This window comes from Streptomyces griseiscabiei (genome assembly GCF_020010925.1).
GTDB lineage: Bacteria > Actinomycetota > Actinomycetes > Streptomycetales > Streptomycetaceae > Streptomyces > Streptomyces griseiscabiei.
In genome coordinates, this window is the sequence record NZ_JAGJBZ010000002.1 from 2,872,357 (window position 1) to 2,930,027 (window position 57,671).

At 72.1% G+C, this 57,671-nt stretch carries 45 protein-coding genes and 1 pseudogene (2 of these 46 only partly in view); 23 read left to right on the top strand and 23 right to left on the bottom strand.

Going from position 1 to position 57,671, the window contains the following annotated elements; translation table 11 throughout:
* The 3 genes from J8M51_RS29780 to J8M51_RS29790 all read left to right on the top strand — a co-directional run.
* A protein-coding gene (locus tag J8M51_RS29780; RefSeq protein ID WP_256966082.1) for a response regulator crosses the window boundary here: on the top strand, positions 1-632 show its 3' portion. The gene continues 112 nt to the left of window position 1, outside the view; the window shows 632 of its 744 coding nt (coding positions 113-744); the start codon falls outside the window, past its left edge; the stop codon is at positions 630-632.
* 157 nt (positions 633-789) lie between these two features.
* Positions 790-1,752, top strand: coding sequence for a hypothetical protein (locus tag J8M51_RS29785; protein WP_256966084.1), 963 nt, complete (start codon positions 790-792; stop codon positions 1,750-1,752).
* A gap of 206 nt (positions 1,753-1,958) precedes the next feature.
* A complete protein-coding gene (locus J8M51_RS29790; protein WP_179203390.1) occupies positions 1,959-3,539 on the top strand; it encodes a hypothetical protein in 1,581 nt (526 codons plus the stop codon).
* A 33-nt stretch (positions 3,540-3,572) separates the two neighbouring features.
* Here the strand turns inward: J8M51_RS29790 and J8M51_RS29795 are convergent, their stop codons facing one another.
* Positions 3,573-4,037, bottom strand: coding sequence for an SRPBCC family protein (locus tag J8M51_RS29795; RefSeq protein ID WP_086761512.1), 465 nt, complete (start codon positions 4,035-4,037; stop codon positions 3,573-3,575).
* 222 nt (positions 4,038-4,259) lie between these two features.
* On the opposite strand from J8M51_RS29795, the gene J8M51_RS29800 reads away from it, so the two are divergent.
* Positions 4,260-5,225 carry a hypothetical protein gene (locus tag J8M51_RS29800; protein ID WP_267299586.1) on the top strand — a complete coding sequence of 322 codons (966 nt, stop codon included), beginning with the start codon at positions 4,260-4,262 and terminating at the stop codon, positions 5,223-5,225.
* Positions 5,226-5,333: 108 nt separating this feature from the next.
* Here J8M51_RS29800 and J8M51_RS29805 read toward each other — a convergent pair whose 3' ends face one another.
* Complete coding sequence (locus J8M51_RS29805) at positions 5,334-5,708, bottom strand: cupin domain-containing protein (RefSeq protein ID WP_086754024.1); 375 nt, start codon at positions 5,706-5,708, stop codon at positions 5,334-5,336.
* Between the two features lie 155 nt (positions 5,709-5,863).
* On the opposite strand from J8M51_RS29805, the gene J8M51_RS29810 reads away from it, so the two are divergent.
* Entirely contained in the window at positions 5,864-8,167 is a 2,304-nt protein-coding gene (locus J8M51_RS29810; protein WP_086754022.1) for an MMPL family transporter, read from the top strand.
* A 42-nt stretch (positions 8,168-8,209) separates the two neighbouring features.
* On the opposite strand, the gene J8M51_RS29815 is transcribed toward J8M51_RS29810, so the two are convergent.
* The 3 genes from J8M51_RS29815 to J8M51_RS29825 all read right to left on the bottom strand — a co-directional run bounded on the left by J8M51_RS29815 (position 8,210) and on the right by J8M51_RS29825 (position 12,840).
* Positions 8,210-10,489, bottom strand: coding sequence for a M4 family metallopeptidase (locus tag J8M51_RS29815; protein WP_086754020.1), 2,280 nt, complete (start codon positions 10,487-10,489; stop codon positions 8,210-8,212).
* Between the two features lie 212 nt (positions 10,490-10,701).
* On the bottom strand, positions 10,702-11,943 hold the full coding sequence (locus J8M51_RS29820; RefSeq protein ID WP_086754018.1) for a hypothetical protein: 1,242 nt from the start codon (positions 11,941-11,943) through the stop codon (positions 10,702-10,704).
* A gap of 81 nt (positions 11,944-12,024) precedes the next feature.
* Positions 12,025-12,840 (bottom strand): SAM-dependent methyltransferase, encoded by an 816-nt coding sequence (locus tag J8M51_RS29825; RefSeq protein WP_086754016.1) that lies wholly within the window; start codon positions 12,838-12,840, stop codon positions 12,025-12,027.
* Between the two features lie 199 nt (positions 12,841-13,039).
* Here J8M51_RS29825 and J8M51_RS29830 point away from each other — a divergent pair, with 199 nt between their 5' ends.
* Positions 13,040-13,258: a hypothetical protein gene (locus tag J8M51_RS29830; protein WP_086754014.1), complete on the top strand. Its 219-nt coding sequence runs from the start codon at positions 13,040-13,042 to the stop codon at positions 13,256-13,258.
* A 114-nt stretch (positions 13,259-13,372) separates the two neighbouring features.
* Here J8M51_RS29830 and nac read toward each other — a convergent pair whose 3' ends face one another.
* On the bottom strand, positions 13,373-14,323 hold the full coding sequence (gene nac / locus J8M51_RS29835) for a nitrogen assimilation transcriptional regulator NAC (RefSeq protein WP_086754012.1): 951 nt from the start codon (positions 14,321-14,323) through the stop codon (positions 13,373-13,375).
* A 326-nt stretch (positions 14,324-14,649) separates the two neighbouring features.
* Between nac and J8M51_RS29840 the strand changes: the two genes are divergently transcribed.
* The 7 genes from J8M51_RS29840 (at position 14,650) to J8M51_RS29870 (ending at position 21,326) form a co-directional block, all read left to right on the top strand.
* Complete coding sequence (locus J8M51_RS29840) at positions 14,650-15,432, top strand: LamB/YcsF family protein (protein WP_086754010.1); 783 nt, start codon at positions 14,650-14,652, stop codon at positions 15,430-15,432.
* Position 15,433: 1 nt separating this feature from the next.
* Positions 15,434-16,285, top strand: coding sequence for a 5-oxoprolinase subunit B family protein (locus tag J8M51_RS29845; RefSeq protein ID WP_086754008.1), 852 nt, complete (start codon positions 15,434-15,436; stop codon positions 16,283-16,285).
* Entirely contained in the window at positions 16,278-17,255 is a 978-nt protein-coding gene (locus J8M51_RS29850; protein WP_086754006.1) for a 5-oxoprolinase subunit C family protein, read from the top strand. Before J8M51_RS29845 ends, J8M51_RS29850 begins: the two co-directional genes overlap by 8 nt.
* A 63-nt stretch (positions 17,256-17,318) precedes the next feature.
* The gene (locus J8M51_RS29855; protein WP_267299587.1) at positions 17,319-18,629 is read left to right on the top strand and encodes an MFS transporter; all 1,311 of its coding nucleotides are present in this window, start codon (positions 17,319-17,321) and stop codon (positions 18,627-18,629) included.
* Between the two features lie 63 nt (positions 18,630-18,692).
* Entirely contained in the window at positions 18,693-19,436 is a 744-nt protein-coding gene (locus J8M51_RS29860; RefSeq protein ID WP_216587449.1) for an SDR family oxidoreductase, read from the top strand.
* A 3-nt stretch (positions 19,437-19,439) separates the two neighbouring features.
* On the top strand, positions 19,440-20,639 hold the full coding sequence (locus J8M51_RS29865; RefSeq protein ID WP_086755636.1) for an aspartate transaminase: 1,200 nt from the start codon (positions 19,440-19,442) through the stop codon (positions 20,637-20,639).
* Positions 20,640-20,648: 9 nt separating this feature from the next.
* Entirely contained in the window at positions 20,649-21,326 is a 678-nt protein-coding gene (locus J8M51_RS29870; RefSeq protein WP_086755635.1) for a 4-carboxy-4-hydroxy-2-oxoadipate aldolase/oxaloacetate decarboxylase, read from the top strand.
* Positions 21,327-21,553: 227 nt separating this feature from the next.
* On the opposite strand, the gene J8M51_RS29875 is transcribed toward J8M51_RS29870, so the two are convergent.
* From J8M51_RS29875 to J8M51_RS29910, 8 genes are all read right to left on the bottom strand, one after another.
* Positions 21,554-23,878: a discoidin domain-containing protein gene (locus tag J8M51_RS29875; RefSeq protein ID WP_086755634.1), complete on the bottom strand. Its 2,325-nt coding sequence runs from the start codon at positions 23,876-23,878 to the stop codon at positions 21,554-21,556.
* Complete coding sequence (locus J8M51_RS29880) at positions 23,875-24,966, bottom strand: hypothetical protein (RefSeq protein ID WP_267299588.1); 1,092 nt, start codon at positions 24,964-24,966, stop codon at positions 23,875-23,877. The genes J8M51_RS29875 and J8M51_RS29880 overlap by 4 nt, the downstream gene beginning before the upstream one ends.
* Complete coding sequence (locus J8M51_RS29885) at positions 24,963-26,339, bottom strand: alpha-L-fucosidase (RefSeq protein WP_086763250.1); 1,377 nt, start codon at positions 26,337-26,339, stop codon at positions 24,963-24,965. Before J8M51_RS29885 ends, J8M51_RS29880 begins: the two co-directional genes overlap by 4 nt.
* Positions 26,336-26,515, bottom strand: a complete 180-nt coding sequence (locus J8M51_RS29890; protein ID WP_086763252.1) for a DUF6903 family protein — start codon at positions 26,513-26,515, stop codon at positions 26,336-26,338. Before J8M51_RS29890 ends, J8M51_RS29885 begins: the two co-directional genes overlap by 4 nt.
* Before the next feature lie 41 nt (positions 26,516-26,556).
* Positions 26,557-27,456, bottom strand: coding sequence for a carbohydrate ABC transporter permease (locus J8M51_RS29895; RefSeq protein WP_086763254.1), 900 nt, complete (start codon positions 27,454-27,456; stop codon positions 26,557-26,559).
* 17 nt (positions 27,457-27,473) lie between these two features.
* Positions 27,474-28,466: a carbohydrate ABC transporter permease gene (locus J8M51_RS29900; protein WP_256966279.1), complete on the bottom strand. Its 993-nt coding sequence runs from the start codon at positions 28,464-28,466 to the stop codon at positions 27,474-27,476.
* Between the two features lie 16 nt (positions 28,467-28,482).
* Positions 28,483-29,805: a carbohydrate ABC transporter substrate-binding protein gene (locus tag J8M51_RS29905; RefSeq protein WP_267299589.1), complete on the bottom strand. Its 1,323-nt coding sequence runs from the start codon at positions 29,803-29,805 to the stop codon at positions 28,483-28,485.
* A gap of 175 nt (positions 29,806-29,980) precedes the next feature.
* Positions 29,981-31,000 (bottom strand): LacI family DNA-binding transcriptional regulator, encoded by a 1,020-nt coding sequence (locus tag J8M51_RS29910; protein WP_086763607.1) that lies wholly within the window; start codon positions 30,998-31,000, stop codon positions 29,981-29,983.
* A 97-nt stretch (positions 31,001-31,097) separates the two neighbouring features.
* On the opposite strand from J8M51_RS29910, the gene J8M51_RS29915 reads away from it, so the two are divergent.
* The 6 genes from J8M51_RS29915 to J8M51_RS29940 all read left to right on the top strand — a co-directional run bounded on the left by J8M51_RS29915 (position 31,098) and on the right by J8M51_RS29940 (position 37,836).
* Positions 31,098-33,035 (top strand): glycoside hydrolase family 35 protein, encoded by a 1,938-nt coding sequence (locus J8M51_RS29915; RefSeq protein WP_267299590.1) that lies wholly within the window; start codon positions 31,098-31,100, stop codon positions 33,033-33,035.
* 19 nt (positions 33,036-33,054) lie between these two features.
* Complete coding sequence (locus tag J8M51_RS29920; protein WP_086763106.1) at positions 33,055-33,903, top strand: class I SAM-dependent methyltransferase; 849 nt, start codon at positions 33,055-33,057, stop codon at positions 33,901-33,903.
* 169 nt (positions 33,904-34,072) lie between these two features.
* Positions 34,073-34,534 (top strand): GNAT family N-acetyltransferase, encoded by a 462-nt coding sequence (locus J8M51_RS29925; protein WP_086763104.1) that lies wholly within the window; start codon positions 34,073-34,075, stop codon positions 34,532-34,534.
* Between the two features lie 240 nt (positions 34,535-34,774).
* The gene (locus J8M51_RS29930) at positions 34,775-35,953 is read left to right on the top strand and encodes a restriction endonuclease (RefSeq protein WP_086763102.1); all 1,179 of its coding nucleotides are present in this window, start codon (positions 34,775-34,777) and stop codon (positions 35,951-35,953) included.
* A 245-nt stretch (positions 35,954-36,198) separates the two neighbouring features.
* Positions 36,199-37,296, top strand: a complete 1,098-nt coding sequence (locus J8M51_RS29935; protein ID WP_267299591.1) for an enoyl-CoA hydratase/isomerase family protein — start codon at positions 36,199-36,201, stop codon at positions 37,294-37,296.
* A 9-nt stretch (positions 37,297-37,305) separates the two neighbouring features.
* On the top strand, positions 37,306-37,836 hold the full coding sequence (locus J8M51_RS29940) for a GNAT family N-acetyltransferase (RefSeq protein ID WP_086763739.1): 531 nt from the start codon (positions 37,306-37,308) through the stop codon (positions 37,834-37,836).
* Positions 37,837-37,879: 43 nt separating this feature from the next.
* Here J8M51_RS29940 and hemC read toward each other — a convergent pair whose 3' ends face one another.
* The 9 genes and pseudogenes from hemC to J8M51_RS29985 form a co-directional block, all read right to left on the bottom strand.
* Complete coding sequence (gene hemC, locus J8M51_RS29945) at positions 37,880-38,812, bottom strand: hydroxymethylbilane synthase (protein ID WP_216587460.1); 933 nt, start codon at positions 38,810-38,812, stop codon at positions 37,880-37,882.
* Between the two features lie 49 nt (positions 38,813-38,861).
* On the bottom strand, positions 38,862-41,138 hold the full coding sequence (locus J8M51_RS29950) for a bifunctional serine/threonine-protein kinase/ABC transporter substrate-binding protein (RefSeq protein ID WP_267299592.1): 2,277 nt from the start codon (positions 41,136-41,138) through the stop codon (positions 38,862-38,864).
* Positions 41,138-43,213 carry an ABC transporter substrate-binding protein gene (locus J8M51_RS29955; protein ID WP_267299712.1) on the bottom strand — a complete coding sequence of 692 codons (2,076 nt, stop codon included), beginning with the start codon at positions 43,211-43,213 and terminating at the stop codon, positions 41,138-41,140. The genes J8M51_RS29950 and J8M51_RS29955 overlap by 1 nt, the downstream gene beginning before the upstream one ends.
* Before the next feature lie 2 nt (positions 43,214-43,215).
* Positions 43,216-43,987 (bottom strand): annotated as a pseudogene (locus J8M51_RS29960) (serine/threonine-protein kinase); the annotation flags it as partial.
* The gene (locus J8M51_RS29965) at positions 43,987-44,670 is read right to left on the bottom strand and encodes a hypothetical protein (protein ID WP_267299593.1); all 684 of its coding nucleotides are present in this window, start codon (positions 44,668-44,670) and stop codon (positions 43,987-43,989) included. The gene J8M51_RS29965 and the pseudogene J8M51_RS29960, both read right to left, overlap by 1 nt.
* A 483-nt stretch (positions 44,671-45,153) precedes the next feature.
* Positions 45,154-46,503 (bottom strand): MFS transporter, encoded by a 1,350-nt coding sequence (locus J8M51_RS29970; protein WP_236067383.1) that lies wholly within the window; start codon positions 46,501-46,503, stop codon positions 45,154-45,156.
* 153 nt (positions 46,504-46,656) lie between these two features.
* The gene (locus J8M51_RS29975; RefSeq protein ID WP_086757919.1) at positions 46,657-47,100 is read right to left on the bottom strand and encodes a hypothetical protein; all 444 of its coding nucleotides are present in this window, start codon (positions 47,098-47,100) and stop codon (positions 46,657-46,659) included.
* 133 nt (positions 47,101-47,233) lie between these two features.
* A complete protein-coding gene (locus J8M51_RS29980) occupies positions 47,234-49,396 on the bottom strand; it encodes a SpoIIE family protein phosphatase (protein WP_398857115.1) in 2,163 nt (720 codons plus the stop codon).
* A 382-nt stretch (positions 49,397-49,778) separates the two neighbouring features.
* Positions 49,779-50,978, bottom strand: coding sequence for a PucR family transcriptional regulator (locus J8M51_RS29985; RefSeq protein WP_398857428.1), 1,200 nt, complete (start codon positions 50,976-50,978; stop codon positions 49,779-49,781).
* 149 nt (positions 50,979-51,127) lie between these two features.
* Here J8M51_RS29985 and J8M51_RS29990 point away from each other — a divergent pair, with 149 nt between their 5' ends.
* The 4 genes from J8M51_RS29990 to J8M51_RS30005 form a co-directional block, all read left to right on the top strand.
* A complete protein-coding gene (locus J8M51_RS29990; RefSeq protein ID WP_086754966.1) occupies positions 51,128-52,627 on the top strand; it encodes a long-chain-fatty-acid--CoA ligase in 1,500 nt (499 codons plus the stop codon).
* A gap of 112 nt (positions 52,628-52,739) precedes the next feature.
* Positions 52,740-53,633 carry a hypothetical protein gene (locus J8M51_RS29995; RefSeq protein WP_086754956.1) on the top strand — a complete coding sequence of 298 codons (894 nt, stop codon included), beginning with the start codon at positions 52,740-52,742 and terminating at the stop codon, positions 53,631-53,633.
* Positions 53,630-55,876, top strand: coding sequence for a bifunctional serine/threonine-protein kinase/ABC transporter substrate-binding protein (locus J8M51_RS30000; protein WP_086754955.1), 2,247 nt, complete (start codon positions 53,630-53,632; stop codon positions 55,874-55,876). The genes J8M51_RS29995 and J8M51_RS30000 overlap by 4 nt, the downstream gene beginning before the upstream one ends.
* A 219-nt stretch (positions 55,877-56,095) precedes the next feature.
* Positions 56,096-57,671, top strand: partial view of a bifunctional serine/threonine-protein kinase/ABC transporter substrate-binding protein gene (locus tag J8M51_RS30005; RefSeq protein WP_267299594.1) — the 5' portion only. It continues 545 nt past the right edge of the window; only the first 1,576 of its 2,121 coding nucleotides appear in the window; it begins with the start codon at positions 56,096-56,098; the stop codon falls past the right edge of the window.

Here is a 57,671-nt window from a genome sequence, read left to right on the forward strand (position 1 = left end):
GCACCGCCCCGGACCTGGTGGTCGTCGGGGAGGCCGCCGACGGGGTGCGGGCCGTGGAACTGTGCCACGCGCTGACCCCGGACGTCGTGCTGATGGACGTACGGATGCCGGGCGTCGACGGCATCGAGGCCACCGCCCGGATCGTCGCGGCGGGCCTGGCCGCGCGTGTCCTCGTCCTGACGACGTTCCCCGACGACGCCTACGTATGGCGGGCGTTGCGGGCCGGAGCCAGTGGCTTCCTGCTCAAGCGCGCCGCCCCCGAGCGGCTCATCGACGCGGTACGGACGGTGGCCGCCGGGGACACCCTGCTGGACCCCTCGGTCACCCGCGCCCTCGTCGAGCGCTTCGTCCTCGACGGCCGCACGGGCCGCACCGATCCGGACGCCGCAGACCGCGCCCGGCTGCGCGGGCTCACCGCCCGTGAGGCGCAGGTGCTGCGGCTGATCGCCGAGGGGCTGTCCAACGCGGAGCTCGCCGGCCTGCTCGGTATCGCCGAGTCCACCGCCAAGACGCACGTCAAGCGCATCCTGCACAAGATCGACGCCCGCGACCGGGCCCAGGCCGTGGTCCTGGCGTACCGCTCCGGGCTGATGGAGCGCCGGGACGACCGCCCGGCACCCGGCTTCGGCTGACCACCCGGACGCGGACCGCGACCGGTCCGCCCGTATCCCGACCGCGACCGGTCCGCCCGTACCCCCACAGGGGTACGTTCCCGCACCCCCGCAGGGGGACGCCCGGCCTCCTCCGCCGCCCTACGGTCGAGCCAGTCGGCGGGAGGGGAAGCAGGAGATGAGCGCGCTCGGTTTCGGGGCCGTGCTGGTGTCGGACGTCTGGCGTGCCGTACGTCCCAAGGGCCGCTTCCAGCGGCTGCTGTGGTGGTGCGGGACCGCGCTGGTGGTCTCCGGTGCGGTGCACGCACTGGTCGCGGTGATCGACCAGGAGCCCTGGTGGGGACCGGTGTCCTGGCGCAAGCCGGTGGCGTTCGGAGTGTCTTTCGGGCTGCTGGTGTGGTCCGTGGTCTGGATCGTGAAGCAGATGCCCGCACGCTGGTGGGTACGGGTCCCGGCGGGCCTGATCGTCGCCGTCTCCCTCTTCGAGGTCGGACTCATCAGCGCCCAGCGCTGGCGGGGCGTCGCCTCCCACTTCAACCAGGCGACCGACACCGACTCCGCGATCTGGTCCGTGATCGGAACCCTGATCCTGCCGCTGATCCTCGGCCTGGTCTGGCTGTTCGTCGCCGCGCTGATCCGGTTCGACGGCAGCGCGGCCGCCCGGATCGCCACGCTCGCCGGTCTGGCGGCCGTCCTGGTGGCCGGCTACATCGGCATGGACATGGCCGCCATCGGGGAGGCCGCCTTCGACGACACCGGACGCGTGCCGGACGAGGTGCTGTTCGGAGCGGCGGGCAGCGCCAAACTCGCCCACGCCGCCGGACTGCACGGCATCCAGTTCCTCGCCGTGCTCGCGATCCTGTCCGACGCGGGCCGGCTCCCGCGCCGTCGCGCGGGCGCGTTGCTGGCGCTCGCCTCCCTCGGCTACGCCGCCGCCTTCGGCGCGATCACCGCGACCGCCTACGCCGGCCGCGCCCCGTACGACGGGACCGCCCCCTGGTCGGTCGTGCTCGCGGCCGGTGTCCTCGGCGCGGGTGCGGTGGCGGTCGTCGTCCTGGCCCAGGCGTCCCCCGCCCGCCGCACCCCGGCTCCCGGACCACCGGCGGGGAAAACCCCGCTCGCCGAGCGAACCGGACGGTGACTCCCGTGCGTCAACCAGCCATGGACCGTGTACCTTTCACGGTCCGACGGTGGCTCGACCGATGCCTTCGCGCCATCTCTCGGGCGGTGATCACAAAAGGAAATCGATCTCCGTCCGCGCCCGATAATCACCTGTCGTGGCATCGAGTTTCGGCCGTACACTGACAATTCGTAAGCATGCGGGTGGAGTTGACGGGGGGATCCGAGATGTCCGGGGATCAGTACGGGATAAGAGACCAGGACGGCTGGAGCCACAGCTACGTCGTGCCTCCGATGCCGCCGGGCCCGCCGCCCGGTCCCGCCGACGGCTGGCGGGCGCTCGGGGTGGGCCTGCTGAACCTCAGCGGTCTCGGCCTCGGCTACGCCCTGATGCGCCGCCCGCTCCTCACCCTGCTGTGCTGGGCCGCCACCGGCCTCCTCCTCTTCACGGTGCTGCCGGCCGACCCCGACGGTGTCTCCGGCGCCACCCTCACCGTCTATGGCCTGTTCCTCCTCCTCGCCGCCGCGCACGGCGCCTTCCTGGGCCTGCGGCACCGCCTGGCGTGGCCCGCGAAGTCCCCGCTCGCCATCGCGCTCGGCGTCCTCCTCCTCGGCGTACCGGTCGCGGGCGGTCTGCTGTACGAGACGGCGCGCAAGGAGGCCGTCGAGGAGATGCTCCTGGACCGGCTGGACAAGGCCGACGACCTGGTGAAGCAGGCCTCCGGCGAGTCGTTCTCCACCACCCAGTCCGAGTACCGCAGGGCCCTGACCGCCTACGACGACCTCAGCACCGACCACCCCGACTCCCGGGCGGCCGAGCGGGTCCCGGCCCGGCTCAAGACCTTCTACACGACGGTCGGCGCCCCGTTCGAGGAGCAGAAGTACTGCGACGCGGTCGCGCCCCTCGAATATCTGCGCACGGTCCCGCAGACGGTGGGCAAGCAGGACCTCGGCTCGCTGGCCGGCTGGCCCGACGACCGGCTCGCCACCTCGCTGTACGAGTGCGCCTCCGAGAGCCTGGCGGGCAACACCGCCGGCTGGCAGGACCAGTTCAGCGATCTGCTCACCACGTTCCCGGACTCGGACCAGGCGGCGAAGGTCGAACCCGACGTCAAGGCGGCCGTCGACAGGGCTGTCAAGGCCGTGGGCGGCGACGACCCGTGCACCGCCGTGGACCAGCTGGAGACGCTCGGCTCCCAGGTCAAGGCGCTGCCCGGGGACAAGGCAGGGGTGGCCGACGCCCTCGCCGCCGACGCGGGGAAGGCCGAGAAGTCCGCCTCCGCGGGCGTCTACACCTGCGGCGTGGACCAGTACAACGACGGTGACTTCGCCGAGGCGGTGACCTCGATGAACGACTTCGTCGACGCCAACAAGAAGCACAAGAACGCCCCGCGCGCGAAGAAGATAGCGATCGCCGCCGAGATCGCGCAGGAGGTTCCGGCGGCCGGCAAGAAGCTGCCCACCACCCGCTCCGGCGGCAGCATCTCCGTCACGGTCAAGAACGACAGCCCCGACGAGATCCAGGTCATGTACACCGGCCCGGTGACCGGCACCTTCACCCTGAAGGGCTGTGGCAGCTGCACCAGCTACGACTGGAGCAGCACGCTGAACCCGAGCTTCAAGCCGTGCAACGGCAACGACAACTACCCGCAGCGCACGATCAGTCTGCCGGTCGGCACCACGTACTTCCTGCACAAGCCGAAGGGCGGCAGCACGTCGAGCGCCGCCTCCGACACGGCCAAGCTGGAGTCGGGCTACATCTACACGGAGTGCGCCTATGTGACCTCGGGCCTCGGCGTGAACTCCTGACGCACACCCCGGCGCGGTGGCCGCGGGGGCGGCTCAGCCCCTGCGGCCCTCCACCCAGCCGGCGATGTCGTCGAGGTCCTTCGCGACGGCCTTGCGTACGGCACGGGCGCCGATGGGCCCCATGAGCCGGGCGAGGACTCCCGCGACGGCACCGGTCGACTCCGCCGAGAACGTCATCAGGATCGTCGTCGACTCCGGTCCGTCGGCCCGCAGCACCCACTGGGACACATAGCGGGAGCCGTGCGACTCGGCCTCCACCACATAGCGCTCGGGGGGTTCGCTGACGGTCACCCACATCTCCTCAGTGGCGTCCTTGCCGAACATCCGACGGGTCTCCCGCCACCGGGTGCCCACTCCGAAGCCCCCTTCCGTGAGGACCTCGACCTTGGTGACACCGCTCAGCATCCGGTCCATGCCGCCGAGGTCCGTCAGGACTTCCCACACCCGTCCCTGAGACGCGGCGACCCGCCGCTCGACTACCACACCTCTGCTGGTCATGACTCCCATCAAAGCACCGGGCACCGACACCCGCCCCAGGACGGCCGCCGCCCCGGCCACCGCTTCGGCCGGGGCCCCTGGGGCCGCATGGAAGGGATCGGGCCGCGGGTATTTCTCCTCTACGCGTTCGCACACCACGTCAGGCCGCTCCGTCCGGCGGCCCCGCGAGGCGGTTGCGTCACCGCCGTCGCACCCCGTCCACCACCATCCGAGGAGAACCCGATGACCGAACGCCCCGAGGGTGCGCCGGCGCAACCGCCACAGCCGCAGGACCAGCCCTCCGCGTCCCCGGCCTGGCCGCCACCGGCCCAGCCCCAGACGCCCACCCCGACCCAGACGCCCACCCCGACCCAGGCGGACATACCGGCGCCAGCGGGCATACCGGCCCCGGCGCCGACCGCCTACCCCTACCCCAACCCGCAGTCGCCACCGGCCGGCTATGGCCCCGCGGTCGCCCCGGTCCCGGCCCAGGCGCCTGCGTACGGTCAGCCGGCGGGCGGCTTTCCGCCGGGCGGGTACCCGCCGTACGGGGCCCCGCCCGCGACCGGTGCGGGGGGCCGCGCCGTGCTGTGGGTGCTGCTGGGCGCGGTGGTGGCCTCCGCGGCCTGGGCCGGCGGTGTCCTGCTGCTGGGCAAGGACGACGGCGAGGCGGATCTGCGCGGCTACACGGCCAAGTCCAATCTGTGCCCCTCGGTGGACTACTCGTCGTTCAAGAACGAGTACCCGGAGGAGGACACCGCCCCGGTGAACAACTCCCTGGAGCACGAGGCCCTCGACCAGGGCTACTGCAGCATCTCCCTCAAGGAGTCCTCGACCTCCTCCCTCTCCGACGCGTACTTCTCGGTCCAGATGGACCTCCACAAGAAGACGGACCCCGGCCCCGAGTTCACCGCCCTGTGGTCCGAGTACGACCAGCGGTACGACGACTACGAGGTGGACAAGGTCGACGGCTTCGGCGACGAGGCGTATCTCGTCACCGAGGACACCACGTCCGGCGACGACAACAGCGGCAGCCGGTCGGCCACCCTCGCCGTGCGCGACGGCTGGATGACGTACGAGATGCGGTGGAGCGCCTACGGCTCGACCTACGACGACGTGAGCATGCCCGAGGTCGACGATGTCGTGGAGTGGTTGAAGACCGACACCAACGCGACGCTCGACAACCTGCGGGAGTCCAACGGGATCTAGACCCTCGGGCCCGGGGACGGGGTCGTCCGGCACACGGACGGAGGCGGGGCGCGTGTGCGCCGCCGCCTCCGGCCCCTCTCGCACCCGGATCGGGTCAGTCGGTTCGGGTCAGCCGGGTCGGTCGCCCTCGGCCTTGGCGTAGTCCGTCGCCATCTGCCCGGCGAAGTCGTACAGCAGGACCTGTTCGTCGCCGACCACCCACGCGTCGTGCCCCGGCGGGCACACGAAGGCGTCGCCCGGTCCGACCTCGCCCTCACCACCGTCGTCCATACGGATGTGCATACGCCCCTGGACCACATAGCCGTTGTGGTGGACCTGGCAGCTCTCCGTGCCCGCGATGGGGGCGACGGACTCCGACCAGCGCCAGCCCGGTTCGAACGTGGCCACGGCGAAGTCGAGCCCGGTGAGGTGAACGGCTTCGAGGTGACCCCGTGGGAAATCGCGCCGTTCGTCCGGCTTCTCGACCGTCTTGATCTCCAGCATGGCGGCTCCTTCCGTTCCGTCCCACCTCCCCATCGTCCGCCTGTCAAGCCGGGGCCGCCAACCGGGGGACCCGCTTCCTCCGGACGTGCCGGGCCGCCGGGAGCGTCGTGTAATGGGGTCCGGGAGATCGCTTCCGTGCTTCCGTGGGAGAGACGATGCGCTCAGGTCGTACCGGTGGGAAGGGCGGGGGAAAGGCCGAGGCGGGGCGGCTGCGAAGGCTCGGCGAGTGGTGCGCCCGGCACTTCGTGATCGTGATCGTCGCCTGGCTGCTCGCCCTCGCGGGCCTCCAGGTGCTGAACCACGCCTACGGCGGCGACTACTCGGACGACTTCGACCTTCCCGGCGTGCAGTCCACGGAAGGCCTGGACGTCCTCAAGGCGCACGACCCGGCGGCCGGCGGCTACAGCAGCCAGATCGTCGTGTACGACAAGGACAAGGCGCTCACCTCGCTCGGCTCCCAGATGTCCGACACGGTCTCCAGCCTGGAGAAACTGCCGCATGTGCTGTCGGCGCAGAATCCGCTGTCCACATCCTCCGGCCAGTCGTCCCAGTCGTCCCAGTCGTCGGGTCAGTCGCAGCAGCCGAACGTCGGTCCGCTGTCCACCGACCAGAAGACGGCGTACATCACCGTCCGCTTCGACGTCCAGCCCTCCACCCTCGGCGACGGCTACCTCCACGGCGTGGACGACTCCGTGCAGCCGCTGCGGTCGGCGGGCGCCGAGGTCGAGTACGGCGGACCGCTCGGCGAACTGGCCCGTCCCGCGCCCGACGACCGGGTGAGCGAACTCATCGGGTTCGCGGTGGCCATCGTCGTGCTGCTGGTCGGCTTCGGCAGCATCGTCGCGGCCGGACTGCCCCTGGTGACCGCGCTGCTGAGCGTGGTCGGGGGCCTGGCCTGTCTCGGGCTGCTGGCCTCGGCGTTCGTCTTCGCCACCGTCTCCCCGACCCTGGCCACGATGATCGGTATCGGCGTCGGTATCGACTACGCCCTGTTCCTGACCACCCGCCACCGGCAGAACCTCATGGACGGCGACGACCCGGTACGCGCGGCCGGCCGTGCCGCCTCGACCAGCGGCCACGCCGTCCTGGTCTCCGGCTGCACGGTGATCGTGGCCCTCGCCGGGCTGTACGCGTCCGGGGTGAGCTTCATCGGCAAGCTCGGCCTCGCAGCCGCCGTGACCGTGGTCTCCGCGATCATCGGCGCCCTCACCCTGGTCCCGGCCCTGCTCGGCCTCATCGGCGGACGCATCGACCGCTACCACGTGCGCAAGCCCGTCGCCGAGACCGGCGCCGACACGGGGGAGGAGATCACCGGCACCTGGCACCGCTACGCCCAGCGCGTCGAGCACCACCCGTGGCGGTTCCTGTCGGCCGGTGTCCTGACCGTCGCGATCCTCGCGATCCCCACCTTCTCCATGCAGCTCGGCCATATCGGCGACGGCGCCGACCCCACCTCGTTCACCGACCGCCGTGCCTACGACCTGATGACCGACGCCTTCGGCCCGGGCTCCAACGGCCCGCTCACGATCGTCATCGACCAGACCTCGGTGCCGTCCTCGGACCGGCAGAGCCTGCAGAGCACCGCGCAGAAGAACCTCGACGCGGTCGAGGGGGCGTACGCGGTCACTCCGCTGACCCCCACCCAGGACGGGGACGTCCTGGTCGGCACGGTCTACTCCAAGGAGTCCCCGCAGAACGCCGACACCACCGACCTGACGAACCGCCTCGTCGACGACACCCTCCCCGCCTCGGTCTCCGGTACCGAGGCGAAGGGCTATGTCACCGGGACCACGGCCTCCCAGGTCGACTTCCGCGACATCGTGGCGAGCCGGCTGCCGATCATCATTGCCGTGGTCGTCGGCCTCGCCTTCCTGATCATCCTCGCCGTCTTCCGCGGTCTGCTGGTCGCGGTGAAGGCGGCGGTCCTCAACGTGCTGTCCATCGCCGCCTCGTACGGCGTGGTCGTCGCCGTCTTCCAGTGGGGCTGGGGCGGGCCCTCCCTGGGTGTCCACGGCAAGGTGCCCATCGAGAGCTACGTCCCGATGATGATGTTCGCCATCATCTTCGGCCTCAGCATGGACTACGAGATCTTCCTGCTCTCCCGTGTCCACGAGGTGTGGACACGGACCGGCGACGCCCGTGCCTCCGTGGCGCACGCACTGGAGATCACGGCCCGGGTCATCACCTGCGCCGCCCTGATCATGGTCAGTGTCTTCGCCGCGTTCATCGTCAGCGACAACATCGTGGTGAAGATGCTGGGCCTCGGCCTCGCCGTCAGCGTCCTCATCGACGCGACGGTCGTACGCCTGCTCATGGTCCCCGCCGTGATGACCCTGCTGGGCCGTCACGCGTGGTGGACCCCGCACTGGCTGGACCGGATCATGCCGCACATCGACGCGGAGGGGGACACGGCCAAGCGGCCGGTCCCACAGGGGCGGGACCGGCCGCTCGACGGCTGACTCACTTCATTCGCACGGCACTTGACAGGCCTTGACGGTCCGTCAGAACGTCAGCTTCCAGCTGTTGACGTAACCGGTGTCGAGGCTGGCCACGTCCTGGACCCGCAGCTTCCAGGTGCCCGCGGCGGTCTCGGAGGAGGCGTCCACCGTGTAGGTCTCGATCACGTTGTCGGCCGAGTCGGACCCCGCGGAGTTCTTCAGCCGGTACGCCGTGCCGTCCGGGGCCACCAGGTCGACGACCAGGTCACCGCGCCAGGTGTGGACGATGTTCACGTCCACGGAGAGCGCGCTGGAGGCCGCTCCGGCCCGGTTGACGTTGATCGGGGACTCGACGGTGCCGTTGTCGGGGATCTGGTAGTCGCCGGTGTTCTCGAACACCGACTGGTTCCCCTCCTCGTCCACCCGCCAGGCGAAGCTCGCCGTCCCGGTCTCGCCGGTCGCGTCCGTCACGGTGACCGTCGGCGTCGAGTTCCCGGCCGTGGTCGGGGTGCCCGAGATCCGGCCGGTGGCGGCGTCGATGGACAGCCCGTCCGGCAGGCCGGTGGCCGCGTACGACAGGGCGCCGGCGTTGGTCGAGGACGCCTGGACGTCCAGGGTGACGGCCTGTCCGATCAGGGAGTACTGGGCGGCCGGCGGGACGACCGTGACACCGTCGAGGATCCGGGCGCCGACGTTGATCCCGGCCCAGGCGTTGGCGGTGTTGTTGTAGGTCACCGAGCCGAGCCCGTACAGGTCGGCGGCGGCCTGCAGGGTGGCGGCGCGGGCGCCCGCGTAGTTGGTGCTGGATGTCATGTACGTGGTGAGCGCCCGGAACCAGATCTTCTCGGCCGCGTCCCGGCCGATCGGTGTCACCGGCAGCCCGTCGAAGGTCGGCGAGTCGTAGGAGACGCCGTTGACGACCTTCGCGCCGCTGCCCTCGGAGGCCAGGTAGTACCAGTGATTGGCCGGGCCCGAGGAGTAGTGGACGTCGATGTTGCCGAGCGTGGACGACCAGTAGTCGCGCGAGGAACCGTCCTTGCTGGGCTTGTCCATGTAACGCAGCGGCGTGCCGTCGCCGTTGATGTTGATCTTCTCGCCGACGAGGTAGTCACCGACGTCGCCCGCGTTGCCCGCGGCGAACTCCACGGCCGCGGCGAAGATGTCGGAGGTCGCCTCGTTCAGGCCGCCCGACTCACCGCTGTAGGTGAGGTTGGCGGTGACCGAGGTCAGACCGTGGGTCATCTCGTGCGCGGCCACGTCGATCGAGGTCAGCGGGTTGGCGTTGCCCGAGCCGTCGCCGTACGTCATGCAGAAGCAGGAGTCCTGCCAGAACGCGTTGACGTAGTTGTTGCCGTAGTGGACCCGGCTGTACGGCGCCACGCCGTCGTTGCGCAGGCCGTTGCGCCCGTGCACGTTCTTGTAGTAGTCCCAGGTCAGCGCCGCGCCGTAGTGCGCGTCGGCACCGGCGGTCTCCAGGTTGGCGGTGGTCCCGTCGCCCCAGATGTCGTCGCTCCCGCTGAACAGCGTGCCCGTCCCGGACGAGCCGCGGTTCAGGTTGTACGTACGGTGGTTGCCCCGGTCCGCGTCGGTCAGCGTGTACGACGAGCCCGACTGGCTGGTGCCGAGGGTGACCGTGCCGCTGTAGCGGGTGTTGCCCGTGCCGGTGTGCACGGCCTCGTACTCGAAGAGCTTCTTCCCGGTCTGCGCGTCGGTGATGACATGCAGCTCGCTCGGGGTGTCGTCGTGCTGGAAGCCGCTGACGACGGTCTCGTAGGCGAGGACCGGTGTGCCCTTCGCGGCCCAGACGACCTTGCGGACGCTGTCCGGAGCGGTCTTGGTGGACCCCTCCTCCTTGGCCGCCGCGAGCGCCTGCTTCTCGGCCGTGGCCTTGGAGACCTCGGGGCTGAGGTCCGACACCTTCAGCGTGGGCTTGTAGGCGCGGGTGACGCTCTCGACGGCGCCGGACTTGGCGGCGTGCACGACGAGGTCGCCACCGAGCACGGGCAGGCCCGCGTAGGTGCGCTCGTAGCGGGTGTGCACGGTGCCGTCGGCGTCCTTGACGACGTCACGGACCCGCAACTCCTCCTGGCTGCCCAGGTCGAGGCGGTCCGCGGTCCTGTCGGTGGCCTTCTCGGCCGACCGTATGAGGGTCTCGCGCTGGGTGGGCGAGAGCTTCGCGGGCAGGGCGCCGCGGTCGGGCTTCGCGGACACGGGACGGGCGGTGCCTTCGCCGCCGTCACCGCGTGCGATCGCGGGTGCGCCCGGGACGGCCACGGCGAGCATGGCCGCCGCGACGACGAGGGCGGCCGTGGCCGAGGTACGTCTGTGGGGGGTGGATCTCACGCGAACTCCTTTGCTGCGGCCGACGTTGGACGAACGGCCGTACGAAGGACCCGGTGCACGGGTCGAGGCACCGGGTGGGGCAGGGAGTGCTGCGATGCGGGTGCGCGTGCGCCGTCGTGAGACGGAGTGCGCACAGAGTGACAGACGTGAGCTGACTATGTCAGGGGCACAACAACTCTTTGGCCGGAAAATGTTCGATCACCGACCACCGCTCACCGGCCATCGGTGACCAGACGCTCACCTGCGGCGGCCCGGACCTCGGCCCCCTCCATCGGATCGTCCCGGAGCAGGGCGAGCCGCTCCCGTACCCGCGGGTGATCGGGCGCGTGCGCGATCCCCAGCAGACGGGCGTCCGATTCGCAGTCCCACAGCGACTCGGCGAACGCGAAGTCGAGTCCGGACGGCGCCACGGCCGCCAACGCCCGCAGGAAGTCCGGCCGTTCGTAGGAGTGCGGGGTGCGCAGCCACAGCCGGCGCAGCACCGGTGCCGCCGCCGCGCCGGCCGCGCCGAAGCGGGCGATCCCGTCGGCCAGGGTGGCGGGACCGCACCACTGGCGTGCTGCTTCGTGCGCCTCCAACTCCTCCAGGAGGAAGGGCAGATCCTGGAGCGTGCCGTGTTCCGCCAGCAGCTCGACGCCGATCCGGGACAGCCATGTGTGCCCGTCCACCGCCCACTCCCGCGCCGCGGGCACGGCGAGCGGACCGAGTCGCAGGACCGCGGACTCCAGTCCCATCAGCGGAAGTTCACCGTTCACCCCCGCAAGGCTCGGCACCAGCGGGACGAGCGAGAGATCCGGCGGACGCCCGGCCAGGAGGCGCAGGGCCTCGATCCTCGTGGAGAGTCCCGCTCCGCCGTCGGCGAGGACGTCCAGCAGCCGGCCGCTGCCCTCACCGATGCCGATCATGTCCGGAGGGCACGGCCGGCACGGGCCCTCGGATGTATGTGTTTCGGCCCCCAGGCGCCAGCGCACCCAGGGCTCGGAGTGCCACAACCGGGGCCGGTCGTCGCCCAGCCGGGCCCGCGCGACCTCCGCCAGGTCGTCCCACCACGCCAGGGGCCAGACATCCGCCACCGACTCCAGTACATCGCCCCAGTGCTCGCCCTCGCGGACGTACGCCCGCAGCGCCTCGCGCGCCTCGGCCGACCCCGACAGGGCCAGCAGTTCCAGGATCCGGGTGGCCCGGTCGCAGTCGTCCGCGTCGCCCGCGAGGAGGGTGAGCACGGGGCCGAGGGAGAGCTCCGACTCCCGTATCAGGCGCGCCAGATACAGATCGCGGTCGTCCACCAGGGTGTCCCAGCGCCAGTCCTCCCGCACGACGTCGTACACCTGCTGGACCGACGCCTCCGGCTCGTCGAGCACCCGCAACGCGCCCAGGCCACGGCCGCGTTGCAGCAGGCCTTCGAGGGTGCGTGGGGAGGCGTACGCGGGCTCGGCGGAGGTGTCGTCGCTCATCGCGGGAAGCCTGCCGGAGACGCCCCGCCGGCACCAGCCGTTTTCCCGGCGGCCGGGCGGGGCGTGTCCCGTCACCTCATGTCACGGCTTGCGGGCGAGGCCCCCGTGTTCGGCGATGACCTTCGGGGCGGGGTCGCCGGGGTCCGGACGCCACAGCGGGACCGAGACGACGCCGGGGTCGAGGAGCTCCAGGCCGTCGAAGTAGGAGGTGATCTCGTCCACCGTGCGCAGGTTGTAGGGCACCGCGCCGCTCTCGTTGTACCCGTCCTGGGCCCGCTCGAAGACCGGGTCGATGCCCCGGGAACCGTCGTTGACGGAGAGGTAGCTCCCGGACGGCAGCGCTCCCAGCAGGCTGTCGACGACGGAGCGCGCCTGGGCGGTGTCGGCGACATGGCCCAGGATGTTGCTGAGGATCAGCGCGGTCGGCCTGCCGAGGTCCAGTGTCTCGGCTGCGGCCGCGAGGATGCGGTCCGGGTCGAGCACGTTGGAGTCGACGTAGGCGGTCGCCCCCTCCGGTGTCGAGTACAGCAGGGCACGGGCGTGGGCCAGGACCATCGGGTCGTTGTCGACGTAGACGATCCGGGCCTCCGGCGCGATCCGCTGGGCCACCTCATGGGTGTTGTCGGCGGTCGGCAGGCCCGTGCCCACGTCCAGGAACTGCCGTATGCCCGCCTCGGCGACCAGGTACGTGATGTTGCGGCGCAGGAAGGCGCGGCTGCTGCGGGCGATGGTCACGATGCCGGGGAACACGTCCGTGTACGCGTCGCCGGCCTGCTCGTCGACGGGGTAGTTGTCCTTCCCGCCCAGCCAGTAGTTCCAGATACGGGCCGAGTGCGGCACCGAGGTGTCGATCTTCTGTTGCGCCGCCGGTCCGGGCGTGGGCGCGTGGTCGGTCATGTCTGCCGTCCGTCTTTCAGCCGAAGCGAGGAGTTCCGGACACAACTTACGTCCCGACCCCCGTGCTCCGTACGCCAGTTCACATTTTCCGGGGGCCCGAGCAGCGGTTTCACCGGGGGCGGGAACTTTCGCGACGTCGCCGGCGTCCTTCGTGGTGAGGCTGGACGCACCTGGTGCTGCGCGACGGAAGTGGGTTGCCATGACGACGAACGACCCGACCACGATCGAGACCACGCTGGCCGACGGCCGCCGGATGACCCTCTCCCTGCCTCCGACCGGCGCGGGCTGGGCCGCCGACGGGATCAAGGCACTGCGTGTCGTCCCGCCCACGCACACCGGCCGCGGCCAGGACCCGCCGGCCCTGCCCGAGCGCCCCGCGCTCCCTCTCGAGGTCGCGCTCCTCGGCTTCGGTGCCTAGGAGTGCTTCGTGCTTCTTGGTCTCAGTTCGGTTCGTAGTTCGGTTCCTGGTTCGGTTCGTAGTTCGGTTCGCAGTTCGTAGAGGGAGAAGGCCCACGTGGTGCCGGGTGCGCCGCTATTCGTGGGCCTTCTCGATGCCCGGGCCGAAGTCGGGCCCGGTGTCCGGGGAATCGTCGTAGTCCGCGATGAGTTCGAGGAACACGTCGTGCACCGCCAAGGCGGGTTCGGACAGGGGCTGATTGTCCGAGGTGACCAGGGAGAGTTTCACCTGGATCTCCGGATTCACGATGCGGCGGACCGACAGGGAGTGCACATCGAGGACGGCGCGGGCGGCGGACCAGGGGAGGACGGTCGCGCCGAGATTCGCGCCGACGGCGTTGACGAGCGTCAGGGCGGACTCGACCTCGCCGACCACCTTCGGCCGGAGCGAGGCGTGCTGGAAGGCCGCCTCCACCACCTGCCGGATCGTGTGGATCCCGCTGGGCAGCAGCAGCGGCACATGCTCCAGCTCCTCCAGGCTCACCTCGCCCTCACCCGCCGGGGCCGTGCCGGGCGCCCCGATCAGGAACAGGTCCTCCGTCCGCAGCGGCTCGAACTGCACACCCCGTAGCGGTCCGGCTCCGTAGATGAACGCCATGTCCATCCGGCCCGTCATGATCGCCTCGCTGATCACCCCGCCGAAGTTCTCGTTGACGTGCAACAGGATCTCCGGATAGCGCTCGCGCACGCTCCGCAGGAGCGGCAGCGCCAGTGCCGCGCCCAGGCTGTACGGGGCCAGGCCCACCGACACGCTGCCGGCCGGGGCCCGGCCCGAGACCGAGACCGCCGCGTGGGCGAGGTCCACCTGCCGCAGGATCAGCTGCGCGTGCCGGTACAGGACCCGGCCCGCTTCCGTCGGGGCCACCCCGCGCTTGCTGCGGATCAGGAGCTGCTGACCGAACTGCGCCTCCAGCGCGGACAGTTGCTGGCTCAGCGCCGGCTGCGCGATGTGCAGGATGTCGGCCGCGCGCGTGATGCTCCCCGCATCGATGATCTTGATGAACGAGTAGAGGCGTCTGGTGTCCATGCGGGGCCTTCCACGGGGAGCGGAGCCTCATCGTAGGGAGCGGGTGAGCCGGGGCACAGTCCCGCACCCCTCCCGATGTGGCCTGGGTCATAACGGTTCGCGATAACGCCACAGCGAATGTGTATTGGCGATCGTGTGAGCGCCCGATTAAGTTGAGCGGAACATCCACCCCGGAATCTCCGAGAAATGCCCGACGGAACGAGGGGTGGGGAATTCCTGGTGGATTTCCTGGTCGGTTTCTCGATGGATTCATCGGTGGAATTCTTGGTGATCTTCCCGTCGCCTGTCCCTTTCCGTGCCGGTTCCCCTTTCATCCGGAGGACGTCATGACCCCCATGGTTGATCTCGTCGCCGATCTGGGCGAGGGATTCGGTGCCTACACGATGGGTGACGACGCGGCCCTGCTGGAATTGCTGACCTCGGCGAACGTCGCCTGCGGATTCCACGCCGGCGACCCGCGCATCATGGACGCCACCGTGCGGGACTGCGTACGGAACGGAGTGGCCGTGGGCGCCCATCCGAGCTTTCCCGACCTGGCCGGATTCGGGCGCCGCGCGATGGACCTCACTCCGGAGGAAGTCCGGACGGATGTGCTGTACCAGGTGGGCGCGCTGCAGGCGTTCGCCGTCGCCCACGGCACCCGCGTCCGCCATGTCGCCCCGCACGGGCGGCTGGGCAATCTGGTCGCCGTGCGCGCCGACTACGCCCGTGCGGTCGTCGAGGCCGTCGCGTCCCTCGACGATTCGCTGATCGTCCTCGCGCAGGACGGCGAACTCGCCGACGCGGCCCGCGCCCGGGGACTGCGGGTCGCCATCGTCGGCATCGCCGACCGTGCCTACCAGGACGACGGGACCCTCGTCCCCCGCTCCGAGCCCGGCGCGGTGATCCACGACCCGGACGAGATCGCCCGGCGAACCCTGCGCATGGTCACCGAGGGCGTCGTCCGCAGCGTCGGCGGCAAGGATCTGCCGGTCGGCTGCGACACCGTGCTGCTGCACGGCGACACCCCCGGAGCGATCGCGCTGGCCGGCCGGGTCCGCGCCCAGCTCCTCGCCGCAGGCGTCGGGATCACCCACCTCGACGCCGTCCTGCACGCCCGGGGGGCCTGACATGGCCGCCGACGCCGTGCAGGCGGCTGACACGGGCGCCGACGCCGAGCCGGGCCGCGCCCCCGGTGGCCCGGTGTGCACCGTCATGGACTGCGGCGACTCCGCGCTCGTCGTCAAGGCCGCCGGCCCGGACGCCGAGGAGAACTGGCGGCTCGTCCACGCGCTGGCCGACGCCCTCGACGCCGTCCGTCTGCCCGGTGTGCACGACATGGTCGCCACCTACGACGCCCTGCTGGTCGAGTTCGACTCCGCCACCACCGACCACGAGACCGTCCGCCGGGTCCTGCGCCACGAGGCCGACCGTATCGGGGCCGGGGCCGGGCAGCGGTCGTCGGCACCTCCCCGGCGCTTCGTCGTCCCCGTCGTCTACGGCGGGGAGTTCGGCCCCGACCTGCCCGAGGTCGCCGCCCAGCTCGGTCTGACCGAGGACGAGGTCGTCGCCGTCCACTCCGGATCGGATCTCACCGTCCGCTGTCTGGGCGCCCCCGCCGGGGCACCGATGATGGACGGGCCGCCCTTCCCGGGGCCGGTGCCCCGGCTGGCGTCACCCCGGACCCGCGTCGACCCCGGCGCGGTCGCCGTCGCCGGACGGCAGGCGGTCATCTGCCCGATGCCGTCGCCCGGCGGCTGGCCCCTCCTCGGCCGCACCCCCCTGCGCGTCCTCGACCCGCACAGCGACCCGCTCACCGCCTACCGCCCCGGCGACACCTTCCGGTTCGTCCCCATCACCCCCGACGAGTGGGACACGTACGCGGGCACACCTCTGGCCGCGTACGACGCCGGCACCGGCACCGGGGGCGGACCCGCCCACGACGACGCCTCCCGTACGACCCCGGCGGGCCGCCGTGGCTGACACCCTCACCGTCCGCACCGCCGGTATCACCACCGTCCAGGACCTCGGCCGTGTGGGCCGCTCCCGGTACGGGCTGCCCGCCAACGGAGCCGCCGACCAGCACTCGGCCCGCGTCGCCAACGTCCTGTGCGGCAACGACGAACGCGCCCCGCTCCTGGAGATCACCGCCCTCGACTTCGCCTGCGTCCCCTCCGGCGACATCCTCGTCGCCGTCACCGGAGCCCCCGCCGACCTCACCGTCGACGGACAGCCCCGCCCCCGGTGGGAGCCGGTCTCCGTACGGGCAGGCGAGACCGTCCGGATCACCGGAATCCGGCAGGGACTCCGCGTCTACCTGGCCGTCCTCGGCTCGTTCGAGGCCGACCGCCTCCAGGGCAGCTGCGCCCCCGACACCGTCCTCGGCTTCGGGCCCCCGCTGCGCGCCGGCGACGAACTGCGGCTGCGCACCTCCTGCCCGCCCCTCGACCACCCCTACTCCCGCATCCCGCTGTTCCGGCTCCACGCACCCGTCCCCGCGTTCCCCACCACCTGGAACATCGACGTCACCGACGGCCCCGACCGGGCCGAGTTCGGTGACACGGGGACCCTGCTGTTCGACGCGCCCTTCACCGTCGGCGCGCAGAGCAACCACATCGGCCTACGCCTACGAGGCACCGCTCTGCCCCGCCGCGTCACCCACGGCGAGGTCCTCTCCCGAGGCGTCCCCATCGGCGCCGTCGAGGTGCCCGCGGGAGACGAACTCCTCGTCCTGCACCGGGGCCGAGGCGTCACGGCCGGCTACCCCGTCCTCGCCGTCGTCACCGCCACCGGTCTGTCCGCCCTGGGGCAGGTGCGCCCCGGACAGACCCTCCGCTTCCGCCGCCGCACCCTCGACCAGGCGGTCACCGCACACCGCGCCCGGCGAGCCGCCGTGGACGCGCTGAAGACCCGCGTCCGCACGGCGTTCGACGCCCTCCGCATCCCCCGCTGAGGCCCGACCGCGCCCCACACCGACTCCCCGTTCCCCGCTGCCCGCTCCAGGACAGGAGACGCCATGACCACCATGGCCGCTCAGCCGGTACCCCACACCGTCGACCCCAGAACAGCACGCAAGGTCACCCTCGCCGGATGCGTCGGCATCTTCGCCGAGCTCTACGACAACGGCATCTTCGGCTTCATGGCCGGCACCCTCGCCGTCGTCTTCTTCCCGGGCTCCGAGAACGCCATCCAGCTCGTCTTCCTCGGCTACGCCGTCTCCTTCTTCTTTCGCCCCCTCGGCGGCATCATCTGCGGCCACCTCGGCGACCGCATCGGACGCCAGCGCATGCTGGTCTTCGTCATCATGCTGATCAGCGTCGCCACCGCCTGCATCGGCCTGCTGCCCACCTACGCCGGCATCGGCATAGCGGCCCCCGCCCTGCTGATCCTGCTGCGCGTCGCCCAGGGCTTCTCCGTCGGCGGCGAGGCGTCCGGCGCGATGAGCTTCCTCGCCGAACACGCCCCCGAGGGCAAGCGCGGCCTCTACACCAGCTACGCGCAGATCGCCTCGTTCCTCTCCCTGCTCACCGGCACCCTGATCGCCGCCGCCATGACCAGCGGACTCGGCGCCGAACGCATGGAGTCCTGGGGCTGGCGCATCCCGTTCCTGCTCGCCGTACCGCTCGGCGTCACCGGCATCTACATCCGCAAGCGCATCAGCGACACCCCCAACTTCACCCGCCTCCAGGAAACGGGCGGCCTGTCCAAGAACCCCCTCAAGGAGGCCTTCACCTCCGCCGAGCACCGCCGCGCCATGCTGCTCGCCCTGTTCATCCCCCTGATGAACGGCTCCGGCTACTACGTCCTGTTCGGCTACATGCCCACCTTCATGAGCAACGAGCTGGACTTCGGCAAGGTCCAGGGACTCCTCGTCACCGCCTCCAGCCTGGTCGCGATCTGTATCGCCATCCCCTACATGGGCCGGCTCTCCGACCGCGTCGGCCGCAAGAAGGTCATCGCAGGCGCCGCGATCGCCATGGCCGTCGTCGGCATCCCCTGCTATCTGCTGATCGGCACCGGGAACGTCGCCCTCGCCGTCCTCGGCGCCTGCGTCATGGCCGTGGTCTTCGCCGGGCACACCGGCGTCATCCACATCCTGCTCGTCGAGCTGTTCCCCACCCGGGTCCGCTACTCCGCCTACGGCCTCGGCTACAACGTCTCCGCCGCCCTCTTCGGCGGCACCGCCCCGCTGCTGATGACGTACCTCATCGACCGCACCGGCAATGTGCACATGCCCGCCTTCTACGCCGTCGTCACCGCCCTCGGCACCCTCCTCGCCGTCTCCCGGGTCCAGGACCGCGCCCATCTGCCCCTGCGCGACGCCTGACCGACGGCCCCGCACCCCCCTCAGGCACCCGCACCGCCCCCCACCACCAAGGAGCACCACAGCATGCCCATCTCCGACTACAGGACGGCCCTGGTCACCGGAGCGTCGACCGGCATCGGAGCAGTGGTCGTCGAACGCCTCGCCAAGCAGGGCCTGGAGGTGCACGCCCTGGCCCGCAACGCCGAACGCCTCGACGCCCTCGCCCGCACCACCGGCTGTGTCCCGCACGCCGTCGACATCACCGACACCGACGCCCTGACCGCCGTCCTGGACGGCCTGGAGATCGACGTCCTCGTCAACAACGCGGGTGTCTCCCGCACCGGCAACATCCTGACCGCCGACGAGTTCGCGATCGACGAGCAGATCGCCGTCAACATCCAGGCCGTCCTGCACCTGGTCCGGCTGCTGATGCCCGGCATGGTCGAGCGCGACCTCGGCCACATCGTCAACATCAGCTCCATCGCCGGTGTCTACAACTTCGGCGGCAACACGATCTACCACGCCACCAAGGCGGCCGTGCACACCCTCTCCCGCCAGCTCCGCGTGGACGGCTACGGCCGCCGGATCCGGGTCACCGAGATCTGCCCGGGCCGGGTGGAGACCGAGATCTTCGGCCGGCTGCTCGGCGACATGGAAGCCGCGCAGAAGCAGTTCTACGACGGCTACGAGTCCCTCAAGCCGGAGGACATCGCCGACGCCATCGAGTTCGCCGTCGACTCGCCCCGGCACGTCAACATCGGCCACATCGAGATCCTGCCCACCTTCCAGGTCCCCGGCGGCCTGAACTTCGAACGCCGGGAGGGCTGAGACATGAGCACGGCCAAGAGGGTCCGCCGGATCAATCCCTCGCCCAGCACGGCGGCGGCCCAGCGCGTCCGCGAGCTCAAGAGCCAGGGACACACCATCCTCGACCTGACCGTGGGCGAGCCGGACTTCGACACCCCGGACCATGTGAAGGCCGCCGCGATCCGGGCCATCGAGGCGGGCGAGACCAAGTACACGCCGGTCAACGGCACCCCACGGCTGCGCGCCGCGATCACCGAGAAGCTGCGGCAACGCCATGGCCTGACCGTCACCGACGCGCGGATCACGGTCGGCGGCGGCGCCAAGCAGGTCATCTTCCTCGCGCTGGCGGCCACCCTCGACGAGGGCGACGAGGTCGTGATCCCGGCCCCGTACTGGGTGTCGTACCCCGACATGGTCCTCGCCAACGACGGCACCCCCGTCGTCGTGGACTGCCCCGAGGCGGACGGCTTCAAGCTGACCCCACGGCGTCTCGCCGACGCGCTCACCGACCGGACCCGCTGGGTGGTGCTCAACACCCCCGGCAACCCGACCGGAGCCGCCTACACGACCGCCGAACTCCGGGCCCTCGCCGAGGTGTTGCTCGACCACCCGCACGTCCGCGTCCTCACCGACGAGATCTACGACGAGATCTGGTACGCCGACGAGGCCGCCCCGTCCCTCGCCGCCGTCGAACCACGCCTGGCCGACCGGGTGTTCCTCACCAACGGCGTCTCCAAGTCGTACGCCATGACCGGCTGGCGCCTCGGCTACGGCGTGGGCTCCGCCGACCTGGTCACCGCCATCAACACGCTCCAGTCCCAGATCTCCTCCTGCCCCTCCTCGGTCAGCCAGGCCGCCGCCGCCGAAGCCCTCACCGGCCCGCAGGACTTCGTCCGGGACACCGTCGCCGTCTACCGGGCCCGGCGCGACACGGCGGTCAAACTGATCGGCGACATCCCGGAGCTGAGCTGCACCACGCCCAGCGGAGGGTTCTACCTCCTGGTCGACTGCCGGGAGGTGCTGGGGAGGTCGACGCCGGACGGCCGGCGGATCGGCACCGACGAGGAGTTCGCCCGTCACCTCCTCGACAGCCGGCAGGTCGCCGTGATCCACGGGGCGGCCTACGGCGCGCCCGGCTACTTCCGTATCTCGTTCGCCACCTCCTCGGACGTCCTCACCGAGGCGTGCGCCCGTATCGCGACGGCCTGTGCCGCGCTCTCCTGAAAGGCCACCATGATCCGCGTCAGTACGAAGTTCGAGCGGCCGGACGCCACCGTCGTCGAGCGACTGAGCGCCTTCTCCTCGGCCACCGTCCACGAGGCACAGGGCCGGCTCGGCGCCCTGGACTCCGCCATCAAGCCCGTCGACCACCGGATGTCCCTGTGCGGCCCCGCGTTCACGGTCCAGTGCGCGCCCCGCGACAACCTGATGCTCCAGACCGCCATCGCCTACGCCCGTCCCGGTGACATCGTCGTCGTCTCGGCCGGCGCCTACGAGGAGGCCGGTTCCTTCGGCGACGTCCTCGCCAACGCCTGCCAGGCCAAGGGGCTCGGCGGTCTCGTCACCGACACCGGCGTCCGTGACACCGAGGACCTGCGGGCCCTGGGGTTCCCCGTCTTCTCCCGCAGCGTCTCCGTCAAGGGCACAGTGAAGGAGACCGTGGGCCCGATGTGCGAGCCGGTGACCGTCGGTGGCGTACTCGTCCGCCCGGGGGACGTGGTGCGGGCCGACGCCGACGGTGTGGTCGTCGTACGCCGGGAGGACGCGGCGGAGGTGGTCACCCTGTCCCAGGAACGGATCGACGCCGAGGCCGGGTACATCGCCGCCTACCGGTCGGGAAGGACCGTCATCGAGATGTGCGGCCTCGAACCGCTGCTCGCGGCCAAGGGGTTGGTCGTCGACGACGAGTGACGGCACGACGTGGGCGGGCGGACACCGAGGCGTCCGCCCGCCCTTGGCCGTCCCCCGCCGCCCTAGGGCCCTTCTGATGGATCTCCGCGGCGTCGCGACGCCCGGCACGCACGCTCGCCGCACGGCGCGAAGGGCCAGGTGGCTCCGCCACAAGACCCTCCACGCCGCACGCCGAGCGCACGCACCGAACGCCGCTCCTTCTCCCACGGAGATCCACCAGAAGGGCCCTAGCCGTCGCTCCGGTAGACGGAGATCCCGGTCAGCGTGGGCGTGTACCGCTCCGTCGCGATCGTCCCGGTGAGCGCCACCCGCAGCCGGGAGGTGGTGATGTCACCGAAGCCGGACACGGTCAGATCGTGACCGATGCCGGTGTCACGGGTCGCGAAGGTGACCCAGCGGCCGGCCGCCGCGTCCCACCGTTGCAGATCGAACGTCCGCACCCGGGGGTTGGTGCCCGAGTCCGTGTACTCGTCCAGATACACCTGGTCGAAGGTGGTGTTCGCGCCGAGGTCGATGTCGAGGGTGACGGGATAGGCCGCGTCGTCGGCGGCGGCCCAGCGGGTCGTGGGGTTCCCGTCGGTGAGTCTGTCGGCGGTGAGCGTGCCGTTCGCCCCGGGGTGGGTCGAGCTGGCGGTGACCGGTCTGCCGAGGGCGAGGTCGGCCCGGTTGTCGGCCTCCTCCTCGATCGGATCGTCGTCCACCGGGTTCGGGACCTTCGGGCCGATCAGGGTCTCGGCCATACCGATGTCCGGGGCGTCGCCGTGGTAGATGTGCCGGCCCAGGAAGTCCTGGGTGCCCAGACGGGGGTTGTAGCGTCCGGCGTCGACGAGCGGTGAGTCGTCGCGGAGGGCGAAGTGCGCGGCGGCCTCCCGGATGCGGTGCACACCCGCCCCCGTGACGTAGTCGGCCGGGTCACCGACGAAGCGCGGGTCGGCCCGCGGTCCGTCCGGGTCGGCCGGTTCCTGGGGCGAGTGGGTGCCGCCGGCCTCGTAGTAGTCGTTGTGCGCGAACACCGCCTGCCGCAGGGCGCCCGTCCGGCGGTACCAGGTCGTCGGTCTGGTCTCCGAGGTGTTGTAGAAGACGTTGTTGAGGAAGTAGACACGGCTCAGGAACGTCTCGTCGTGGACGTAGTCGAGATCCGCGCCGTCATAGACGAACGTGTTGTTCGTGAAGTACGTCGGCGAGTAGTTCGTCGACAGCATGTTCTTCACCAGGACGCCGTTGTCGTTCACGCTCAGGTTGTAACGGGCTATCGAGTTCGCGCTGTTGCCCATGTAGGCCATCCAGCCCGCCGCGTTGTCGTGCGAGTAGTTGAACTGGTACGTGACGTTGAAGTTGGTGTATTCGAGATCCCACGGTGTGCCGTCGTACTCGTTGTCCGGGCCGCCGTAGACCTCGTTGAACTGCATCACCGAATCGGCTCCGGCCCACAGATACAGCGCGCAGGACACCGCGTCGTAGCGTTCCAGATAGCCGTTCACCTCGTTGTACTCGACCGTCATGTGCTTGGTGTTGGCGAGCTGGATCGCGCCCTGGCCGACGCTCTCCGCGTAGTTGTGGCCGATGTAGACGTCACGGCTGTACAGATCGCGGGTGCGCACCCACAACTGCTCCCAGCCCTCGTGCCACTTCCCGCTCTCGTCGTACTGACCGGCGTCCGCGCCGTCCGCCGCGAACCAGTTGAAGGCGAACTGGACGGCGTGCAGTTCGACGTTCTCGAAGGTGTTGTTCTCGATCCGGACGTCCTTGAAGTAGTAGCCGCCCGTGCCGTAGTTCTTGTAGCTGCGGCTGCCGAACACCTGGAAGTTCACCGCGCCGTAGTGGATGCGCTGCCAGGTGCTCGGGCCGTCGAGATGGTGGACGTACACGTCCGAGATCCGGAAATGGTCCATGACGCTGTCCGCGCCGCCCGCCAGGAGATCGGCGTTGATCGAGATCATGATGCCGTCGCGGACGTACGTCCCCGTGGTGATGTCGGTCGCGAAGTCGTCGTCATTGGAGAGTTCGACGTTGTTGATGTTCCAGTACTGCTGGTTGCGCAGCACGATGGCACCCGTCAGCCCGACCGTCGCCGGATTCTTCGTGCCGTCCGCCCTGAACGGACTCCGCACCTTGCCGTTCGTCGCGATGTAGGGGCGTCGCGCGTCCGGATCGCCGTACGCGGAGACGGTGATCGGCCGGCCCGCGGCACCCGAGCCCTTCGGCCACAGCTGCTCGTCCTGCCACTGAGCGCCGGCCTTCAGCAGGACGCGGTCGCCGGGCGCGAACGTGGTCGCGTTCGCCTTGCCCAGGGTGCGCCAGGCGGCGGCCGGCGAGGTCCCGGCCGCGCTGTCGCGACCGAGGGCGGCGTCGATGAAGTAGTCCTTGCCGCCGGTGGTGTTCGGCGTGTTGCCCGGCCAGACGGGCTTGATCCTTACGGGCTCGCGCTGCGGGGCCGTGCCGGCGTGCGCGGCGGGCACCAGCGCTCCGACGAGCAGTGCGGCGAGCAGGGCGACGAAGCCCACGTACAGCGTCCGGGCGGGGCGCGGAGGTCCGGTGTCGACGGGTCTCATTGCTGCACATCCTCTGCGTTGATGGCACCCAGCGCCGCGCTGTCGACATCGATGTCACCGTCGTCGATCCGACGCTGGAGGTACTGGTCGAACTTCTCCGCGACGAGCGACTGCCGGATCCGCCCGGAGTACGCGGCGAACGCCTTGCCCTCGTCGACGCGCCTGCCGTCGAGTTCGTAGTACGTGATCCGGCCGGTGCCCGGGACGGGCGCGGACACCTCACCCGTCCGCAGCTTGCCGAGGACCGCCGCGAGGTCCTGGTCGTGCGCGTTGAGGCCGCCCGCGCCACCGCCGTCGTACGTGGCGGTCGTCAGCTCGGCGCCGGGCTCCTCCGGGACGACGTCCGCGAGGCGCTCGGCGTCGGCCACCCGGCGCTGGAGGCGGGCGGCGTGGTCCGGGGGAGCGCCGACGGGCGTCGGCACGACCAGCCGGGTGTACGTGTACGTCGTCGCGTTGGCGCTCCACGCGTCCCGGTCGGCGTCGAACGCCTGCCGGACCTCGGCGTCGGTGACCGTGAGCGGCCCCTTCGCCTCCGCGCCCAGCCGCTTCTTGAGGCTCGTGGTCAGTTCGGTGAGCCGGTGGGTGTAGTACTCGTCGGGGGAGAACTCCGTGACCCCGTAGACGGTGCGCCCGGCGGCGACGGCCTGGGCCCGGGACTCGTTCTCCCGCTCCAGCCCGGCGACGAAGTCCGCGTGGTCCACGGAGTCCACGAGGCCCTGTTCCTCGGCGAGGACGAGGGTGGTCTTGTCCCGCCGGATCTCGTCGAGCGCCCGGGATTCGAGACGTCGCAGCGCGGTCTCGTCACCGGCTTTCGCGTTCCAGTCGACCGCGCCGCCCACACCGTGCTCGTTGCGCAGCTCGTTCTGCACCGTCGGGGCCAACCGCCGCATGTGGAAGAGGAGTTCGTCCCGTGTGACGGGGTGTCCGTCGAGGGTGGCGATCCGGGTGCCGTCACCGCTGCCACGATGGCCGAGCAGCGTCGTCCCGGTGACGATCAGGGCGGTGAGGGCGACACAGGCGCCGAAGACCAGGAAGGCGGTTCTCCGGGGTGTGCCAGTCGTCCCGCGAGGTGTCCCGGTCCGCTTCACGAGGCCGCCTCGATCGCGTCCACCCGCGCGAGAACCGGTACGTCCCGGGACCGGATCACCTCGGCCCGTACGGAGTCGAGCTCGGTCGGCGGGAACGTCAGGATGCGCTGATGCCCCACCGAGTTCGCCTCGGCGAGTGGTGTCCAGCGGCCGTCCCGGTGGCCCCGGACGACGATGTGCTCGATGCGCTGTCCCTGGGTGATGTCCTCGCCCAGCACCACCGCCTCGACCACGTGGGGCCGGGGAAAGGAGAGCGTCACGGTGGTGAGGAGGCCCGCATCGTGGGAGGCCTCCGAGGACACGCGCTCCGTCGCCTCGATCCGCCGTGCCCTGAAGTCCCGTATGCGCTGCCCGAGTCGGCCGAGGACCGCCACGTCGGCGTCCGGGACGAGCCCGTCCCTCGCCGGCGGGACGTTCAGCAGGAAGCAGGAGTTGCCGCCGACCGCACGCAGGTAGACGGTGAACAGCTCTTCCACGGAACGGACTTGGCCGTCCTCGGCCGGATGATGGAACCAGCCGGGCCGGATCGAGGTGTTGACCTCGGCCGGGTACCAGACGAGATCGTCCTCGTGCCCGGCGAGAGCGGCACGGCTGCCGAGGTCGCGGTCGTCGCTGCGGACGAGACGGGCGAAGGCGCCGTCGTCGGCCCGCTGCGAACGGCCGGCGGTGCGCTCGGCGTCCTGGAGGGCGCGGGGGACGACACTCCACTCGTCGGGTCGGGTCTCACCGGCCTCGTTGCCGCACCAGCGGACATCGGGGCCGCACACACTGATGACCGCGTCCGGCTGCAGTGCGCGGACCACCGCGTAGTAGCGCTCCCAGTCGTAGGTCTGCCGCCTGCCGTTCGGGCCTTCGCCGTTGGCGCCGTCGAGCCACACGGAGAACACCGGCCCGTACCGGGTGAGCAGTTCGGTGAGCTGGGCGACGTAGAAGTCGTCGTACGCGGTGCCCGAGCCGTACGACGCCTCGGTGCGGTCCCAGGGGGAGAGGTAGACGCCGAACCGCAGACCGTGCCGGCGGGCCGCGTCGGCGACCTCCGCGACCACGTCGCCCCGGCCGCCCCGCCACGGCGACGCGGCGACCGAGTAGGACGTGACGTCGCTGGGCCAGAGGCAGAAGCCGTCGTGGTGCTTGCAGGTGAGGACGACCCCGGTCATCCCCGCGCTCTTGAGGGCCAGCACCCACTGGTCGGCGTCGAGCCCCGCCGGGTCGAACAGCGCCGGGTCGTCGTGGCCCTCGCCCCACTCCCGGTCCGTCATGGTGTTCATGCCGAAGTGCAGGAAGCCGTAGAACTCCAGGGCCTGCCAGGCGAGTTGGCGACCGCTGGGCCGCACCCGGGCCAGGGCGCGTCCGTTCGCGGCGGCCGTGGTCACCGGAACCGCCGGTTGTAGGACGCGAGCAGGGCCAGCAGCCCCGCCAGCGCGGCGAGCATGACCAGGAGGCTGTCCCAGCCGACCGTGGTGCGCGCGGCGACGACGAGGGCGACGCAGGCCGCCGCGAGGAGCGCGCGGGCGGCGAGCGACAGCGCCGTACGCGTCGGTTCCTTCATCCTTTGCTTCATCCTTGGATCCCTTCCGCTGATGCGCGTGCTCAGCCCTTCACGCCGCCCGCCGCCATGCCCTCGACGAGCCGGCGCTGGATGACGGCGTAGAGAAGGAGCACGGGCACGATGACGATGACCATGCCGGCGTAGAGGCGCCCGTAGTCGGCCGCCGCCTTCTGCGCGGTGAACAGGTTCAACAGGCCGACCTGCAAGGTCTTGCCCTCGCCGGGGAGGAGGGTGAGGGCGATGATGAAGTCGTTCCAGTAGGCGAGGAAGTTGAAGAGGACCACCGTGGTGACCGCCGGACGGGCCATCGGGAGCATGACGGCGGTCATGATCCGGAAGCGCGAGGCCCCGTCCAGCGCGGCGGCCTCCTCGTACTCGACCGGGATCGACCGGAAGTACGCGGTGAGCAGATAGATCGTGAACGGGATCGACGTGGCCGCGTAGACGAGCGCCAGGACGGTGGGATTGTCGATGAAGAAGCCGCCGGGGAAGACGTCGATCAGAGCGCGGTCCCAGTCGACGAGCATCAGGAAGATCGGTACGACGATGTAGTTGACGTTGACGAACAGGCCTGCGAGCAGGGCGAGTTCGACGAGACGGCGGCCCCGGAACTCATAGCGGGCGATGACATACGCGGCGGGCACGGAGACCGCGAGGACGAACACCAGGCCGAGGGCGGTGACGAACACCGAGGTCAGGAAGTACTGGCCCATGTGGGCGCCCACGAACGCGTCCACGTAGTTCCGGAGGTGCGGGCTCTCCGGCAGCGACCAGGGGCTGCCGAAGAACTCGCTCTTCCGCTTGAGCGAGGCCAGCAGCACCCAGGCGACCGGTACGGCGACGGCGAGCGCGAGGGCGATGACGAGGAGGTGGGTGAGCGGGCGGCCGACGCGCGTCCCCCGGCGGTCGGTGCGCGGGCGGGACGGGGTGGTCAGGGTCATGGTGGTGGTGTCCGTCCTCAGTACTGGAGGGGCTCGCGCCGTGTCGCCCGGCTCACCAGGAGCGACACCAGGAACGAGAACGCGAAGATCACGACACCGATGGCCATGCCGTAGCCGTACGACGAATTCGTGTACGCCTGCTTGTACATGTAGCTCAGCAGGACCTCGGAGGAGCCGTCCGGGCCGCCGCCGGTCATCGCGCGGACGAGGACGAAGCTGAGGTTGACGGCGCTCATGATGAAGAAGGTCAGGGTGGTGCGGAGGTTCTCCCAGATCAGCGGCAGGGTGAGGGCGAAGAACTGCCGGGTGGGGGAGGCGCCGTCGAGCGCGCTCGCCTCGTACAGCTCCTCCGGGACGCTCGCCATGCTCGCCATGTAGAGGACCATGTAGTAGCCGAGCGACTGCCAGACCATCGCGACGGCCACGGAGTAGAGCACGACCTTCTGGTTCCCGAGCCAGATCTGCTGCAGGCCGTCCAGCGACAGCAGCCGGAGGGTGCCGTTGAGCAGGCCGTTCCGCTGGTCGTAGACGGCGGAGAAGATCGCCGCGATCACGACCACCGAGAGCACGTTCGGGATGTAGAGGACGAAGCGGTAGAGGTTGCGTCCGCGCAGCCGCTGCCGGGTCATGATCGCGGCGAGGAACAGGCCCATGCCCAGGGTCACGACCGTCACCACGACCAGCAGCGCGACCGTGTTCTGGAAGGCGCGCACGAACTGCTTGTCGTCGAGGAGCGCGCGGAAGTTGTCGAGGCCCACGAAGCGCAGGTCCGGGGAGAAGCCGCTCCAGGTGTAGAACGACATCCGGAACACGTTCAGGGTCGGGATGATCATGAACACGGCGAACAGGACCAGCGCGGGCAGCAGGCACAGAAGCACGAAACGGGTGTCGGCGCGGCGGCGGGGCGCGGGCCGGGTGCCCCGCCGCCGGGGACTCCCGGTGGACGGCGCACCCTCGGACACCGCGACGCCCTTCGCCGGGCCGGGCGGTGGGGTGGCGGAGGTCGTCACCGTGCCTGTCCGCACCTCAACCGCCCGCCTGCCGCAGCTTTTCGCTCGCCTCGTGCAGCGCGGACCGCCACGCGTCCTCGGTGGTGTCGCCACTGATGACGCTGTTGGCGGTGTCGAAGAGGGTGGCCTTGATGTCGACGCCCTCGACGGGCGCGGTGCTGGCGAAGCCGCCCACCAGCGCGGCCACCGACGGGTCCTCGTAGACCTTGTAGAACTCGGCGTTCTCGGCCGACAGACTGCTCGCGATGCCCTCGACCGGCTGGATCGCGTTCGACTTCGCGAAGATCCCCGCCGCGTCGTCGGAGTACAGATACGCGATGAACTCCTTGGCCGCGTCCTTCTGCCGGGCGGCGCTCGGCACCCACACCGACTCCACCGACGTCGTGATGTACCGCTTGCCGCCCGGGGTGACCGCGGGCAGCGGAGTCAGACCCCACCGGAAGCCGTCGGCGCGCGGGGCCTCCGCCATCTCGCCGACGATCCAGGTGCCGTTCGGCATGAACAGCGCCTTGTCGTCGAGGACCAGCTGCTGGTTCTTGGTGAAGTCCTGCTCGTTGGCGTACCCGACGGTGGCCGGCGCCGCGTAACCGAGCAGCTTCGTCGTGATGTCCAGCGCCTTCCGCGCGTTCGCCGACTTCCAGACGTCCTTCTTGTACGTCATCACATCGGTGTAGAACGACTCCCCGCCGATGTCGGCGAGGAGCGCGAAGAAGTACGAGTCGAGGTATCCGGCGGTCGGATAGGTGAACAGGGGTATGCCCTGCTTCTTCGCGGTGTCGCCGAGCGCGAACATCTCGTCCCAGGTGGCCGGGACCCGCCAGCCCTTCTTCTCGAACAGGCCCTGGTCGTAGAAGAGTCCGGTGGGCGCGTAGTACATCGGCATCAGATACGTCCGATCCGTGCCGTACGGATCGGTGTTGAGGTTGCCGACGATGCCCTCGGTGAGCTTGTCCCCGACGGTCGTGTTCTCGCCGGGGATCTTCTCCTTGAGCACCGGGGTGAGGTCCTCCAGGGCCTTGTCCTTGATCAGGGTCTCGGTGAGGGCGGCCTTGCGGCCCTGTCCGAGCACCACGACGTCCGGGTAGCGGCCCGCCTTCATGTTCGGGGTGATCTCGTCCTCGATGCTCTTCGAGATCTGCAACTGGACATCGATGTCGGGATGCGAGGTCTCGTACGCCTCGATGACCTGCGTGTACATGTCCCGGCCGTAACCGCCTTCGAGGGCGGCGACCTTGAGGACCGTCTTGCCGGAGTCCGAGCCGCTCCCGCCGGCCGAGCAGCCGGCGAGCAGTCCGAGCACTGTGACCGCGGCGCCCGTGAGGACGAGCGATCTCCTCATGCGGTGTCCTTCCCGTGGACGAACTGCCCACCTGGCAGCGCGAGACATACCGCGCGAGAGAGATGTGTTGCGCGAGATCTGGATCACAGGGTGATCCGGTGCTGTTACGGTGGCATCGATAACATGGCAGCGCAAGAGGCCAGGCAAGGGAGTTGGGGAGCGCGGCGGTGCCGGGTCAGCCGGTGCGCGGGGGCGCGGTGGAGGCGCGGACCGTCAGCGAGGCGGTGACCGCGGACGCGTCCACCGCGGCCTCGTCGCCGTGCAGCAGCAGGTCGACGGCCGCCGCGCCGTAGCGGTAGAAGTCCTGCCGGACGGTGGTCAGCGGGGGCGAGCCGTAGGCCGCCAGGGCGATGTCGTCGACGCTCACGATCGACACGTCGCCGGGCACCGACCGGCCCCGTTCGCGCAGCGCCCGGATCACCCCGAAGGCCATCTCGTCGCTCGCCACGAACACCGCCGTGACCTCCGGGATCATCGCGACGATCTGCCCCTGCCGGTACCCCGAGTCGGGCGACCAGTCGCCCTCCAGGATCGGCGGCGCCTCGATCCCGGCCGCCGCCAGGCACTCCTGCCAGCCCTGCCGCCGCCGGCGCGCCTCGATCCACTCGTCCGGCCCCGAGATGTGCCAGACCTGCCGGTGCCCCAGGTCCAGCAGGTGCTGGGTGGCGACCCGGCCCGCCTCCTGCTGGTCGATGCCGAGCACCCGGGCACCCGCCGTCCGCGAGCCGTCGAGGGTGACGGTCGGGATGTCGCGCGTGATGTCCTCCATCTTCCGCGTCACGGAGATGAGCGGTACGGCGATCACGAAGCCGTCGACACCCTGGTCGGCCAGCTTGGACAGGGACTGCTCCATCAAGCCGGTGTCCAGCGCGGCGATGGTCGCGATGGACACCGCGTACCCGGCCGCGCCCGCCGCCGACTCCACACCGGCCGTCACCGCCGAACGCGAGTAGTACCCGCCGGAGGCCAGCAGCACCAGGCCGATCGTGTGGCTGCGGCCCGAGGAGAGCGCCCTGGCCGCGCTGTTGAAGCGGTAGCCGACCTGCTCCACGGCGGCCAGCACCCGCCGCCGGGTCTCCGGGTCGACGTTCGGCGAGCCGCGGAGCGCACGCGAGACGGTCTGCGCCGACACCCCGGCGACCCGCGCCACATCGGCCATGCTCGGCTGCCTCGGCCTCGCGGTCTCCTCGGTCATGGTGTTCCCCGTTCCCCTCACGTGGGCGGCCCACGGAGTCGTTCACCGGATTCTATCGACCTTGTTACGTATGGCACCGATAACATAGGCTCACCTCGTGACTGAGCCGACGACGACCCACCGCTGCCCGGCCCACACCACGACCGACACGGCGCGCAGGGACAGCAGGCGCCGCAGGGACACCGAGGGGGGCGCCGCCGGTGCTCTCACCTGGGACGGGGGCCGGTTCCACCGGCACGGCGTCCCGCACCGCGTCCTCTCCGGGGCACTGCACTACTTCCGGGTCCACCCCGACCTGTGGCGCGACCGGATCCGCCGGCTCGCGGACCTCGGCCTCAACACCGTCGACACCTATGTGCCGTGGAACTTCCACCAGCCCCGCGAGGACACCCCGCCCCGCTTCGACGGCTGGCGCGACCTCGAACGCTTCGTCCGTACGGTGGGGGAGGAGGGCCTCGACGTCATCGTGCGGCCCGGCCCGTACATCTGCGCCGAGTGGTCCAACGGCGGTCTGCCCAGCTGGCTCACCGCCCGCGACCTCGCGATCCGCAGCTCCGACCCGGCGTTCACCACCCTCGTCGGCCGCTGGTTCGACGACCTGGTCCCCCGGATCGCCGCCCTCCAGGCCTGCGAGGGCGGCCCGGTCGTCGCGGTCCAGATCGAGAACGAGTTCGGCAGCTACGGCGACGACCACGCCTATCTGCGCTGGAACCGCCGCGCCCTGGCCGAACGCGGCATCCGGGAACTGCTGTTCACCGCCGACGGCCCCACCGACCTGATGCTGGACGGCGGCACCCTCCCCGGCACCCTCACGGCCGTCACCCTCGGCTCCGCGCCCGACACCGCCCGCGCCCTCCTCGGCTCCCGGCGCCCCGACGAACCCTTCCTCGTCGCCGAGTTCTGGAACGGCTGGTTCGACCACTGGGGCGGACGCCACCACGTCCGGGGCGTGGACAGCGCCGTCCACACCCTGCGCGGCATCGTCGCCGACGGCGGCAGCGTCAGCCTCTACATGGCCCACGGCGGCACCAACTTCGGCCTCTGGGCGGGTGCCAACGACCACGAGGGCCGCCTCGCCCCCGTCGTGACCAGCTACGACTCCGACGCCCCCATCGCCGAGGACGGCACTCTCACCGCCAAGTTCCACGCCGTACGCGAGGCGCTCGGCGCCCACGGGCCGCTCCGGTCACCCGCCCGGCCGCCGACCCTGCCCCCGGCCCGCGTCCCGCTCGTCCACCACAGCGACCCGCTCCCCGGTCTGCGCGCCGTACCGGCACCGACCACGACCGGGCCCCGCCCCGCCTCGTTCGAACAGCTCGGCCTCGACGCGGGCATGGTCCTGTACACCGCGCACCCCCGCGTCCCGGCGGGCGCCCACCGGCTCGTCCTCACGGACGTACGGGACCGGGCGCTGGTCTTCGCCGACGGCACGTTCGCCGGTGCCGCCGACCCGGACTCCCCGGAACTCCCGATCGACGGGACCGGTGCCGTCGTACGCCTGGAGATCCTCGTCGAGAACCTCGGGCGGGTGAACTACGGTCCGGGCATCGGCGGACACAAGGGCCTGCTCGGGCCGGTCCTCGTCGACCGGCGCATCGTGCAGGGGTGGGAGAGTAGGCCGGTGGCGCTGCAGGAGTGGGGGGAGGGGGAGTTGGGTGCGGCGGTCGGGGCCGGTACGGCGCGTGTGGGTGCCGGTGCCGGTGCCGGTGCCGAGGGCATGGGCGGCGGTGCCGGTGTGGGTGCCGTGAGCACGGGCGCGGGGTTCGCCGTCGCCGAGTTCTCCGTCGGGACACCCGCGGACACCTTCCTCGCCCTGCCCGGCTCCTGCCGGGGCCTCGTGTGGGTGAACGGCTTTCTCCTCGGCCGGTACCGGGAGATCGGGCCGCAGGTCACCCTGTACTGCCCGGCACCCCTGCTGCGCCCCGGCGGCAACACGGTGACGGTCCTCGAACTGGAACGCCTGGGAGGGGAGCTGGAACTGCGGGCCCGCCCCGAACTGGGGCCGCCGGAGGAGTACGTCGAGGAGTTCGACTGAACGGAGCGAGGAGCTCGGTATGCCTGACGGATGGCGGTGGGACCGCACGCTCTTCCAGGGGAGCGCGGCCCACTACGAGCGGGGCCGGCTCCCGTACGCGCCCGGTTTCCCCCAAGCGCTGGCCGAAGCCCTGGAGTCGGACGGCCGGGGCCGTCTCCTCGACGTGGGCTGCGGTCCGGGGATCGTCCTGCTGCCGATGGCGCGGTACTTCGCGGAGGCGATCGGTGTCGATCCGGACGAGGACATGCTGGCCGAGGCGGAACGGCAGGCCGGACGCCGAGGGGTGACCAACGCGCGCTGGGTGGCCGCGCGCGCCGAGGAACTGCCCGCGGGGCTGGGGGAGTTCAGGGCGGTGGTGTTCGCCCAGTCCTTCCACTGGACGGACCGGGACCGGGTCGCGGCCACCGTGCTGGACATGCTGGAGCCCGGGGGCGCGCTCGTCCATGTGAGCGACCTGAAGGAGCCGGTTCCGGGGCCGGTTCCGGGGCCGGTCCCGTCGTCCGCCGCGCCGCCGTACGAGCGGGTCGGTGAACTGGTACGCCGGTACCTGGGCCCGGTGCGTCGTGCGGGGCAGGGTGTGCTGGTCGACGGCACGCCCGGCGGCGAGGCGGCCATCATCGAGCGCGCCGGGTTCGGGGACCTCGCACGCCTGGTGGTGCCGGCCGGAGGGGTCGTCACCCGGACCTCGGACGACATCGTCGCGTGGGCGTTCTCCCGGTCCGATTCCGCGCCGCACCTGTTCGGGGACAGGCTGCCGGACTTCGAGCGGGACCTGCGCGCGCTGCTCGCGGAGGCGGCCCCCGACGGCCGGTTCGCGGAGCGCCTTCCGGCCACCGAGATCAGGATCTGGCGGAAACCGCCCGGGTGAGCGGTGCCGTCGTCGTCCACTGTGCCCTGGGGCGTATGTCGAAAGTGGCTGGCCGTGACTCCGTGACCTGTGCTTGCCTGCCGGAGTGAACATCGAGAATTCCGAGGTCGCTGTGGAGAGGCCAGGCCACTGGGTCCGGCGGAGGACCGAGGGCGACGTCGAGACATGTGTGCGGATTCTCGCGGAGGTCCATGAATGTGACGGTTACCCGGTGAACTGGCCTGACCGGCCTGCAGAGTGGCTGTCGCACGCTTCCGTACGGGGGTCCTGGGTCGCTGAACTCGGCGGCCGTGTCGTCGGCCATGTCAGTCTGTCCCGCAGCGGCGAAGGGGATCTGGCCCCCGGCTTGTGGAGCGAGCGGAACGGGACGAGCACGGACCGGACCGGGGTGGTCAGCCGGCTGTTCGTCGCCCCGCAGGCCAGGGGCCATGGCATCGGCGCACTGCTGATCGGCCGGGCCGTTGCGGAAGCACGAGGGCGTGGCGTGCATCCGGTGCTCGACGTCGTGGCGTCCGACACCGCCGCGGCAGCCCTGTACGAGCGGCTGGGCTGGGAACTGATGGCCACGGTCGAGCAACGATGGAGCCCCTCTCAGCTGGTGGCCGTCCACTGCTACGCGGCGCCGTCGTGAGATGGCTGGTCACAGCCACTCGTTGACAGCGGCGACGAGGACGGTCGTGGTCGACGCCGCGCTCGACGGCGTGGCGCTCGCGGTGGTCGACCGGGTCGGACGTCGGCGGGCGACCGCCGCGCAAGCCGTGTTTCGCGCCTCGGGCCCGCGGGGCGTTGTCGGTGGCCGCTGTTAGTCTCCCGGCCGGGGAGTGATCGACAGGTCAGTGATCGACGGGCACCGGCGTGGGGGTGGGGGCGGATGAGCAGGCTGGAGTGTCCGCTGTGCGGGCAGCAGGTGGCGGCGACACGGCAGGGGATGGCCCGGCACCAGCGGGCGGACGGCGCACCCTGCCTGCCGGACGACGGTGCCACGCCCCCGATCGGCACCCCCGCGATCGGCTGTGGCGCGCTGGCCCTGAGCACGGTCGCGGCGGTCATGTCCGGCTCATGGACGGTGTGGTGGCTGTGTCTGCTCGTCTCGGTGGGGGTGGTGATCTGGCGGGCGAACCTCAGCCCCGCCGCCCGGGTGGCCGCCGCGCACAGACGGGCTGTCGAGGCGGTCACCGAGGGAGCCGCCGCGGTGGTCACCGGCCCGCCCGCACGGGACGTCGAGGCGGACGCGAAGCGCCTGCTGGAGGAGTTGCCCCCGCTGGGGTCGACGGTCGAGGACGCGATCGCCGCCTGTATGGCCCGGCTGCGGCCCTACGACCCGCAGCCGCTCGCGGTGCGGTTCACCAAGCTGGCGCGGGCTCATGTCGCCGCCGACGAGTGGATACTCGGTCTGGCCGTCGGCCCGGAGCAGGGGCTCTCCGGGAGCGGCCGGGCACTCGTGGTCGTCACCGATCGGGCGCTGGTGGTGAAGGAGCGGGACGTCGTCTACCGCGACGACACCCCGGAGATCCGGCCGGGCCCGTACGGCTTTCTCGCCTCCGGTGCCCGTACGTTCTCCTTCTCCACCAACCACGGCCTGGAGACGGCCGTCGCCGCCCGCGAACTCGCCGCCGACTCGGGGAGACGGAGAGCCGTGGTACCCACCGGGCGGCCGCCGGAGCGGCTGATCCGTGAGGCCCGCGACGCCGAACTGATCGCCGCCGAGTGGATGCGCTATCTCGGCTTCACCGACGCGGTCGCCACCCCCGTCGGCGCGGACGGCGGTGTCGACGTGGTCAGCGTCCGTGCCGTCGCCCAGGTCAAGCTGGAGGGCAAGCCCACCGGGCGCCCCACCGTCCAGCAACTCCACGGCGTCGCCGCACAGGAGCGGAAGACCGGCGTCTTCTTCTCCGCCGCCGGTTACACCCCGCAGGCCCGCACCTGGGCCCAGACCAGCGGCACCCTTCTGTTCCGCTTCGACCGCCAGGGCGCGGTGGAGGCGGTCAACGCGGTCGCGCACGAAGTGCTGGCGAAGGCGGACGGACGGGGGCCGGCCGGCGGTGGGTGAACGGCGGGGATGAGCGGGACGGACCGCGCTGTCGGATGGGCGGGAAGCAGCAGGTAGGCTCGGCGGGCCCGGGGTGCCGGCAAGCTCAGGGCACTGCCGGCGACCGCGCCCGCCTAGCTCCTGCACGGAGCGGGGTCCGTCTCATGACGGGCGGTCGCCGGCCTGGACGGGGAAGGAACCGACGAGATCATGCGCGTGTGCGTGCTCCGAGGCCCGGCGGGCGCAGTGGCGACGGAGGCGATCCCATGACCGGCGGCGACGCGACGACCGGCGGCAGTGCGACGACCGGCGACGAGCCGGTCCTCCTCCACACCACCGGCCGTGCCGCGCACATCACCCTCAACCGCCCGAAGGCCCTCAACGCCCTCAACCACACCATGGTGCGGCGCATCGCCGAAGCCCTGACCGTGTGGGAGCACGACCCGGCCGTGGAGACCGTCGTCATCACCGGCGCCGGGGAGCGCGGGTTGTGCGCGGGCGGCGACATCCGGGTGGTCCACGACGACGCCCGCGACGGCGACGGCTCCGCCTCGGCCGCGTTCTGGCGCGACGAGTACCGCCTCAACGCCCGTATCGCCCGCTACCCCAAGCCGTATGTCGCCGTCATGGACGGGATCGTGATGGGCGGCGGCGTCGGCGTGTCCGCGCACGGCAGCGTCCGTGTCGTCACCGAGCGGTCGAGTGTCGCGATGCCCGAGACCGGCATCGGCTTCGTACCGGACGTCGGCGGCACACGTCTGCTGGCCCTGGCCCCGGGCGAGGCGGGCACGCTGCTCGCGCTGACGGGCGCGCGGATCGGCGCCGGGGACGCGCTGTCGTGCGGCCTCGCCGACCACTACGTACCGTCCGCGTCGCTCGGCGCTCTGCTCGACGACCTCGCCGCACTGCCCGCGCGGGAGGCCGTCGCCCGGCACGCGCGCGAGGCGCCTCCCGGCGAACTGGCCGGGCAACGGCACTGGATCGACTCCTGCTTCGCCGCAGACACGGTCGAGGAGATCGTCCGGCGGCTGCTCGCCCACGGCGACCCGGCCGCCAAGGAGACCGCCGAGACCCTGCTCACCAAGTCACCCACCGCACTCAAGGTCACCCTCACCGCCGTCCGCCGAGCCCGGCGACTCGGCTCGCTGGAGCGGGTGTTGGACCAGGAGTACCGCGTCTCCCTCGCCGCGCTGTCCACCGCCGACCTGGTCGAGGGCGTCCGCGCCCAGGTCATCGACAAGGACCGCGCCCCCCGCTGGTCCCCGCCCACCCTCGCCGACGTCACCGAGGCCGACGTACGCCGCTACTTCGAGCCGCTGGGCCCGCGCGAACTCGGCCTCGCCGAACCCGACGCCACCACCTAGGCTCTCCCCATGATCGACACCCCCCGCCCCCTGCGTATCCGGCCCGGTGGCCCGGCCGACGCGCCCGCGATCCTCCGGCTGCTCGACGGGGCGGTGGCCTGGATGAACGCGCGCGGCAACACGGAGCAGTGGGGCACGATCCCCTACTCGCGACGGCCCGACGGCCCGGCCCGGATCGAGCGGTACACCACCGAGAACGCCTCGTACATCGCGGAGTCGGACGGGCAGCCCGTCGGTGTGCTCGTCCTGGACACCGGCCCCAGTCCGCAGATGCCGATCCCCGCGGCCGACGAACCCGAGCGCTACGTACGCCTGCTGGCCTCCGACCGCGACCACGCCGGTCTGGGCATCGGCGCGACCCTCCTCGCCCACGCCGTCGAGGAGACCCGCCGAGCAGGCGTACGACTGCTCCGGGTCGACTGCTGGGCGGGCGAGGAAGGCCACCTCGTGGCCTTCTACGAACGCAACGGCTTCACGCCCACGACCCGCTTCCTCTCCGGCACCTGGCCGGGTCAGGTGCTCTCCCGCAGGGTCGGCTGAGGCGACGGGCGGGAGAGCCCCGGAGCGTCCGTCCGGGCCCGGGTCAGTGCGGGATCTCGTCGATGAGGTCTCGGGCGCCCTGGCGGAGGAGGGCGACGGCGACAGAGGTGCCCAGGGTGGCGGGGTCGAGCCGCCCGGCCCATTCGTGGGCGTTGAGCATCGTCTTGCCGTCGGGGGTGAAGACGGAGGCGCGGAGGGAGAGTTCGCCACCGCGGTCCGTGCGGGCGAAGCCCGCGATGGGACTGTTGCAGTGCCCCTGCAGGACATGCAGGAACATGCGCTCGGCGACGGTCTCGCGGTGGGTGTCCGGGTCACCGAGACCGCTGACCGTGTCGATGGTCGTGGTGTCGTCCTCACGGCACTGCAGCGCCAGCACGCCCGCGCCGATCGGCGGCATCATCGTCTCGACCGAGAGGATCTCGCTGATCACGTCCGCGCGGCCGATCCGCTCCAGCCCGGAGACGGCCAGCAGCAGCGCGTCCGCCTCACCGGCGGCCAGCTTCTCCAGCCGGCGGTTGGCGTTGCCCCGGAACGGCACACACTCCAAGTGCGGGTGGGAGGCCGCGAGTTGCGCGGTGCGCCGGACGGAGGAGGTGCCGATGCGGGTCCCCGCGGGCAGCTCGTCCAGGGTGCGCCCGGCGGGGTCCACGAGCGCGTCCCGGATGTCGTCCCGTTTCAGGAACGCGGCGAACATCGTGCCGGCGGGCAGCGGCCGGTCGGCGGGGATGTCCTTCACACAGTGCACGGCCAGATCCGCCTCGCCCGCGACGAGGGCGGCGTCGACCTCCTTGGTGAACGCCCCCTTGCCCTCGACCTTGGAGAGATCGCCCATCCACTTGTCCCCGGTCGTCTTCACGGGGACCACTTCGGTGCGCAGCGCCGGGTGCAGCACGGCCAGTTCGGCGCGTACGCGCTCCACCTGGGCCAGGGCCATGGGCGAGTCTCGGGAAACGATACGAATCAGGTCCTGCGACATGAAGGCACGATAGCCCCTCGGACCGGGCCCCGATGACCACCCGGGCCCCTCACACGTCCGCACGCTGGTACTGCCCCAGAAAGTCGAACTCCCGGTCGACCATGCGGAACAGGAACAACGCGTCATGGTTGTATCCGAAGCCCGCGGAGAACTCGACCGTCCGGCTGATGCCTTGGTAGGACACCTCCGGCAGACGCCGTACGATCGCGCCGCGTTCCACGAGCGGTGAGCCGCCACTCCCTCCGCCGCCCCCTGCGCCGCCTTTGTCCCTGTCCCCGCCCCCGCAGGCCTCCGCCAGGAACAGCACCGCGTCGTACGCCTCCGCCGCGTACGGGCCGGGGCGCTCCCCGTACCGTGCCTCGTACGCCGCGCTGAACGAACGGGCCGCCGGGGCGGCCGTCGCGTCGATGAACGTGGTGGCGAAGACCCAGCCGTCGGCGGCCGGACCCGCGCTCTCCAGGAACCGTGCGCCGAAGGCCCGTTGGGTCGCGAGCCGGGTCCCGGAGAACCCGGCGCCGCGCAGTGCCGCCGCGAAGGCACCCGCCCGCTCCTGACCACCGGTGAACACGACCGCGTCCGCCCCTGCCGCCACGGCCTTCCCGGCGAGCGCGACGGCATCGAGTCTCCCGGCGGCGACACTCGTGATGCTCGCGTTCCGCCCGGCGCGGCCCATCGCGCGCTGGACGAAGTCGCAGAGGGTCCAGGCGAAATCGCCCTCCGCCCGGTCCTCGACGAGGAGGATCTCGCGGGCGTCGGCCTTCCCCGAGAGGTATCTGTTGCAGGGGGCGGCGAGCAGCTGATCGGTGGGAGACAGTTGTGCGTGCGTACGCAATGTGGTCGCTCCGGCGTCTCTGACCTGGGCCGGCACCCCCACCGACACCGAGACGACGGGGAGCACGGCCTTCGTGTACGTGGTCTCCGCGGCGAGGAAGCAGTCGTCCGTGGTCGGGCCCAGCACCGCGCGGACCCGCTTGTCCGCCGCCAGTTCGCGGGCCCGGTCCAGGGCCCGGCCGGGCTCGCCCCCGTCGTCGTACGCCCGCAGCCTCAGCCGTAGCGGCCGGTCGGCGTCGGCGTTGACCTGGGCGACGGCCAGCCGGGCGCCGTTGAGCTGGGCACGCCCCGTCTGCGCGGTGGCGCCGGAGAGATCGCCCTGGAACGCCATGACGAGTTCGGTGCGCGGTGCGGACGAGGGCGAGTCGCCCGCCCCGGCCTTCCGCCCGCCCCGTCCGCTCCACCACCAGGCTCCGCCGCCGGTCGCCAGGACCCCGGCCGCCGCCGCGGAACCGAGGACCAGGAAGCCGCGGCGGTTCGTGGCCGGGGAACCGGCCTCCGGTTCCCCGGCGGAGGTCACCGTGACCGCGTCCGCCGGCTCGTGCGCGGCGGCTCCGTCCGGCGCTCCCGTCACGGCCGGGGCCGGCACCCGCGTCGGTTCGATCGCGCCCATCGCGAGGACCGCCGCGGACCGGTCCGCGATCAGCCGGGTCACCGGCTCGGGCAGCCATCGCTCCCGGTCGGCGGACACGGCGGCGTCGAGCGCCGCGCCGACCTCGACGGCGGTCGGCCGCCGCGCCGGATCCTTGTCCAGGCACGCCCGTACGACGGGTGCCAGCGCCTCCGGGATGCCGGGCAGCTCCGGTTCGTCGTAGACCGTGCGCAACAGCATCCCGGCGGCTGCACCGCCCCCGAAGGGCCGTACGCCGGTCGCGGCGAACGCCAGGACGCAGCCCAGCGAGAAGACATCGCTGGGCGGACCGATCCCCGCGCCGCGCGCCCGCGCCTGTTCGGGGGAGAGGAAGCCCGGCGAGCCCACGATCACGCCGGTGGACGTGAGCGGCGTACCCTCCGGCGTACGCGCGATACCGAAGTCGATGAGCCGGGGCCCGTCGGGGGCCAGCAGCACGTTGCCGGGCTTCACGTCCCGGTGCACCAGCCCGGCCCGGTGGACCGCGTCCAGCGCCTCGGCGAGCCGCAGTCCGAGCACGGCCACGGAGGCGGGGGACCACGGTCCGTGCCCCTCCAGCACCTCGGCGAGCGAGGGGCCCGGTACGAACGCGGTCGCCAGCCACGGAGCCTCCGCGTCGGCGTCCGCGCCCAGCAGCGGGACCACCCACGGGCTGTCCACCCGCCGGGCCACCTCGATCTCCCGGCGGAACCGGGCCCGGAACCCGGCGTCGTCGGCGTACGACGCCCGGACGACCTTGACGGCGGCGAAGGCCCCGCCCGGGGCGCGGGCCAGGAACACGACGCCCATGCCGCCGGCGCCGAGCCGCCGCAGCAGGCGGTAGTCGCCCAACCGCGACGGGTCGGCGGTGCGCAGCGGCTCCATCAGGCCGTCAGCGGCGCCGGGCCGCCGTACACGAACGCTCCGTCCTCGACGCGCCAGAGGTGGCCGCCGGTGCCGTCGATCGCCGGCAGGCCGGTCTTCTCCTGGAACGCGTACGTCCTGGTGATGCCCTCGTACTTGGCGGCCAGCAGCGCGGCGAACAGGTCCTCACGGGTACGGCCCTTGGCCGGGAGGCCCGCCAGGGACGTGAGCACCAGGGAGGCCGTGTCGTAGGCCTCCACCGCGTACCGGGGCGGTGCCTCCCGCCACCGCTTCCGGTAGGCGGCCACGAACGCCTTCGCCGCCGGGACGCCCGTCGGGTCGATGATCGGCGCGACGATCGCCCAGCCGTCGGCGTCCTCCTTCGCCGCCGTGAGGAAACGCGGGTCGAGCAGGGCCGGCCCGCCCGCCCGGGCACCGGAGAAGCCGCGTTCGCGCAGCGTCCGGGCGAACGACGCGGCCCGGTCGGGCAGTCCTGCGAACGCGAACGAGTCGGTGTCGGCGGCCAGCAGGTCGTCCACCACCTCCTCGAAGCCGGACCGCATCGTGCTGACCACACGCGGGATGTACGGCTGCCCGGCCGTGTTCAGCTGTTTGCTGAGGGTGCTGCTGATCTCCCAGCCGTAGTTGTCGGCCGCGCGGTCCACCACCACACCCACCCTGCGCGGGTGGGCGCCGCGCAGGACGGCGTCCAGATAGACGGAGATCACCGAGTCCGGCAGCCGTGTGTTGAGGAACGTACGGAAGCCCTGCACGGAGAGGCCGATGGCGCCGGGCGACACCCCGAGCACGGGGACGAACGCGGCGTCGTACTCCGCCAGGGCCGACTGCGCGGTCGCGTCCGTGGTCGGGCCGATCACGGCGAGTACGGCGGGGTCGTCGGCCAGCCGCTTCGCGAGGCGGGCCGACTCCGCCGGGTCGCCGGCGTCGTCCACCGCCCGTACGTCCACCTGGAACGGGGCGTCCCGGCGGGCGTTGAACTCCGCGACGGCCAGCCGCAGTCCGCGTTCCTGCGCCCTGCCGGTGTCGCGCTGTCCGCCGCTGAGGTCGCCGTGCAGCGCGACGATGTGGGCGGGGCGCCGGGAGGCGGCGGCCGGTTTGCCGCCGCCCGAGCCGCTGTCCCGGCCCAGCGCCCACCAGGTCGCGCCACCTCCCGCGACGAGCACCGCGCCCGCCGCTCCGGCCAGCAGGACACGGCGCCTCGCGGGGGCGTCGGCGGCTCCGGCGGTGGACACGGTGTCTCCGGCACCGGGCGCCGGGGACGCGGTGTCCGCACCGGAGCCGGTGTCGGAGCTCTGCGGCACGGCGCCATGGGGCGAACCGCCGCCCGGGACGGCGTCCGTGGGCGTGGCGTCGGCCGGCGTGGCGTCGGGGGAGGCGCCGGCCGTGACACCGGCCGCGATCTCGGTGCGGTCGATGTCCGGCAGCGCGAGCGCTTCGGTCGACCGCCGGGCGATCAGCCGGACGACCTCCTCGGGGAGCCAGGAGGCGCTGCTGCCGCCGCCCCCGCCGACGGGCTCGTCCGCAGCCGCGTCGGCCTCGGAGTGGGCCGGGGCACCGGCTTCGGCGCCGGCCTTGTCGTCGAACCGGGCCTCGGTCTCGACGCCGGCACCGGCACCGGCCGCGGCTTGGGCACCGGCCTCGGCCCCGCCCCCGTCCCCGGCGTCCAGGCGGTCGGCAGGCGTCCCGGCGGGAGCCGCACCGGACCCCGCGTCCGGAGCGACGGCATCCCCTCCCGGAGCCGCGGCCTCCGCAGACTCTCCGGGACCAGCGCCCCGTGTCGCCTCCGCGGGAGCCGCGGGCACTCCGGTGTCGGCGGCAGCAGAACTCTTCGAGGCCGCCCCGGAGACCGAAGCCTCCGCTGTTGCTGCGGCTGCCGCAGGCCCTCCTGTGTCTGAGGTAGCCGAACCCTCCGGGGCCGCTCCGGAGGGCGAAGCCTCCGCGGTAGCCGTGGGAGCCGAAGCTCCTGCCGTATCCGCGGCAGCCGAACCCTCCCCGGCCACCCTGGGAGACGACCCCTCCCCATCCGCCCCACCCGCAAGCTCCCCGGGCAGCAACTCCCGTACCAGCTCCTCCACTTCGGGGCGGTGGGCCGGGTCCTTCTCCAGGCAGCGGGCCAGCAGGTCGGACAGGGGCGTCGGGACGCCGTCGAGGTCGGCCGGGTCGTGGACGGCGCGGTAGAGGAGAGCGTCGAGGGCGCCCGTGCCGAACGGCGGGCGGCCGGTCGCCGCGAAGGCCAGCACACAGCCCAGGGAGAACACGTCGACGGCCGCGCCGATGGCCCGGTCGCCCCGCCCGTCGGCCTGCTCCGGCGCGAGATAGCCGGGCGTGCCGATCACGAACCCCGTCGCGGTGAGCGCGGTGTCCTCGGGGGCCCTGGCGATACCGAAGTCGATGAGGCGGGGCCCGTCCACGGCGAGCAGGACATTGCCGGGCTTGAGGTCCCGGTGGACCAGCCCCGCCCGGTGCACCTCCGCCAGCGCCTGCGCCAGCCGCCCACCGAGGACCCGCACTCCGTGCTCGGGGAGAGGCCCGTACGAGGCCACCGCCTCGGCCAGCGACGGCCCCGGCACATACGCCGTGGCCAGCCACGGCGCCTCCGCGTCCGCGTCGGCGGCCACCACCGGCACCGCCCACGGACTGCGGATCCGCCGCGCGGCGTCGACCTCGCGCCGGAACCGTTCCCGGAACCCGGCGTCCTCCGCGTACTCCGCCGCCAGCACCTTCAACGCCACGAGCGAACCGGACGGCGTACGCGCGAGATACACCACCCCCATGCCGCCGGCGCCGAGCCGGCCGAGCAGACGGTGGTCGGCGATCCTCGCCGGATCGGAAGAACGCAGCCGCTCCATCAGTCCTCGCCCCCGCCCAGTTCGTAGCCCGCCCGGTCGAGCATGGTGGTGGTGCCACGCGTCATGTACTGCTCCATGTCGGCGACGGTGTAGCCCTCGCCGCCCTTGAACGACACGGTCAGGGTCACCTGGCCGAGCCGGGTGACCATCCACCGGTACAGGGCCTTGTCGCCGCCGGTCAGATAGACACCCGTCTCCAGGACCGAGTCGTCGGCGTAGTTGTTGCCGCGCAGACCGCGGGGGGTGCCCACGGACATCAGTTCCGCGATCCGTTCGTCGGCGCGCACCTGCTGCTCAGGGCAGCGCAGCGCCTCCTCCAGCGTCTCGGACACATGGCCGTCGGCGGCCTGCACGGTCGAGTGCACCGTCACCGTCGCCGTCACCTTGACCGTGCCGCGCCCCCCGCTGCCGGGCAGTTCGCTGTAGAGGGACAGCGAGGCGAGTACGTCGTCGGGGAGCGCCCGGCGCTGCCATCTGCACTCCTCGTCCAGTACGGCCATGGTGCCCCCGGCGCTACGGGCGAGGGGCTGGGCCCGGAAGCCCGTGCCCCAGTCCCCCGGCCGCATCACGATCGCCTCCGCGAGCGCCGCGCCCTGCCGCCGGGACTCGGGTACCCGGTCCGGTGCCGCCTCGAAGGGCGTCACGGACGGCGTCGCGGACGGCTTCGTGCCTTCCTCCGGCATCTGCCCGGAGGCCGAAGCGGAAGGTGTCGGGGACCCTGCCGCCTCGGCGTCGGGCCTGTCCGCGCGCTCCGCCGCGCCCGCGCTGCAACCGCCGAGCAGTAACGCCGCGGCGGTTCCCGACGCGGCGGCCCTCAGCCGCCAACCACCTCTTCGTCCAGCCGCTTTGCCGTCCATCGCCGCCCCCTCCACCGCGGAACCCCCGTGTGTGACCGGTGATCGTACAGAGGTACGCAATCCTGGAGGGAGCGGTTCCCGGGAGTCGTTTCGCACATGCCCGGACCATTGCGCGGAAGGCGAACTCCCGCACTCCGGACAGGAGATCGGAACGAATGTTCAGAATTGCGGGCCGCGGTGTGCCCGGACGGGCTGACCGCTCGGGGGCGGCGCTTGCGCCGTACACGCCGGGCCCGCCGGTCCATACGGTGACGGCGGTCGTCGGGCGCGCCGGGTGGGAGGACCGCAGCACGCGTGGCGGGTGGCCCGCTACCGCGCGTCCCTCGCCGCCAACCGCCCCTGGGCGACGGCGGGTTCACCGGTACCCGGACCGAGGCCGGACCCGCCGCTCCGCCGGATCAGCGCCACTCCGGCCACCGCGAGCAGGGAGGCCGCCGACAGCGTGTACAGGCCGCCGTTGGTCGTGCCGGTCGTGTCCTTGAGGTAGCCGAAGAGGGTGGGCGAGACGAAACCGCCCAGGTTTCCCAGGGAGTTGACGACGGCGAGCCCGGGGGCGGCGATCTTCAGGTCGAGTCCGGACTGGGCCATCGGCCAGAACAGGGTGGCCGCGCACTTCCCGCCGACCGCGGCGAGCGTGATGGCCGCGAGACCGAACCAGGGGGAGCCCAGAGTGGCCAGGAAGGTCCCCGTCGCGGACAGGACGAGGGCGACGGCGAGATAGGGCCGGCGGTCGGGGGCACGGTCGGTGAAACGGCTCATCGAGTACATCGCGATCACCGCGCAGATCCACGGGATCGCCGACAGCAGACCGACCTGGAACGGCGACAGTCCGCCGATCTCCTCCACCAGACTGGGCAGCCAGAACGTGATCGCGTACCCGGTGAGGGCCATCGCGAAGAACACCGTGGTCAGCAGGGCGACCTGAGGGTGGATCAGAAGCTTCAGCCGCGACACCCTCGGGGCCCGGCTGCGCGCCTCCTCGTCCCGGGCGACCGCCGTGCTCAGCGCCTCCTTCTCCTCGGCCGTCAGCCACTTGGCGTCCTGGACGCGGGAGACGAGGAAGAATCCGGCGACGAAGCCGACGACGATCGACAGCAGCCCCTCCAGCGCGAACATCCAGCGCCAGCCCGCGAACCCGCCGACCCCGTGCAGTTCCAGCAGCGCGCCCGTGATCGGCCCGGTCACGATGTACGCCGTGGCCGAGCCGCCGAGGAAGATCGCGCTCGCCCGGCCCCGGCTGGAGTCGGGCAGCCACTGGGTGAAGTAGAGCAGGACACCGGGGAAGAAGCCGGCCTCCGCGACACCGAGCAGGAAGCGCAGCCCGTAGAACATCCAGACGTTGTGGATGAAGCACATCGCCACGATCACCAGACCCCAGGTGATCATGATGCGGGTCAGCCAGACCCGGGCGCCGAACCGCTCCAGAAGCATGTTGCTGGGCACCTCGAAGAGGGCGTACCCGATGAAGAAGAGGCCCGCGCCGAGCCCGTACGCGGTGGCGCTCACCCCGACGTCGGCCCGCAGCTCGTCCTGGACGAAGCCGACGTTCGTCCGGTCCATCTGGTTGATCAGGAGCATCAGGACGAGGATCGGCAGCATACGGCGCAGGAACTTGCCGACCGCGCGCTGCTCGGCGTCGGGTATCACGACTTCTGACATCGTTGTCTCCCTCTGATGGTTCACATGCGTGAACCATCATCACGTACGTAGGAATGGCGGGAACCTTACGGAGGGCTCGCCTCCGGGTCAATGGGTTGGACCCGCGAACACGTATGTGAACCAGAGGGTGGGGGAGGTGTGGGGGAAGTGGGGTCAGCCCGCGTGGATCCTGCCCTGCTTCACCAGGAAATGGGCGGGGTCGGAGCAGCCGAGCGACGGGGTGAGCAGCAGGCTCACGGTCAGCGGGGCGGGCTCGGTGCTCGCCGTCGAGAACGCGCAGACGGCGCTCTTGCCCGTGAGGGGATACCAGAACCAACCGTCCGTATTGCCGACCGTCACCCGGTCCGACTCCTTCCAGGCTCCGGCGGACCGCGTGAAGACCTGCAGGCGGACGGAGGCGGCGTACTCGTCGTCCGTCGAGCGCAGCGCGGTCAGCGTGACCCGGTAGTCGGATCCGAGGGTGGACGAGGCGATCTCGCGAGTCTCCCGCGCGGCGGAGTTCGCGCTCGACGCGCCGGCGCCGGCGGCCGCGAGCGAGGCCGCCAGCAGGACGGTGAGGGTCGCGGCGGTGCCGCGGCGGCTGTGGGTCGGGTTCATGGGCTTCATCGGCTTCATGTGGTCCCCCGTCGGGACGAGTCGGGACAAAGGGTCGGTTTGTTCCGTTCTCTCATGAAGACGAGGCAAACGCCGCGAAGGTTGTACGCATTCGTGCGGGTGTCGCTGTCGCCGCTCAGATCGAGTGGATGAGCAGCAGGGCGATGTCGTCGCTGCGCGGCGCGGAGCGGCGGGCGTGCTGGACGAGGGAGTCGGCGACGCCGTTCGTGGCGTGCGGGCCGGAGGTGTCGGCGTCGGCGAGGGCACGGGCCAGGTCGTCGACCGCGTCGTCGATGTCGATGCCCGGGGCTTCGACGAGGCCGTCCGTGTACAGCGCCAGCACCGAACCGGGCGGCAACGGGATCTCCCTGCACGCGTATTCCGCTTCCGGGTCGATGCCCAGCAGCAGCCCCGGCGGCAGCCGGACGGGTTCGGTCCGGCCGTCGGGGTGGCGCAGCAGCGGGGGCGGATGCCCGGCGGTGGCCAGACAGGCGGTACGCGCGCCCAGGTCGAGGTGGGCGTAGAGGCAGCTGGTGAACAGGTCGGGGTCGAGATCGGTGAGCAGCCGGTTGGTGCGGGCGAGGACCTCGTCGGGGGCCGCGCCCGCGGTGGCGTGGACGGCGGTGCGGACCTGTCCCATGAGGGCGGCGGCGTTGACGTTGTGGCCCTGGACGTCGCCGATGGCCGCGGCGGCGCGGGTGGGGTCGAGACGGATCAGGTCGTAGAAGTCGCCGCCGATGTCCATGCCCCGGGTGGCCGGCAGATAGCGGGCGGCCACGTCCAGCCCGGCGACCCGGGGCAGGGTGTGGGGCAGCAGTCCGGCCTGGAGGTTGTGGGCGAGCTGGTGCTTGGCGTCGTAGAGCCGGGCCCGGTCCAGGGCCTGGGCGATCAGCCCGGCGGTGGAGATGTGGACGGCCCGTTCCTCCGTGGTGAAGGGGTGGGGCTGCTCGTAGGCGAGGACCAGCGAGCCGACCGGACGTCCCGAGGTGATCAGGGGCAGGAAGGCCCAGGCCGCCATGGCGTCCTGGAGGACCGCCGGGGGATAGGCGCGCTTGAGGTCGGCGAACGTGTCGAAGAAGGCCGGGACCCCGGTGGTGAGGGCGCGTACGGCGGGGGTGTCCGAGGTGAGCGGGGCGGCGTCGAAGCGTTCCATCAGCTCGGCGGTGTAGCCGCGGTAACCGATGATCCGCAGTCGGCCGTCCTCCGCCGTCATCAGCGCGAGGGCCGCGGCGCCGAACGCGGGCAGGACCTGTTCACAGACCTGGTCCACCACGTCGCGCACACCGACGGCCTCGGTGAGCGTGGCCGCCAGGTGCATCAGGTGGTAGAGGGTGGTGGCCCGCCCCGGTGTGGCCGGTGGCGCGGCACGGGACCTGGGAGGCGCCGTGACCGGGGAGGGGGCGTGGGCCGAGTGGGTGGGGGCGATGCGCACGCTGATCCCGGAGGCGTCCGGTACGAGACTGAACGACAGCCAGCGGTCCGGAGGCCGCCGGGCGATGAACGACACCGGTTCGCGGCTGAGCATGGCCGCCCGGTAGCTGTCCTCGGCGGTCGGGTCGTCCAGCCAGCGCAGCGCCTCCCACGGTTTGGCGCCCAGCAGGTCGGGGATGCCGGCGCCGAGGAGCTCGGCGGCCCTGGTGCTGAGGAAGGTGATCCGGCCGTCCACGTCGAGCGAGCAGCAGCCGCCGGGGATGCGCTCGGCGAAGTCGACCGCGGCCTGCGCCTCGTCCGGGCCGGCGGTGCGGACCCGGAGCGGGGGCAGTATCAGCGGCTCGGCGGCGGGCCGTACCGGACGGCCGGCGTCCGCCTCCGCCCGCAGCAGCCGCGCCAGCCGGTCACACACGCCGGCGATCTCCTCCCGCTCCCCGGGGCCCGGCCGCGGCGGGTGCGAGGCCGGCCACTGCAGGACCAGGCCGCCCCAGACGTCCGTGCCGGTGGTGAGGGGGGCGGCGGCCAGCGTGAAGCGGTACGGCACCACCAGGGCGAGCCGTGGATAGCGGCGCGCCAGCTCCTCCTGGCCGCTCACCCACACCAGCCTGTGCTCTCGTACGGCGTCGGACACCGGGGAGGAGGCCTTCAGCGCCACCCGCGCCCACGGCATGGAGATCTCCCAGGGGACCCCGCCCAGCACCGCCAGCTGCAGCACCGGCTCGTCCGGCGGCAGCAGATACACCGCCGTCACCGATGTACCGCTCTCCCGGGCCATCTCGATCAGGGCGGACTCCAGCACCCGCGGACCGACGACACCGGGACCGGGCACGCCGTCACCCGCCCCGGACCGATCCGGCCCCCCGGACATCCGGCCACCGCACGTCACCCATATGCGGACCATACGCCCACCGCTCCGCACCGGCACACCGGTGCGGCGGCCCGCCCCGGGGCCCGAGTGGGGGCCCGACCGGGGCTGGGTGTCATGAGGCGTCCGGAGAGGACGGGAAGGGGGAAGGGCCGGGTGCCGCCGAGTCCTGGCCGCACCGCCCCCCCCGCCGCACCGTGCGCTCGGGTGCCGCGAAGGGCCGGATACGGAGCCTGTCCGACGCCGGTGTCCTGTCCGCTCCGACCACGGTGCCTTGCGTGCCCGGCCGCCTCGCCCTGACCTGACCTGCCCGGCCGGGCCGGACGGCCTTCCCGCCTGTGCACCCCTGCTCCCACTGTGCTTCCCGCCTGCCCACCCCGGCCCCTCACCCCTCCCCACCCCCCGACAGCTCGTCCCCGCCCGTGCCGGTGCTCCGGACCGCCAGGAGTGCGGTGCCGATGTGGGTCACCGCTCGGGGGTCGGAGAGGGGGCGGCCGGTCAGTTCCTCGACGCGGCGGAGCCGGTAGCGGACGGTGTTGGGGTGGACGAAGAGGGTGCGGGCGGCCTCGGTGGCGGAGCCCGCGGCGGCGAACCAGTGTTCCAGGGTCTGCAGGAGCCGGGCGCGCTCCGCGACGGGAAGGTCGAGCACGGGCCGCAGGACCACCCCCACCAGCTGGGCCGCCTCCGCCGGGGCCGCGGCGACCACCATGGCGAGCGGGTCGTCGTCGAACCGGGCGACACCGGGGCCCGCACCCCGCAGCCCGGCCAGCGCCAGCCGGGCGAAGCGCAGCGCCTGCGGGGTGTCCCGCAGCGAGTGGAAGGACGGGCTGACCCCCACCCGGGCCCGCGCCCGCCGCAGGACACGCAGCCACGCCCCGTCCGCCGTCCCCGTGGGCAGGGCGATCAGTCCGATCTGCTGGTCCGGCAACAGCCGCCAAGCCGAGGGGAGTTGAGCCTGACGCAGGGCCGCCTCGACCCCCTCCAGCGGTTCCTCGCCGGGCGCGCCGGCCGCCGCCGCGGCCACCGCGTAGGGCCCGAGCTCGGGCAGCCCCAGCTCACGGGCGGCCTCCCAGAGGGTGGTGCGGTCGGCGATGACACCGGTGAACAGCGCCTCCACCAGCGCCGAACGCCGGGCCTGCCCCCGCGAGGTCAGCTCCGCCGCCGTCTCCCGGTAGGCCGCCGCGACCGCCTCCGCGTACAGACCGAAAAGCGACCAGATCCTCGCCGACTCGGACACCAACTGGTCGTCGGTGACCTCCGGATGGGTGCGCGCCTCCGTGAGGATCTCCGTCCACAGCAGTTCGAAGCCCACCCGGTACGCGTGCAGGGTGTCCGCCAGCGGCACCCCCTGCTCGGCACGGATGCGCCCGGTCTCCCGGGCCGGGCTCGGGTCCGGGGCCGCGTCCTCGCCGAGGTGGCTCAGGATCAGGTCCGCGTTGGCGGTGCACGAACGCCGTAGCGAGTCGAAGGGGAGCAGGGACTCGTCCTCGTAGGCGTCGACGTCCGCGCGGATGCGCCGCGCGATCCGCTCGCCCAGTTCCGGCAGCCGGGAATGCAGTGCCGCGGCCACGCCCGAGATGTCCATCATCGCAGCTTAGTGGGCCTGCTTTGTCCTCCGGAACAACCACGTGGGGGAGGTCCTGTCGTGCGCCCCATAGGCCGTCGTCGCGTCCGGCAGCACCATGTCGTCGAAGTGAACGGCGGATTTCGACGGTGACATTCGTGGAGGCGGGCATGGCCAATCTGGCGGCGTACCTGGTGGAGACGGCACAGCGGCAGCCGGAGCGCCCCGCCCTGCGCCTGGGCGAGCGGACCATCGGCTACGCGGAGCTGGACGAGCGCTCCGCCCGCGCCGCCGCGCTGCTGCGGGCCGAGGGCGTACGGCCGGGGGACCGGGTGGCCCTGATGCTGCCCAACGTGCCCGAGTTCGTCGTCCTCTACTACGGCGTGCTGCGCGCCGGCGGCATCGTCGTCCCCATGAACCCGCTGCTCAAGTCACGGGAGACCGAGTACCACCTGAGCGACTCCGGGGCGGTGCTGCTCCTCGAATGGCATCAGGCGCCCGGCGAGGGCGCGCCGGGCGCGGACGCGGCCGGGGTGCGGCACCTCGCCGTCGAACCCGAGAACTTCGCGGCGCTGCTGGCCGCCCACGAACCGCTGCCCGGCGTGGCGGAGACGGCGGACGACGACGTGGCCGTCCTCCTCTACACCTCCGGCACCACCGGCCGCCCCAAGGGCGCCACGCTCACCCACGGCGGACTGCGTCACAACACCGAGGTCAACACGGTCCATGTGCAGCGGATGACGCCCGAGGACGTGGTGGTGGGCTGTCTGCCGCTGTTCCACATCTTCGGCCAGATCTGCACCATGGGCGTCGCCGTCCGGGCGGGCGCCTCGCTCACCCTGATCCCCCGCTTCGAGCCGCAGGCCGTGCTGGACGCGATCGCCCGCGACCGGGCCACCGTCTTCGAGGGTGTGCCGACGATGTACGCGGCGCTGCTCCAGCACCCGACGGAGGCGGACGTCTCGACGCTGCGGATGTGCGTCTCCGGCGGGGCCTCGCTCCCGGTGGAGGTGCTGCACGGCTTCGAACGGCGCTTCGGCTGCGCGGTGCTGGAGGGCTTCGGCATGTCCGAGACCAGCCCGGTGGTCACCTTCAACCACCCCGACCGGCCCCGCAAGGCCGGCTCCATCGGCACCCCGATCGAGGACGTCGAGGTACGCCTCCTGGACGACAAGGGCCAGGACGTCGCGCCCGGCGAGGTCGGCGAACTGGCCGTACGGGGGCCGAACGTGATGAAGGGGTACTGGAACCGCCCCGAGGAGACGGCCGCCGCGATCCCCGACGGCTGGCTGCGCAGCGGCGACCTCGCGCGCCGGGACGCGGACGGCTATCTCTACATCGTCGACCGCAAGAAGGACATGATCATCCGCGGTGGTTACAACGTCTACCCGCGCGAGATCGAGGAGATCCTGCACGAGCACCCGGCCGTCGCCCTGGCCGCCGTGGTCGGGGTGCCGCACTCCCACCTGGGCGAGGAGATCGCCGCCGCGGTCGTCCTCCGGCCGGCCGCCCACGCGACCCCCGACGAACTGCGGGAGTTCGTGAAGGAGCGGGTCGCCGCGTACAAGTACCCGCGCGAGGTGTGGATCGTGGACAGCCTGCCGACCGGTCCCAGCGGCAAGATCCTCAAGCGGGAGATCACCGCCCCAGAGAGGCCTGCGAGGGCGTAACTACGTATTTCCGTAAGGCAAGTTGGGGACCGGAAGCCCTCACATGCGTCACACTTCCCCTATCGACGTCACACCGCCCACCGTAGGGCGGGGGCATCGGCGGGAGTGCTGTATGGCCGGGTGGAGACCAGCCCTGCCCGCGGCGGCGGTGGCGCTGCTGCTGGCCGGGTGCACCAGCGGACCGGACGACGAGAGCGACGCGCGGGGCGAGCCCGGCGGGACCTCCGCCGCGTCGCCCTCGACCTCGCCCCCGTCCTCGCCGACGCCCGAGAGCGAGCCGTACACGCTCGCCGAGGACCGGGCGCCGAAGACGCGGGCCGACGCGGTCACGTTCGTCCGTGACCTCGACGTACGCCCCGACTACTTCGGCAGCGGCTTCCGCGGACGCGAGCCGCGCGAGAGCGATCCCGCGCGGTGGGCCGTGCTCGGGCAGGACTGTCTGTGGCGGCGGGAGGCGCTGCCGGCCACCGTACTGGCCAGTCTCACGCGGGCGTTCGAACTCCCGGAGCGGGACGGCAAGGGGCCGGTGTACGTGTCGGTGACCGTCACCGTGCACCGGGACGCGGTGTCGGCGCGCCGCGACATGGCCGGCGCCCTGGAGTCGGCGATGCGCTGCCCCGAGCAGCGGCTGAACGCCACCGACCGGGTGCGCGGTCTGTACTCGCAGATCGACGCGTTCGCGGACGGCCGGTCCGCGCTCAGCGAGGACGATCTGACGGAGACCGGTGAGTGGCTCGGCGGTGACGGGAAGGCGCATCCCTTCGACTGGTACAAGTACCGGGTCGGTCCGGTCACCGTGGCCGCGACCGCCCGGCACGGCGCGGGCCGGAGCGCGGAGGAGGACGACGCGATCACCGGCGACATGGGCAAGGGCGTGGGCTTCGTCGCCGCCGAGGTCCACCGTCAAGGGGAGTCGGGCGAGTCGGGTGAGTCGGGTGAGCCGGGCGGTGCGGGCGGCCCGGAGGCCACCGGCGGCCCCGCCGAGTCGGAGGGGGCGGACCGGTGAGCGAACCGCTGCAGCCGTCCGACCCGTCCCGTATCGCCGGTTTCCGTCTGCTGCGACGGCTCGGCTCGGGCGGCATGGGCGTCGTCCATCTCGGACGTACCGACTCCGGCACCCTGGCGGCCGTCAAGGTCATCCGGGGGGAGAGCACCGGCGACGACGACTTCCGGGCCCGGTTTGCCCGGGAGGTCGAGCTGGCACGGCGGGTGGACAGCCCCTGGGTGGCGCCCGTCCTGGACGCCGACGCCGAGGCCCGGGAACCCTGGCTGGCCACCGCGTTCGTCCCGGGCCCTTCCGTCGCCGAGGCCGTCGCCGCCCACGGCCCGCTGCCCCCGCGCGCGGTACGCGTGCTGGGCGGGCTGCTCGCCGAGGCGCTGGCCGCCGTGCACGTGGCCGGACTCGTCCACCGGGACGTCAAGCCGGGCAACGTCCTGCTCGCCGTGGACGGCCCCCGACTGATCGACTTCGGCATCGCCCGCGCCGCCGACGACACGGCCCTGACCGCGTCCGGGCTGGTCATCGGCACCCCCGGCTTCCTCGCCCCGGAGCAGGCCGAGGGCCGGCCGGCCTCGTCCGCGAGCGATGTCTTCGCGCTGGGCTGCGTCCTTGCGTACGCCTCCACCGGCACCCCGCCCTTCGGCACCGGGACCGCCGACGCCCTGCTCTATCGCACCGTGCACGACGACCCCGAACTCGGCGGTCTGGAGGGCGAGTTGCGCGCCGCGATCGCGTCCTGCCTGGCCAAGGACCCGGACGCGCGGCCCTCGACCGACGCACTGCGGCGGCTGCTCGCCGAGGACGACCAGGGCGCCGGGGACGACCAGGGCGCTGAGAACGGCCAGGGCGCCGGGGAGACCGCGGGCGCGTTCGGCGACCGGCTCCCCGACCCCGTCGCCCGGATGGTCGCCGAACGCGCCGCCGAGGGCCTCGCCCTGCCCGACATCGAACCCACCGTCGTGGACGAGACGGACGAAGGCGCCCCGTCGGACACCCCTGCCGACCGGCCCCCGGGACGCCGCCGCCTGCTGCTGGCGGGCGGCGCGCTGCTCCTCGCCGCCGCCGGCGCCGGAGCCGTGATCTGGGCGTCGGACGACGACGAGGAGCCGTCCACGGGCGCCGGGCGTCCCGTGTACGTCCTCGGCGTGCACGTGTCCGGCGCAGCGGCCGACACCACCGTCGGCCGGACCTGCGAACGCGCCGCCCGCCTCGCCGTCGCCGAGCACAACGCCTCGTCGAAACGGGCCTACGACCTCAGGGTGAAGGTCCGCGCCGACCGGGGCGACGCCGACACGGCCCGGGAGGTGGCCCGCGCGTTCACCGCCGACCGGGACGTCGTCGCCGTCCTCGGCCCCGTCGGCGAGATCCCGATGTGGTCGGCCGCGGGCGTCTACGGCGACGCGGGGCTGACCCATGTGTCGAGCAGCACGGGCCTGCAGGGCTTCCAACTGCTGTCGCCCAGGACCTCGTTCCAGAGCGGCACCGCCCACGCCGCCCTCGCCGGCTGGATCGCGCTGCACGCCCTGGTGACCCGGGAGGTGCGGCCGGTCGGCATCGTGATCGACCGGGCCGGGGGCCCCGTCGTCCAGGACCAGGGCAGCCTGCTGGTCAGGAACTGGCGCGAGATCCTGGAGGCCCCCGTCGTGCCCCGGGTCGTCGCGGAGCGGACGGACGACGCCCCGCAGGCCGTCCGGGACGTGCTCGCCGCGGGGGTCGAGGCCTTCGCGTACTTCGGCCCCCTCGACACCACCGTCCGCGTGGCCCAGGCGCTCGCAACGGCCGGATTCACCGGGCCGCGCTGGATGCAGCACCAGCTGTACGGCTCGGACTTCCCCCGCCGCGCGGCGGGCGCGGGCGAGGGCTGGTACGTCGTCACCTCCGCCGTGGACCCCTCCGTACTGGCGACGAAGAAGGCCAGGGCCTTCACCGCGGCATGGCGCGCACGCTACGACACCGCTCCGGAGCCCTACGCCGACCAGGCCTACGACAGCGTGCGGATGCTGCTCACCGAGTTCGCCCGCACGGTGCCGGCGAAGGCGGGCCGACGGCCGGTGCGGACCGATCTCGCCGAGCGGCTGGCGAAGGTGAAGTACGCGGGCATCGCCCGGACCTATGCCTTCGGCGAACAGCACATGTACGACAACAGCGCGGAGGGCTGGGCCGACGAGACCTACGTCCACCAGGTCCGCGACGGGCGCTTCCGGCAGATCGGCTCACTCGGCGAACTGGACCGGGCCGGACGGGGCTAGGGCCCTTCTGATGGATCTCCGCGGCGTCGCGACGCCCGGCACGCACCCTCGCCGCACGGCGCGAAGGGCCAGGTGGCTCCGCCACAAGACCCTCCACGCCGCACGCCGAGCGCACGCACCGAACGCCGCTCCTTCTCCCACGGAGATCCATCAGAAGGGCCCTAGAGCGCGCGCTGGACGGCCCCGGGCGGGCCGCCGGGTGAGGAGGAGGAGGCTGACATGGAACGGCTGCTGCCCGCCGACCCGTCCGTGATCGGCGGCCACCGGCTCGCGGGACGGCTCGGCGCGGGCGGCATGGGCGTGGTGTATCTGGCGCGCTCGCCGCACGGTGCCTGGTGCGCGCTGAAGGTGATCCGCGCCGAGTACGCGGGCGACCCGGGCTTCCGGGCCCGCTTCCGCCGCGAGGCGGAACTCGCGTCCCGGCTCACCGGCCGCTGGACCGTCCCGGTCGTCGCGGCCGACGCCGACGCGCGCTCCCCGTGGCTGGCCACCGCCTATGTGCCCGGCCCGTCCCTCGCCGAGGCCGTCGCCCTGCACGGGCCCTGGCCCGAGGCGCGGCTGCGCGGCCTGGGCGCCGCGCTGGCCGAGGCGCTGGAGTCCGTGCACACGGCCGGGCTCGTCCACCGGGACGTCAAGCCCGCGAACGTCCTGCTGGCCGTGGACGGCCCGCGCCTGATCGACTTCGGGATCGCCCGTGCGCTCGGCGCGACCGCGCTCACCACGGACGGCAGCGTCGTCGGCTCGCCCGGCTACCTCTCGCCCGAGCAGGCCCGGGGCCGCACCGTGGGCCCGCCCAGCGACGTCTTCTCCCTCGGCTGCGTCCTCGCCCGCACGGCCACCGGCAGACCTCCGTTCGGTACCGGCGGAGCGGCGGCCGTCCTGTACCGGACGGTCCACGAACCCGCCGACCTGGACGGTCTGCCCGAGGCCCTCGACAGCACCGTACGGCGGTGTCTGGAGAAGGACCCCGAGCGGCGGCCGAGCATGAGTGAACTCCGGGCGGACTTCGGTGAGTTCACCTCCGGCGACTGGCTTCCCGCAGGGCTGCCCGCGCTGGTCGCCGCCCGTGCCGCACGCGTTCTCGACCTGCCCGTGCCCGACCCCACCGTCGTCGTCGGACCGTCCCCCGTGGACACGCCCGGCACCCCGGTCCCGCCCACCCGCCGGCGTCTGCTCCTCGCGGGGGCCGCGCTCGGCGTCACCGGAGCGGCAGGGGCGGGCGCCTGGTGGCGGTGGGGCCGGGGCGGAGCCGCCGGGAACACCGGGTCCGCCCGGCGCCCCCGCCATGTGGTCGCCCTGCTCGGCAGCCCGTCCGACCCCTTCCACACGGCACACGAGCGCGGCGCCCGCCTCGCCGTCGAGGAGCACAACCGCGACCCCCGGCGCACCGTCGACCTCGTGCTGCGCACCGCCGACGACCACGGCACCCCCGCGGGCTCCACCCGAGCGGCGACCCGGCTCGCCGCCGACCCGGAGGTGTCCGTGGTGATCGCCGCCGGCGACGGGAGGACCGTCACCGCGGCCCTGCCCCCGTGCACGAAGGCCCGGCTGACCGTCCTGGTCACCCGCGCCGACACCGAGGAGTTCATGGCGGTGAACACCACCACCGCGCTCGTCCTGCGCTCCACGCTGACCCTCGGTCCGCACCCGGTGCTGCGGCATCTGAACCGGGTCGTCAAGCCCGCCCGTACGGTCGTCGTGCACGACCTGGCCACCGAGACCGAGGGCCTGCCCACGGTCCGGATGGCCACCGTGTACGGCAAGCTCGACAGCGAGACCGCCGTGGAGGAGGTCG

Excerpts from the sequence above, each read along its gene's own strand:
- J8M51_RS29990 (WP_086754966.1), top strand. The coding sequence starts at position 51,128 with ATGGCCAATCTGGCGGCGTACCTGGTGGAGACGGCACAGCGGCAGCCG.
- nac (WP_086754012.1), bottom strand. The coding sequence starts at position 14,323 with ATGGACACCAGACGCCTCTACTCGTTCATCAAGATCATCGATGCGGGG.
- J8M51_RS29980 (WP_398857115.1), bottom strand. The coding sequence starts at position 49,396 with ATGTCCGGGGGGCCGGATCGGTCCGGGGCGGGTGACGGCGTGCCCGGT.
- J8M51_RS29970 (WP_236067383.1), bottom strand. The coding sequence starts at position 46,503 with ATGTCAGAAGTCGTGATACCCGACGCCGAGCAGCGCGCGGTCGGCAAG.
- J8M51_RS29870 (WP_086755635.1), top strand. The coding sequence starts at position 20,649 with ATGATCCGCGTCAGTACGAAGTTCGAGCGGCCGGACGCCACCGTCGTC.
- hemC (WP_216587460.1), bottom strand. The coding sequence starts at position 38,812 with ATGTCGCAGGACCTGATTCGTATCGTTTCCCGAGACTCGCCCATGGCC.
- J8M51_RS29825 (WP_086754016.1), bottom strand. The coding sequence starts at position 12,840 with ATGACCGACCACGCGCCCACGCCCGGACCGGCGGCGCAACAGAAGATC.
- J8M51_RS29985 (WP_398857428.1), bottom strand. The coding sequence starts at position 50,978 with ATGGACATCTCGGGCGTGGCCGCGGCACTGCATTCCCGGCTGCCGGAA.
- J8M51_RS29785 (WP_256966084.1), top strand. The coding sequence starts at position 790 with ATGAGCGCGCTCGGTTTCGGGGCCGTGCTGGTGTCGGACGTCTGGCGT.
- J8M51_RS29995 (WP_086754956.1), top strand. The coding sequence starts at position 52,740 with ATGGCCGGGTGGAGACCAGCCCTGCCCGCGGCGGCGGTGGCGCTGCTG.
- J8M51_RS29795 (WP_086761512.1), bottom strand. The coding sequence starts at position 4,037 with ATGACCAGCAGAGGTGTGGTAGTCGAGCGGCGGGTCGCCGCGTCTCAG.
- J8M51_RS29860 (WP_216587449.1), top strand. The coding sequence starts at position 18,693 with ATGCCCATCTCCGACTACAGGACGGCCCTGGTCACCGGAGCGTCGACC.
- J8M51_RS29865 (WP_086755636.1), top strand. The coding sequence starts at position 19,440 with ATGAGCACGGCCAAGAGGGTCCGCCGGATCAATCCCTCGCCCAGCACG.
- J8M51_RS29830 (WP_086754014.1), top strand. The coding sequence starts at position 13,040 with ATGACGACGAACGACCCGACCACGATCGAGACCACGCTGGCCGACGGC.
- J8M51_RS29905 (WP_267299589.1), bottom strand. The coding sequence starts at position 29,805 with ATGAGGAGATCGCTCGTCCTCACGGGCGCCGCGGTCACAGTGCTCGGA.
- J8M51_RS29950 (WP_267299592.1), bottom strand. The coding sequence starts at position 41,138 with ATGGAGCCGCTGCGCACCGCCGACCCGTCGCGGTTGGGCGACTACCGC.
- J8M51_RS29845 (WP_086754008.1), top strand. The coding sequence starts at position 15,434 with ATGGCCGCCGACGCCGTGCAGGCGGCTGACACGGGCGCCGACGCCGAG.
- J8M51_RS29910 (WP_086763607.1), bottom strand. The coding sequence starts at position 31,000 with ATGACCGAGGAGACCGCGAGGCCGAGGCAGCCGAGCATGGCCGATGTG.
- J8M51_RS29930 (WP_086763102.1), top strand. The coding sequence starts at position 34,775 with ATGAGCAGGCTGGAGTGTCCGCTGTGCGGGCAGCAGGTGGCGGCGACA.
- J8M51_RS29805 (WP_086754024.1), bottom strand. The coding sequence starts at position 5,708 with ATGCTGGAGATCAAGACGGTCGAGAAGCCGGACGAACGGCGCGATTTC.
- J8M51_RS29875 (WP_086755634.1), bottom strand. The coding sequence starts at position 23,878 with ATGAGACCCGTCGACACCGGACCTCCGCGCCCCGCCCGGACGCTGTAC.
- J8M51_RS29840 (WP_086754010.1), top strand. The coding sequence starts at position 14,650 with ATGACCCCCATGGTTGATCTCGTCGCCGATCTGGGCGAGGGATTCGGT.
- J8M51_RS29890 (WP_086763252.1), bottom strand. The coding sequence starts at position 26,515 with ATGAAGGAACCGACGCGTACGGCGCTGTCGCTCGCCGCCCGCGCGCTC.
- J8M51_RS29855 (WP_267299587.1), top strand. The coding sequence starts at position 17,319 with ATGACCACCATGGCCGCTCAGCCGGTACCCCACACCGTCGACCCCAGA.
- J8M51_RS29895 (WP_086763254.1), bottom strand. The coding sequence starts at position 27,456 with ATGACCCTGACCACCCCGTCCCGCCCGCGCACCGACCGCCGGGGGACG.
- J8M51_RS29920 (WP_086763106.1), top strand. The coding sequence starts at position 33,055 with ATGCCTGACGGATGGCGGTGGGACCGCACGCTCTTCCAGGGGAGCGCG.
- J8M51_RS29965 (WP_267299593.1), bottom strand. The coding sequence starts at position 44,670 with ATGCCGGAGGAAGGCACGAAGCCGTCCGCGACGCCGTCCGTGACGCCC.
- J8M51_RS29820 (WP_086754018.1), bottom strand. The coding sequence starts at position 11,943 with ATGAGCGACGACACCTCCGCCGAGCCCGCGTACGCCTCCCCACGCACC.
- J8M51_RS29940 (WP_086763739.1), top strand. The coding sequence starts at position 37,306 with ATGATCGACACCCCCCGCCCCCTGCGTATCCGGCCCGGTGGCCCGGCC.
- J8M51_RS29800 (WP_267299586.1), top strand. The coding sequence starts at position 4,260 with ATGACCGAACGCCCCGAGGGTGCGCCGGCGCAACCGCCACAGCCGCAG.
- J8M51_RS29810 (WP_086754022.1), top strand. The coding sequence starts at position 5,864 with ATGCGCTCAGGTCGTACCGGTGGGAAGGGCGGGGGAAAGGCCGAGGCG.
- J8M51_RS29790 (WP_179203390.1), top strand. The coding sequence starts at position 1,959 with ATGTCCGGGGATCAGTACGGGATAAGAGACCAGGACGGCTGGAGCCAC.
- J8M51_RS29935 (WP_267299591.1), top strand. The coding sequence starts at position 36,199 with ATGACCGGCGGCGACGCGACGACCGGCGGCAGTGCGACGACCGGCGAC.
- J8M51_RS29975 (WP_086757919.1), bottom strand. The coding sequence starts at position 47,100 with ATGAACCCGACCCACAGCCGCCGCGGCACCGCCGCGACCCTCACCGTC.